52 protein-coding genes and 1 tRNA gene (1 of these 53 only partly in view) are annotated in these 56,190 nt (G+C 70.6%); 21 read left to right on the top strand and 32 right to left on the bottom strand.

What is annotated here, in order from left to right; all coding sequences use genetic code 11:
- Nucleotides 1-729, bottom strand: the 5' portion of a protein-coding gene (pbpC, locus tag GXW71_RS22480) for a penicillin-binding protein 1C (RefSeq protein ID WP_211854927.1). It extends 1,233 nt beyond the left edge of the window; 729 of the gene's 1,962 nt are visible here — the first part of the coding sequence; it begins with the start codon at nt 727-729; its stop codon lies beyond the left edge, outside the window.
- Nucleotides 729-5,816 carry an alpha-2-macroglobulin family protein gene (locus GXW71_RS22475; RefSeq protein WP_211854926.1) on the bottom strand — a complete coding sequence of 1,696 codons (5,088 nt, stop codon included), beginning with the start codon at nt 5,814-5,816 and terminating at the stop codon, nt 729-731. The genes pbpC and GXW71_RS22475 overlap by 1 nt, the downstream gene beginning before the upstream one ends.
- Nucleotides 5,817-6,072: 256 nt before the next feature.
- Between GXW71_RS22475 and GXW71_RS22470 the strand changes: the two genes are divergently transcribed.
- Nucleotides 6,073-6,993 carry a hypothetical protein gene (locus GXW71_RS22470; protein ID WP_211854925.1) on the top strand — a complete coding sequence of 307 codons (921 nt, stop codon included), beginning with the start codon at nt 6,073-6,075 and terminating at the stop codon, nt 6,991-6,993.
- Nucleotides 6,994-7,132: 139 nt separating this feature from the next.
- Here the strand turns inward: GXW71_RS22470 and GXW71_RS22465 are convergent, their stop codons facing one another.
- Complete coding sequence (locus GXW71_RS22465) at nt 7,133-8,143, bottom strand: NADPH:quinone oxidoreductase family protein (RefSeq protein WP_211854924.1); 1,011 nt, start codon at nt 8,141-8,143, stop codon at nt 7,133-7,135.
- A gap of 10 nt (nt 8,144-8,153) precedes the next feature.
- On the bottom strand, nt 8,154-9,122 hold the full coding sequence (locus GXW71_RS22460) for a tripartite tricarboxylate transporter substrate binding protein (RefSeq protein ID WP_211854923.1): 969 nt from the start codon (nt 9,120-9,122) through the stop codon (nt 8,154-8,156).
- A gap of 59 nt (nt 9,123-9,181) precedes the next feature.
- Here GXW71_RS22460 and GXW71_RS22455 point away from each other — a divergent pair, with 59 nt between their 5' ends.
- Nucleotides 9,182-10,276 (top strand): CaiB/BaiF CoA transferase family protein, encoded by a 1,095-nt coding sequence (locus GXW71_RS22455; protein WP_211854922.1) that lies wholly within the window; start codon nt 9,182-9,184, stop codon nt 10,274-10,276.
- A 14-nt stretch (nt 10,277-10,290) separates the two neighbouring features.
- On the opposite strand, the gene GXW71_RS22450 is transcribed toward GXW71_RS22455, so the two are convergent.
- From GXW71_RS22450 to GXW71_RS22420, 7 genes are all read right to left on the bottom strand, one after another.
- Complete coding sequence (locus tag GXW71_RS22450; RefSeq protein WP_211854921.1) at nt 10,291-10,995, bottom strand: isochorismatase family protein; 705 nt, start codon at nt 10,993-10,995, stop codon at nt 10,291-10,293.
- A complete protein-coding gene (locus GXW71_RS22445) occupies nt 10,995-11,981 on the bottom strand; it encodes an ABC transporter ATP-binding protein (RefSeq protein WP_211854920.1) in 987 nt (328 codons plus the stop codon). Before GXW71_RS22445 ends, GXW71_RS22450 begins: the two co-directional genes overlap by 1 nt.
- Entirely contained in the window at nt 11,978-13,030 is a 1,053-nt protein-coding gene (locus GXW71_RS22440; protein ID WP_211854919.1) for an ABC transporter ATP-binding protein, read from the bottom strand. Before GXW71_RS22440 ends, GXW71_RS22445 begins: the two co-directional genes overlap by 4 nt.
- 11 nt (nt 13,031-13,041) lie before the next feature.
- Entirely contained in the window at nt 13,042-13,944 is a 903-nt protein-coding gene (locus GXW71_RS22435) for an ABC transporter permease (RefSeq protein WP_211854918.1), read from the bottom strand.
- Nucleotides 13,945-14,010: 66 nt separating this feature from the next.
- The gene (locus GXW71_RS22430; protein WP_211854917.1) at nt 14,011-14,958 is read right to left on the bottom strand and encodes an ABC transporter permease; all 948 of its coding nucleotides are present in this window, start codon (nt 14,956-14,958) and stop codon (nt 14,011-14,013) included.
- Nucleotides 14,959-14,967: 9 nt separating this feature from the next.
- Entirely contained in the window at nt 14,968-16,560 is a 1,593-nt protein-coding gene (locus GXW71_RS22425; RefSeq protein ID WP_211854916.1) for an ABC transporter substrate-binding protein, read from the bottom strand.
- Between the two features lie 169 nt (nt 16,561-16,729).
- Nucleotides 16,730-17,650 (bottom strand): SMP-30/gluconolactonase/LRE family protein, encoded by a 921-nt coding sequence (locus GXW71_RS22420; RefSeq protein ID WP_211854915.1) that lies wholly within the window; start codon nt 17,648-17,650, stop codon nt 16,730-16,732.
- Between the two features lie 124 nt (nt 17,651-17,774).
- Between GXW71_RS22420 and GXW71_RS22415 the strand changes: the two genes are divergently transcribed.
- Nucleotides 17,775-19,421 carry a hydantoinase B/oxoprolinase family protein gene (locus GXW71_RS22415; protein ID WP_211854914.1) on the top strand — a complete coding sequence of 549 codons (1,647 nt, stop codon included), beginning with the start codon at nt 17,775-17,777 and terminating at the stop codon, nt 19,419-19,421.
- A complete protein-coding gene (locus GXW71_RS22410; RefSeq protein ID WP_211854913.1) occupies nt 19,418-21,517 on the top strand; it encodes a hydantoinase/oxoprolinase family protein in 2,100 nt (699 codons plus the stop codon). Before GXW71_RS22415 ends, GXW71_RS22410 begins: the two co-directional genes overlap by 4 nt.
- A gap of 138 nt (nt 21,518-21,655) precedes the next feature.
- Here the strand turns inward: GXW71_RS22410 and rpmB are convergent, their stop codons facing one another.
- From rpmB to GXW71_RS22395, 3 genes are all read right to left on the bottom strand, one after another.
- A complete protein-coding gene (gene rpmB / locus GXW71_RS22405) occupies nt 21,656-21,949 on the bottom strand; it encodes a 50S ribosomal protein L28 (protein ID WP_211854912.1) in 294 nt (97 codons plus the stop codon).
- Between the two features lie 83 nt (nt 21,950-22,032).
- Nucleotides 22,033-22,296 (bottom strand): hypothetical protein, encoded by a 264-nt coding sequence (locus GXW71_RS22400; RefSeq protein WP_211854911.1) that lies wholly within the window; start codon nt 22,294-22,296, stop codon nt 22,033-22,035.
- Between the two features lie 72 nt (nt 22,297-22,368).
- Nucleotides 22,369-24,243 (bottom strand): ABCB family ABC transporter ATP-binding protein/permease, encoded by a 1,875-nt coding sequence (locus GXW71_RS22395; protein ID WP_211854910.1) that lies wholly within the window; start codon nt 24,241-24,243, stop codon nt 22,369-22,371.
- Between the two features lie 83 nt (nt 24,244-24,326).
- Here GXW71_RS22395 and GXW71_RS22390 point away from each other — a divergent pair, with 83 nt between their 5' ends.
- A complete protein-coding gene (locus GXW71_RS22390) occupies nt 24,327-25,184 on the top strand; it encodes an NUDIX hydrolase (protein WP_211854909.1) in 858 nt (285 codons plus the stop codon).
- A 42-nt stretch (nt 25,185-25,226) separates the two neighbouring features.
- On the opposite strand, the gene gluQRS is transcribed toward GXW71_RS22390, so the two are convergent.
- Complete coding sequence (gluQRS, locus tag GXW71_RS22385) at nt 25,227-26,054, bottom strand: tRNA glutamyl-Q(34) synthetase GluQRS (RefSeq protein WP_211854908.1); 828 nt, start codon at nt 26,052-26,054, stop codon at nt 25,227-25,229.
- A 52-nt stretch (nt 26,055-26,106) separates the two neighbouring features.
- Between gluQRS and GXW71_RS22380 the strand changes: the two genes are divergently transcribed.
- Together GXW71_RS22380 and GXW71_RS22375 are read left to right on the top strand one after the other, a co-directional pair.
- A complete protein-coding gene (locus tag GXW71_RS22380; RefSeq protein WP_211854907.1) occupies nt 26,107-26,796 on the top strand; it encodes an alpha/beta hydrolase in 690 nt (229 codons plus the stop codon).
- A gap of 200 nt (nt 26,797-26,996) precedes the next feature.
- Nucleotides 26,997-27,572 (top strand): HNH endonuclease, encoded by a 576-nt coding sequence (locus GXW71_RS22375; protein ID WP_211854906.1) that lies wholly within the window; start codon nt 26,997-26,999, stop codon nt 27,570-27,572.
- Between the two features lie 9 nt (nt 27,573-27,581).
- Here GXW71_RS22375 and GXW71_RS22370 read toward each other — a convergent pair whose 3' ends face one another.
- Complete coding sequence (locus tag GXW71_RS22370; protein ID WP_211854905.1) at nt 27,582-28,202, bottom strand: hypothetical protein; 621 nt, start codon at nt 28,200-28,202, stop codon at nt 27,582-27,584.
- Nucleotides 28,203-28,482: 280 nt separating this feature from the next.
- On the opposite strand from GXW71_RS22370, the gene GXW71_RS22365 reads away from it, so the two are divergent.
- Nucleotides 28,483-29,310, top strand: coding sequence for a 2OG-Fe(II) oxygenase (locus tag GXW71_RS22365; protein WP_211854904.1), 828 nt, complete (start codon nt 28,483-28,485; stop codon nt 29,308-29,310).
- A 71-nt stretch (nt 29,311-29,381) separates the two neighbouring features.
- Here GXW71_RS22365 and GXW71_RS22360 read toward each other — a convergent pair whose 3' ends face one another.
- The 3 genes from GXW71_RS22360 to GXW71_RS22350 are packed head-to-tail and all read right to left on the bottom strand — an operon-like array spanning nt 29,382 to nt 30,888.
- A complete protein-coding gene (locus GXW71_RS22360) occupies nt 29,382-29,840 on the bottom strand; it encodes a YybH family protein (RefSeq protein ID WP_211854903.1) in 459 nt (152 codons plus the stop codon).
- 2 nt (nt 29,841-29,842) lie between these two features.
- Nucleotides 29,843-30,409 (bottom strand): demethoxyubiquinone hydroxylase family protein, encoded by a 567-nt coding sequence (locus tag GXW71_RS22355; RefSeq protein WP_408901843.1) that lies wholly within the window; start codon nt 30,407-30,409, stop codon nt 29,843-29,845.
- Nucleotides 30,406-30,888 (bottom strand): disulfide bond formation protein B, encoded by a 483-nt coding sequence (locus GXW71_RS22350; RefSeq protein ID WP_211854902.1) that lies wholly within the window; start codon nt 30,886-30,888, stop codon nt 30,406-30,408. Before GXW71_RS22350 ends, GXW71_RS22355 begins: the two co-directional genes overlap by 4 nt.
- 92 nt (nt 30,889-30,980) lie before the next feature.
- Between GXW71_RS22350 and GXW71_RS22345 the strand changes: the two genes are divergently transcribed.
- Together GXW71_RS22345 and GXW71_RS22340 are read left to right on the top strand one after the other, a co-directional pair.
- Nucleotides 30,981-31,613: a glutathione S-transferase family protein gene (locus GXW71_RS22345; RefSeq protein WP_211854901.1), complete on the top strand. Its 633-nt coding sequence runs from the start codon at nt 30,981-30,983 to the stop codon at nt 31,611-31,613.
- A 35-nt stretch (nt 31,614-31,648) separates the two neighbouring features.
- Entirely contained in the window at nt 31,649-32,038 is a 390-nt protein-coding gene (locus GXW71_RS22340) for a cupin domain-containing protein (RefSeq protein WP_211854900.1), read from the top strand.
- Between the two features lie 10 nt (nt 32,039-32,048).
- Here the strand turns inward: GXW71_RS22340 and GXW71_RS22335 are convergent, their stop codons facing one another.
- The 4 genes from GXW71_RS22335 to def form a co-directional block, all read right to left on the bottom strand.
- Nucleotides 32,049-33,659, bottom strand: coding sequence for an FAD-dependent oxidoreductase (locus GXW71_RS22335; protein ID WP_211854899.1), 1,611 nt, complete (start codon nt 33,657-33,659; stop codon nt 32,049-32,051).
- Between the two features lie 65 nt (nt 33,660-33,724).
- On the bottom strand, nt 33,725-34,486 hold the full coding sequence (gene truA / locus GXW71_RS22330; protein ID WP_211854898.1) for a tRNA pseudouridine(38-40) synthase TruA: 762 nt from the start codon (nt 34,484-34,486) through the stop codon (nt 33,725-33,727).
- Nucleotides 34,486-35,388, bottom strand: a complete 903-nt coding sequence (gene fmt / locus GXW71_RS22325; RefSeq protein WP_211854943.1) for a methionyl-tRNA formyltransferase — start codon at nt 35,386-35,388, stop codon at nt 34,486-34,488. The genes truA and fmt overlap by 1 nt, the downstream gene beginning before the upstream one ends.
- Nucleotides 35,389-35,402: 14 nt before the next feature.
- A complete protein-coding gene (gene def, locus GXW71_RS22320) occupies nt 35,403-35,933 on the bottom strand; it encodes a peptide deformylase (RefSeq protein WP_211854897.1) in 531 nt (176 codons plus the stop codon).
- Between the two features lie 126 nt (nt 35,934-36,059).
- Between def and GXW71_RS22315 the strand changes: the two genes are divergently transcribed.
- Nucleotides 36,060-36,524 (top strand): Hsp20 family protein, encoded by a 465-nt coding sequence (locus GXW71_RS22315; protein ID WP_211854896.1) that lies wholly within the window; start codon nt 36,060-36,062, stop codon nt 36,522-36,524.
- A gap of 59 nt (nt 36,525-36,583) precedes the next feature.
- On the top strand, nt 36,584-36,805 hold the full coding sequence (locus GXW71_RS22310; RefSeq protein ID WP_211854895.1) for a DUF1150 family protein: 222 nt from the start codon (nt 36,584-36,586) through the stop codon (nt 36,803-36,805).
- A 207-nt stretch (nt 36,806-37,012) separates the two neighbouring features.
- Here the strand turns inward: GXW71_RS22310 and hpf are convergent, their stop codons facing one another.
- From hpf to GXW71_RS22270, 8 genes are all read right to left on the bottom strand, one after another.
- Nucleotides 37,013-37,612 carry a ribosome hibernation-promoting factor, HPF/YfiA family gene (gene hpf, locus GXW71_RS22305; RefSeq protein ID WP_211854894.1) on the bottom strand — a complete coding sequence of 200 codons (600 nt, stop codon included), beginning with the start codon at nt 37,610-37,612 and terminating at the stop codon, nt 37,013-37,015.
- Between the two features lie 103 nt (nt 37,613-37,715).
- Complete coding sequence (gene rpoN, locus GXW71_RS22300; RefSeq protein WP_211854893.1) at nt 37,716-39,206, bottom strand: RNA polymerase factor sigma-54; 1,491 nt, start codon at nt 39,204-39,206, stop codon at nt 37,716-37,718.
- Between the two features lie 54 nt (nt 39,207-39,260).
- On the bottom strand, nt 39,261-40,025 hold the full coding sequence (lptB, locus tag GXW71_RS22295) for an LPS export ABC transporter ATP-binding protein (protein ID WP_211854892.1): 765 nt from the start codon (nt 40,023-40,025) through the stop codon (nt 39,261-39,263).
- Complete coding sequence (locus GXW71_RS22290; protein ID WP_367615922.1) at nt 40,022-41,041, bottom strand: LptA/OstA family protein; 1,020 nt, start codon at nt 41,039-41,041, stop codon at nt 40,022-40,024. Before GXW71_RS22290 ends, lptB begins: the two co-directional genes overlap by 4 nt.
- Nucleotides 41,038-41,736, bottom strand: coding sequence for an LPS export ABC transporter periplasmic protein LptC (lptC, locus tag GXW71_RS22285; RefSeq protein WP_211854891.1), 699 nt, complete (start codon nt 41,734-41,736; stop codon nt 41,038-41,040). Before lptC ends, GXW71_RS22290 begins: the two co-directional genes overlap by 4 nt.
- Nucleotides 41,733-42,704, bottom strand: a complete 972-nt coding sequence (locus GXW71_RS22280) for a KpsF/GutQ family sugar-phosphate isomerase (RefSeq protein WP_211854890.1) — start codon at nt 42,702-42,704, stop codon at nt 41,733-41,735. The genes lptC and GXW71_RS22280 overlap by 4 nt, the downstream gene beginning before the upstream one ends.
- Before the next feature lie 209 nt (nt 42,705-42,913).
- Nucleotides 42,914-43,570: a ribonuclease D gene (locus GXW71_RS22275; protein ID WP_211854889.1), complete on the bottom strand. Its 657-nt coding sequence runs from the start codon at nt 43,568-43,570 to the stop codon at nt 42,914-42,916.
- Between the two features lie 41 nt (nt 43,571-43,611).
- Nucleotides 43,612-43,698: transfer RNA gene (locus GXW71_RS22270), tRNA-Leu, on the bottom strand.
- 141 nt (nt 43,699-43,839) lie between these two features.
- Between GXW71_RS22270 and GXW71_RS22265 the strand changes: the two genes are divergently transcribed.
- The 5 genes from GXW71_RS22265 (at nt 43,840) to GXW71_RS22245 (ending at nt 51,898) form a co-directional block, all read left to right on the top strand.
- Nucleotides 43,840-44,811 (top strand): complex I NDUFA9 subunit family protein, encoded by a 972-nt coding sequence (locus GXW71_RS22265; RefSeq protein WP_246526783.1) that lies wholly within the window; start codon nt 43,840-43,842, stop codon nt 44,809-44,811.
- Nucleotides 44,812-45,023: 212 nt separating this feature from the next.
- Nucleotides 45,024-46,466: an NAD(P)-dependent oxidoreductase gene (locus tag GXW71_RS22260; RefSeq protein WP_211854887.1), complete on the top strand. Its 1,443-nt coding sequence runs from the start codon at nt 45,024-45,026 to the stop codon at nt 46,464-46,466.
- A 5-nt stretch (nt 46,467-46,471) separates the two neighbouring features.
- On the top strand, nt 46,472-51,007 hold the full coding sequence (gltB, locus tag GXW71_RS22255; RefSeq protein WP_211854886.1) for a glutamate synthase large subunit: 4,536 nt from the start codon (nt 46,472-46,474) through the stop codon (nt 51,005-51,007).
- 74 nt (nt 51,008-51,081) lie between these two features.
- Nucleotides 51,082-51,597 carry a hypothetical protein gene (locus GXW71_RS22250; protein WP_211854885.1) on the top strand — a complete coding sequence of 172 codons (516 nt, stop codon included), beginning with the start codon at nt 51,082-51,084 and terminating at the stop codon, nt 51,595-51,597.
- 64 nt (nt 51,598-51,661) lie between these two features.
- Nucleotides 51,662-51,898 (top strand): hypothetical protein, encoded by a 237-nt coding sequence (locus tag GXW71_RS22245; RefSeq protein ID WP_211854884.1) that lies wholly within the window; start codon nt 51,662-51,664, stop codon nt 51,896-51,898.
- A gap of 187 nt (nt 51,899-52,085) precedes the next feature.
- On the opposite strand, the gene GXW71_RS22240 is transcribed toward GXW71_RS22245, so the two are convergent.
- The gene (locus tag GXW71_RS22240) at nt 52,086-52,763 is read right to left on the bottom strand and encodes a hypothetical protein (protein ID WP_211854883.1); all 678 of its coding nucleotides are present in this window, start codon (nt 52,761-52,763) and stop codon (nt 52,086-52,088) included.
- A gap of 135 nt (nt 52,764-52,898) precedes the next feature.
- Here GXW71_RS22240 and fzlA point away from each other — a divergent pair, with 135 nt between their 5' ends.
- The 4 genes from fzlA to GXW71_RS22220 form a co-directional block, all read left to right on the top strand.
- Nucleotides 52,899-53,567, top strand: a complete 669-nt coding sequence (gene fzlA / locus GXW71_RS22235; RefSeq protein WP_211854882.1) for an FtsZ-binding protein FzlA — start codon at nt 52,899-52,901, stop codon at nt 53,565-53,567.
- A gap of 7 nt (nt 53,568-53,574) precedes the next feature.
- On the top strand, nt 53,575-54,291 hold the full coding sequence (locus GXW71_RS22230) for an ATP12 family protein (protein WP_211854881.1): 717 nt from the start codon (nt 53,575-53,577) through the stop codon (nt 54,289-54,291).
- Between the two features lie 53 nt (nt 54,292-54,344).
- The gene (locus tag GXW71_RS22225) at nt 54,345-54,620 is read left to right on the top strand and encodes an acylphosphatase (RefSeq protein ID WP_211854880.1); all 276 of its coding nucleotides are present in this window, start codon (nt 54,345-54,347) and stop codon (nt 54,618-54,620) included.
- A gap of 313 nt (nt 54,621-54,933) precedes the next feature.
- Nucleotides 54,934-56,190 (top strand): DEAD/DEAH box helicase (locus tag GXW71_RS22220; protein WP_211854879.1); only part of this gene is annotated, 1,257 nt, incomplete at its 3' end.

Below are 56,190 nucleotides of genomic sequence, written 5' to 3'. Positions count from 1 at the left end.
CAGCGGCATCGCGGATGCCATGGCAAAATCGCGGTCGATGGCGCTCATGCCGGCGGCCGGGCCGCCGCGGCTCGCCAGCACCGCGTCGCGCGCCGCGCGGGCCGCGTCGGGGTGCCGGTCGGGTCGCAGCGCGCCGGGGCGGCGGGCGAGCGCGATCAATAGCGCCTGCTCCGCCGCATCGAGGCGCGCCGGTGGCCGCCCGAACCAGGCGAGCGACCCCGCGCGCAAGCCTTCGAGATTGCCGCCCTGCGGCGCGAGCGTCAGCCAGATGCCGAGGATCTCGCGCTTGTTGAAGCGGGCTTCGAGCTGCAGCGCGCGGAACACTTCGATCGCCTTGCTGCGCAAGGTGCGCGGCCGCGGCTCCAGCAATCGCGCCGCCTGCATGGTGAGCGTGGAACCGCCGGAGACGACGCGGCCGGCGCGGATCCACTGCATGGCGGCGCGCGCCAGCGCGATCGGATCGACGCCGGGGTGATGCCAGAAGCGGCGATCCTCGGCGGCGACCAGCAGCGCCACCAGGTCCGGCGGCACATCCTCGGTCGCCGTCGCCAGCCGCCAGATGCCGCCGCGCGCCGGCAGCACGGAGAGGATGCGCCCATCCCGGTCCAGCACTTCCTGCCCCGGCGCCAGGCGTGCGAGGTGGGGTGGGAAGGCGCGGTCCAGCGCGAGGCCTGCCGCTGCCAAAAGCAGCGGCAGGCCGAGTGCGGCAAGAAGCAGGCGGCGGCGCATCAGTTGGCCGGGAGGATAGTGATCCGCCCGGTGTTCTGCCGCGCGAAGAAGGCCGGGCGATACATGTCGACGGTCTCCGCTCCCGGCAGCTCGAAGCTGCCGGCGCTGACCGCCCTGACCCGCGCCGCGATGCGGAGCAGTGGCATCCGCGGGGAGAGCACGGCTGCGGCGGCGAAGCGGTCATCGAGGGCGGGCTGCGCCTCGGTCTCGCTCAGCGCCTCGAGCCAGGGCATGCCCGGCACGGCGCCGGGGCCGAGCCGGCCCATGATCTCCCAGCCTGCGGGCAGGCCCTGCTGCAGCAGCACGCGATGATCCTCCTGATCCTCGAGCCGCGCTTCCAGCACCAGCACGAAGCTGGTGTTCTGCCGGAGCTGGTCGAGGTTGAGCGGCGACCCGTCGAGCGCCAGGAAGCGCCTGACGATGCGCATGTTGGAGCGCCCGGCCGGCAGCGGCTGCGCCGGGATGCCGGTGACCGAGACGCTGTTCGGCAGCGCCGCGTCGGAGAGGTTGCGCGCCGTCGCCCGCCCGGTCAGTGCCACCGTCACCAGCGGCCGCTCCGCCAGCGTCGTGCCGTCGAGCGCGACGCGCACCGGGCGCCTGCCGGCCGAGAGCGCCCCGGCCGCCGCCACCGCCCAGCCCTGCTCCTGCGTGCTGGTCGTGGTCGGCGAGAGCTGCGCGGGCAATTGCGCCAGCAGCGGCGCCACCCGGTCCTCCAGCACGCCGCTTTCCTTCAGCAGCACCGCGATCGCGAGCTGATCCCGGACCTGGGACCCGAAATCGCCGGTCCACCAGAGCCGCTGCGGCGCGGCGAGTGCTGCGGTGAAGGCCGCCTCGGCGCGAGCCCGGTCGCCGGCGCGGGCGAAGGCGGCGCCGATCTGGGCGCGGGCGAGTGGCGTCGGCATATCGGCGATCCGCTCCAAGAGCCTCCGCGCGGCGCCGAGCCGCGGCCGGCCGGCAAGCGACAGCACATGCAGGCGATAGGCCTGGGTCGCGCGCTCGAGCGGGCTCTCCTGGTCGCTCTCCTCCAGCAGTTCCTCGATATGGCGGAGCCCGGCATCAACGGCACCATCCGGCACCGCGGCGCCGGCGCTGCGGGCACGCAGCAGCACCTCCAGCGCGAAGGCGGTCACCCATTCCTGCGGCTCGCCCTGCGCCGACCAAAGGCCGAAACCGCCATCGAAGCGCTGGCGATCGATGATCGTCTCCACCGCGCGCTGCAACTCGCCGGCGCGATCCGGCGCATCCGGCGCATAAGCGAGCGCCAGCGCCCGGCTGCCGGCCTGCTCGGTGCAGGACAGGAAAAAGCCCTGCACCGCGCGCAGCATCGCATCGGCGTCATAGCGCACGGCGGCGCCGAAGCTGGCGCTGGCGCGCCAGCTTCCGGGGATGAAGCGCTCGGTCGGCGGCGTCAGCGCCGCCTGCTGGCCGGGCGCTATGGTGCCGAAGGCGGTCTCGACCGCGATCGGGCGGGAGGATCGGATGGTGATCCGCGATTCCCGGGTGACGCTGAAATTGTTCGGCCCGGCGACCGCAAGGCGCAGCACGCCTTCCCCGGCGCCGGTCGCGCGCAGCGTGGTGCCGGGCTGGGCGCGGGCGCCGGGTGCCAGGTCGACCGCGATCTGCGATGGCCCCGCCAATGTCAGCGGCCCTTCGGTCGAGAGCGTCGCGGTGATGGTGCCGCGCGGCAGATCGAGGTTGTGCAGCAGCAGCGGCAACTGCGCCTCATCGCCGGGGGCCAGGAAGCGCGGCAGCATCGCTTCCGCGACCACGGGGTCGCGCACCGTCATCGGCCTGGACGCGGCGCCGATGCGGGCACCATCCCAGGCGACCGCCATCAGCCGGAGCTCGCCTGCGAAGTCGGGGATGTCGAGCGGCACCTGCGCGACGCCATCCGACCCCGCGGTCACGATGCCCGAATAGAGCGCGACGAGGCGCTGCGGGATGCGGAGGAAGCCCGATGCATCGCCCTCGTCGCCGCCCTGGCGGAGCGCGGTCGCCTCGCCATCCGCCGGCGCGATCAGGCGGCCGTAATCGTCGCGGATATCGGTACCGAGGCGGCGACGGCCGAGGAAATGCCCCTGCGGATCGGGCGAGGCGAAATCGGTCAGCCGCAGGATACCTTCATCCACCGCGGCGAGCGTCACCCGCGCGGTGCCGCCGGCATTGCCGATGCGGACGGGGATGGTGACGCGCTGCCGCGGCAGGATGCGCTCCGGGCTCTCGATCGCGACGTCGAGCCGGCGCGGCGCGGTGTCGAGTGCAACCCAGACCAGCCCGAGTGCGCGCTGCGGCCCGCGCCGCGCCTCCCCGGCGCGGTAGACCGTCACCGCCACATAGGCGCCGGGGCCCCAGGCGGCGGAGACCGGCACTTCGATGGTGGCGCCGCCTTCGGGGATCTCGGTCTCGCGGATCGACACCAGGCGATCGGTCAGCACGGCGATGGAAGCGCGCCCGCCGAAGGGCGGCGTCACGCGGATGCGCGCCGTCGCGCCATCGGGGTGGGATTGGCGGTCGGTCGCGACATCGACGCGGTCCGGCACCTCGGCGCTCTCGCTGCTGGCCCAGCCGCTGCGGAAGCGCATGGAGGTGATGGCGAGGCCCGATGGATCCGTGACCTCGATCCGGTAGCGGCCGAAGGGCATGCGGCGGGCGAAGCGCGCCGGGCTGCCCGGCGCCACCTGCACCTCCGCGGCATCGACCGGCTCGTCGCGCCAGACCGTCTCGTAGCGGGCGATCTGGCCGCGCGTAACCATGCGCCAACTCGGCCGTTCCCGCACCAGCCGGACGCGGAGCCGCGCCGTGTCGGCGGCGCCGGCCGGCGTCAGCGCCGCGATGTCGAAGGCGGCCTCGGCATTGTCGTCGACCGAACCGCCCTCGAAGCCCGGGCGCAGCGCGATCAGCCTGCCCCGCGGGCGCACCGGAATGGTGAAGCGGGTGCGGCTCTCGGCGCCGCCGGGCTCGCTGATGGTGATGCCGACCTCTGCCTGCAGCACGCGGGTCGAATCCGGCACCCCCTGCAGAGCGAGGCTCAGCGTGGCGCGGCCGTCGGCATCGGTCTCCGGGATCTCGAAGGTTTGCAGCGCCGGGGTGAAGGGCTCCTCCGCTAGGCCGATGCGCCAGCCGCGCCAATCCGGGAAGGGCTCCGGGTTCACCGCCAGCCGCAGCTCCGCATTGCCGGAGAGGCCGGAGCCGGGCGCGCCATAGAGGAAGCGGGCGGCGACCGGCACGTCGAGCGGCCGGCCCGGGACCAGCATCGCACCAGCGGGCGGGGTCGCGGTCACCTCCAGCCGCTCCGGCACGAAGGCATCGACGCGGAAGGTGGTGCGGCCGATCGGCGGCGCATCCGGATCGGTCAGCGCTTCAATGGTCCAGGCGCCGGCCGGCGCCCCGTTCGAGAGCGGCATCGGCCAGAGGATTGCGGCGTCCGGCCCGCGCGCCGGCACCTGCTCGGCGAAGACCTGTCCGTTCGGGCGGCGCACCCGCAGCCTGACCGGCAGGTCCACCGGCTGCCCGGCGGCGTCGCGGATCAGCGCCGCGATCTGCACCGTCTCGCCCGGCCGGTAGATGCCGCGGTCGAGCCAGACGAAGGCGTCCATCGCCGCCGGATGCGGCCGGCCGGTGGCGCCGCGGTCCGACAGGTCGAAGGAGGCCGCTTCCAGGTCGAGCATCGCGAAGTCCGCGCCGGCGGTCGCATGCAGCGCGACCGGGGCCAGACCGCCGCGCCCGCGCAACAGGGCGGCACCGAAACGGGCGATGCCGGTGGCGTCGGTCTCCGCCTCCGCCAGCACCTCATTGTTGCGGGCCAGCAGCGCGACGCGCACGCCGGGCTTCGCCACCGCCTCGCCGAGGCTCCGCGCCTGCACCGCGACACCATCAGCGCCGCGCCAGGCGACGAGGCCGAGATCGGTCACGGCGAGCGCCAGCGACGCCGTTGCTTCCCGTGCCGCATTGCCGTCGCCGGAGCGGACGGCGAGGACGAAGATGCCCGGAGGCGCGTTGCGCAGCGCGTCGGGCAGCGGCAGCGCGGTGCGCTGGGTCGCGTTCTGCTCGAAGCGGGGGATATCGGCGCGGCCTTCCCAGATGACGGTGCCGGCATCCTCGGTCAGGCCCTCGACCGTCCAGGAATTGAGCGCCTGGCCCGGCTGCCAATCGCGCCTGAGCCCCATCAGGTTGCGTTCGGCAACCCGGATCAGGCGGATCGCGACCGCCGAGACATTGGTGCTGGCGAGCGTGATCCGCGGCTCCTGCCCGCGCGGCAGCACATAGGCGCGCTGGTCGAAGGCGAGGCGCGGCGCGCGGTTCGGCATCGCGACGGTCAGCGACTGCTCAGTGCGGAGCGCCGAGCCGTCCTCGCCGGGCAGGCCGGCGCGCAGGATGATGCGGGTGCTGCGGCCCCAGGGCAGGCCCGCGATGCAGATCACATCCGCCTCGCGCTCCACGGCCAGGCCGGGGATGGCGGGCTCGGTGCGCACCCAGTCGGCGGGCGTCCAGTCCTGGCGGCGGGCCGGCGGCTGGGTGAAGCCGATACAAGCGCGGGCGGGCTCGGCATCCGCTTCGGTGCGGACGCGAGTCGGCAGCAGCCCGACCCGGCGGCGCGTCTCGGTCAGTCGGGCGCGGAGCGCCGCATCCTCCGGCGCGCGCTCGGCCGCTGCCGCCAGCGCTTCCAGCATACCGGCCGGCAGGTTCAGGGCCTGGAGGGCATCGGCGATCATCAGCAGGGATGGCACCTCCTGCGGGCCGGCCGGGGCGATAGTGAAGGCGACCCAGGCTGCCTGCAGCGCCCGGTTGGCCTCCTGCGGGCGGCGCGCGAGCTGGACCCGGGCGAGGGCCATCCAGGCGTCGTGGGAGAGCGGGCCGGCTGCCACCCGTTCCTCCCAGGCGGCGGCCGCCGCCGGCAGGTTGTTGGTGCGCTCGGCCTGGATCGCGCGGGTCTCGGCGGCGGCCCGGCTCTGCGGGCTGCTGCCGGGGAAGCGGCGCATCAGCTCCTGCCGGTAGGCGCTCGAGTCGCGCTGCACGCCTGGCAGTTCGAAGGCGCCGGCGGGCAGGGCAGCGAACAGGAGGGTCAGCAGCAGCAGGAACCGGCGCATGGGCGTTTTCCGCGGTTGGAGGCCGGCGAACCATGCCACGAAGCGCCGCCCGGAACACCCCCGGAACGAAGAAGTGAGGGCGACAATGCCGCGCCCAACCAGGCGGCGGCCTCGTCAACAGATCGGGAGAGCGGCCCGGAATCCGACGCTTTCAAGGATCGGTCACCCGCCCGCGCCGTACCGCGATACGCCCTGCTGCGAAGACACCACCGATAGTTGTGCCCGACGGGCACAACCCCTCAGAGGATCGAAATTCATGTCTTCACATCGCGGTACGAGCGATATGGCGGGCGTCCGGGCGGCGCATGGCGAAGCGATCAACGGCCAGGGCAAGCAGACGCCGGAGGATTTCGCCTTCGCGGCCTTCGACATCATCACCATCGCGCTCGACGCCCGCCCCGGAAATTCGGCGCCGGTGGCCTATGCGGGCAACCAGATCGGCCAGGGCATCCATCGGGGCTATTACGCGAAGCGGCGCAGCGGCGACGTGTCGGTGAAGCCCAACCCTTGGTTCGTCGCCAATGGCAAGGAGGACGCCGATAGCCCGGCCACCCAGCGCTACCTCTTCACACGCGGCTGGAAGGCGGCCGCGGGGTCGGTGGTCAGCGGCGCCGGCGGCGTTGGCAAGTATTTCGGGTCCATGATCAATGTCGGCAGCACGGTGCGGCACGGCAGCGCCACCGCGACGACCCTCATGCACCTCCAGCAAATCCACGCCATCGCGAAGGCCTACCGCAAGTCGGAGACCATCGCCCGCTGGTGCGAAACCATCATCCGCGCGAAATCCGCGAAGGCGACGCTGCGCGGCACCCAGACCATCGGCGCTGCGGTGCCGGTGCCGCTGGCCGGCACCATCGCCAATTCCCTCGCTGCCGCCGGCAAGCTCGCGCTCAAGATCGGCGTGCACGAGATGTGCTACCTGGCCGCCATCGAGATCCATTGGCGCGCTTTCCAGGAGCAGCAGGTCGCCAATTTCGGCGCACCCTCCGCGGTCATCGTCTTCGGCGCGCCGACCGGCAAGGCGGCGATGCGGACCGCCGGCCCGGCCTCCCGCATCTTCGCCGAGATCATGACCCGCCGCGGCGTCACCGCCGGCTTCGGCCAATACGATGTCGGCGCCCTGATCCAGGAACCCGCGGGCTGGATGGCATTGGGCGACAAACTCTCCCGCGATTAATCCATGCCCCTCAAACGCCGGGCGCCGGCATCCGCCGGCTTGGCTTCGCGCGACTCCGCGCGGGCCGCGTTCGCGGCCTCGGACCGGTCAGGCGACCGGTCCGCAAGCTTGGAACCCGATGGCCTGCCCCGGCGCGCTGCTACGGGCCGGCAGGCCCGTTCGGCAGCAGGGCGACGCGGCCGACGGCGCGCCGGCCGCGGACCTCGGCCATCGCGTCCCGGAAGCCCTCCAGCGGGAAGCTCGCATGCAGCTCCGGCCGCAACAGGCCCTGCTGCCACCAGCCGATCAGCCGCGCCCAGAGGGCGCGCACGCGGGCCGCGTGGTCGTGCCGCCCGTCGCCCGGTGACCAGCCGACATAGGTGCCCCAGTTGAGGCCGGCGACGCCGATATTCTTCAGCAGCAGGATATTGGCGCCGACTTCCGGGATGCGGCCCGCCGCATAGCCGATGGTGAGCAGCACGCCGCCATCACCGAGGCAGCGGAGCCCTTCGTCGAAGGCATCGCCGCCGATGGGGTCCAGCACGACATCGACGCCCCTGCCCGCCGTCGCGGCCCGGACCGCATCGCGGAAGGGCGCCCGGCTGTCGAGGACATGGTCCGCGCCGCGCGCGGCCAGCAACGCATGCTTGTCCGCGCCCGCACGCGCGATCACCAGGGCGCCGAGCGCCTTCGCGATCTCGACCCCGGCGAGGCCGACGCCGCCGCCGGCGCCCTGGACCAGCACCGGTTGCCCGGCCGCGAGCCCGGCGCGCCAGATCAGGGCGGCCCCGGCCGTCGGATAGCTGATAGGGAAGGCGATCGCGGGCAGCAGCGGCAACTCCGCGGGCAGCGGCATCACATGGATGTCGTCGGCCACCGCCTCCTCCGCCATGCCGCCCCAGTCGAGCACCGCGAAGACCGCGGTGCCGGACGGCGGCGCATCGGCATCCGGCGCCGCTTCGATCACATGGCCGACGATCTCGGTGCCCGGGGTGAAGGGTAGCGGCGGGCGGCGCTGGTACTTGCCGGCGACGACGAGCTGCGTCGCGAAGGAGACGCCGCAGCCGGCGACCCGGATGCGAACGCCGCGCGGGCGCAGCGGCGGTGGCGCGACCTCCTTCACCTCGAGGTCATCGAAATCCCGCCAGGATTCGCAGAGGATGGCACGCATGGCGTCACTCTCAGTCCAAGGTTACGCGCGCATCGCGCACGAGCTGTCCCCAGCGGGTGTACTCCACCCGGCAGAACGCCGCGAAATCCTCCGGCGTATCGGCGACCGGCTCGGCGCCGAGGGTGCCGAGGCGATCGCGCACCTCCGGCACGGCGACCGCGGCGGCGATCGCCTGCTGCAGCCGCGTGACGACCGGCGCCGGCATGCGCGGCGGCGCCCAGACCGCGTACCAGGTCGCGATGTCGAAGCCGGGCAGGCCGGCCTCCGCCACGGTCGGCAGGTCGGGATAGGCCGCGGTCCGGCGGCGGGTGGTGACCGCCAGCGCCCGAAGCCGTCCCTCCCGCACCGCCGCGGCCGAGGAGGGGACACTGTCAAACATCAACTGGATATTGCCCGCCATCAGGTCCTGGATCGCGGGGCCGGCGCCGCGATAGGGCACATGCACCATCTCCGTGCCGGTCATCAGCTTGAACATCTCGCCCGCCAGATGCAGCGCCGAGGCATTGCCGGAGGAGCCGTAGGAGATGCGGCCGGGATTGGCGCGCAGATGCGCGATCAACTCGGCGATGCTCCGCACCGGGAGCGACGGGTGCACCACGGCGACCAGCGGCACCATGCCGATATTGGTCACCGGCGTGAAATCGGCCAGCGCATCGAAGGGCATGTTGCGGTTGAGGTGTGGGATGATGACGTGGATCGACGCGTTGATCAGGAAGGTGGTGCCATCGGGTGCGGCACGCGCCACCTCCGCGCTGCCGATGACGCCGGAGGCGCCGGGCTTGTTGTCGATCACCATCGGCTGCCGCAGATCGACGGCAAGGCGCTGCGCGACGACGCGGCCGAGGATGTCGGTCGGGCCGCCCGGGGGATAGGGCACCACGAAGCGCACCGGCCGCTGCGGCCAGTCGCCCTGCGCATGGGCGCCGGTTGCGCCCGCTGCCATGGCCGCGGCGAGTGCCGCGCGTCGCGTGATCCGCATTCTGTTTCCAACCCTGGTTTCAGGGCAGGATAACGGGCACGAGGTCGGGAGGGAAAGCGGTGCAGGCGTATCAGGGTCTCTTCGTGCTGGATGCGGGACAGGGCGTCGCCGGCCCCTATTGCGGCATGCTCCTCGCGGCCTGCGGCGCCGATGTCGTGAAGCTGGAGCCGCCCGAGGGCGACTGGTCGCGCGGGCTGACCACGCGGCAGGACCGGCAATCGGTGCTGCATGTCAGCTTCAACCGCGGCAAGCGCAGCGTCATGCTCGACCTCAAGACCGAGGCAGGCCGCGTGGCGGCGCAACGCCTCGCCGCGCAGGCCGATGTGCTGATCGAGAGCTTCCGCCCCGGTGTCGCGGCGCGGCTCGGCCTCGGGCCGGAAAGCGCGAAGCCGGATGCCGTCTGCCTCTCGATCTCCGGCTTCGGCCAGGCCGGTCCCTATGCGGAGCGACCCTGCACCGATTCCGTGGCGCAGGCCTTCTCCGGCCTCGCGACCTTGAACGAAGGGCTGGACGGGGCGCCGCACAAGGTGGGCGCGCTGGTGAGCGACGTCTTCACCGGCCTCTCGGCCTTCGCCGCGGTGCAGGCAGCGCTCGCCGAGCGGGCGCGCGATGCCGCGCCGCGCCGCCGGGTGCTGGATGTCTCGCTGATGGCCGGTACCGCCGCGCTGATCGCGCCGCAGATCGCGGAAGCCGGGCTGCTCGGGCAGGCCCCTGCCCTGCTCAACGTGCCGGCCGGATCCTACCGCGCCGCCTGCGGCGGCTGGGTGATGGTCACCCTGGTGCGCGATCCGGAATTCGTGACGCTCTGCCGTGTGCTCGGCCTGCCGCCGCTCGCCGAGGATGCGCGCTTCGCGAGTTTCGCCGCGCGCGCCGCGCACCGCGGGGCGCTGCTGCCGCTGCTGCGGGAGGCCTTCGCGCAGCAGGATGTGGCGCATTGGGTGCGCGCGCTGCAGGCCGAGCGCCTGCTCGCGGAGCGGGTGAACACGCCGATCGACTGGCTCGCCGACCCGCATGTGCGCGCGGTCGGTGCCGCGGGCATGGTCGCGCAGCCGGAGCTCGGCCAGGTGCCGATGCCGGCGCTGCCGGGCGTCGGCGCCTGGCTGCCGCCGGCGCCGGCGCTCGGCGCCCATAATGCGGAGCTGCTCGGGCAATAGCCTGGTGCGGAGTCTCAGGCGACGTCGCGCCGTGCGCCCCGGTCCAGTGCGGCCTCGACCTCGGCGGCGGTCTGCACGTCGCCGAAATAGAGATAGAAGGCGATGAGCGAGGCATTGTGCTCCGCATCCGTCATCGCGGCATTGGCATCGGCCACCATGATGGTGCGGAAGTTCAGCATCATCGCATCGCGCGCGGTGGATTCGCAGCAGACATTGGTCAGGGTGCCGGCGATGAGCACGGTATCGATGCCGTGCCCGCGCAGCCGTTCCTCGAGGTCGGAGGCGCCGCGGATGAAGCAGGAATAGCGGAACTTCGGCACGATCGCATCGCCCTCGCGGATGTCGAGATCGGGCCAGAAAGCGTGCCCCGGCGCGCCCGGCGCGATGGAGCGGATGCGCGCGGCGCGGCGGGCGGGGCTCGCCTGCTCCTCCAGAACCGACCATTCCTCCCGCGAGCGTTCGTCCGAGGCGTTCTGGATCCAGTACACCGCCCCGCCCGTGCGGCGCAGCGTCTCCGCGAGACGGTTGATGGTGGGGACGATGCCGGGCGCGGTCGGCACGCAGGAATGGCCGAGCTCGGCATGCATGTAGCCGAGCTGCATATCCACCACGAGCAGCGCGGTGCGGACAGGATCGAGCGCCGCGAAGGGATGCGGTGTGCCGCAGCGCCTGACGACACGCTCGATGACGCTCTCAGGGATATCGATAATGTGGGGCATCAGGCGAACTCAGGCTGTGAAACCCGGATGCAGCGCACGATGCGTCCGGGCTCCGGGCTGACGGGTGGCGGCATGGCGAGGTTGCAGTCGGCGATCGCCCGGGCGCAGCGCGGCGCGAAGCTGCATCCGGGCGGCAGGCGACGCATGTCGGGCGGCGTGCCTGGAATGGTCTTGAGGTCCTGGTCGCGCGGCTGGTCATGCACAGTGGAGGCGAGCAGCCCCGCCGTATAGGGATGCTGCGGGTTGCGCAGCAGGTCGCGCACCGGTCCCGTTTCCACCACCCGGCCCGCATACATGACAGCGACGCGGTCGGCGATCTCCGCCGCGACGCCGAGGTCATGGGTCACGAAGATCACGGACATGCCGAGCTCCTGCTGCAGCCGCCGCAGCAGGATCAGCACCTGGATCTGCACCGTGGCGTCGAGCGCGGTGGTCGGCTCGTCCGCCAGCAGCAGCTTGGGCTCGCAGGAGAGGGCGAGCGCGATCATGGCGCGCTGACGCAGCCCGCCCGAGAGCTCATGCGGATAGGCGTCCAGCCGCCGCTCCGCGGAGGGGATTCGGACCAGCTCGAACAGGTCCAGCGCGCGCCGGCGCCCTTCCCTGCGGCTGACGCCGCGGTGCAGGGCGACGACCTCCGAGATCTGGTCGCCCACGCGCACCACGGGATCGAAGGCGGTCATCGGCTCCTGGAAGATCATGGAGACGGTGGCGCCGCGCATCGCACGCAGCGCCTTGTCGTCCATCGCCAATACGTCCTGGCCGGCGATATGGATCTTCCCCGTGATGACGGCGCGCTTCGGCGGCAGGAGGCGCATGAGCGCCCGCATCGTCACGCTCTTGCCGGAGCCGCTCTCGCCCAGCATGCACATCACCTCACCCGGCATCATGGTGAAGCTGACGCCGTTCACCGCGCGGACATTGCTCTCGCGCGTGACGAAATTAACCGAGAGGTCCTCGACCTCGACCAGGGGCTGGGCCGCGCTCAATGCCGCAGCGCCTGGCTGTGGCCCGAGGATGGGTCTTGCATGTGGCAGGCCGCGAGATGGGCATCGTCGCCGCCGGCGCTGAGCATGGGCGCCCTGGCGCTGCACACGGCTTCCGCATGGGGGCAGCGCGTGTGGAAGCGACAGCCCGCGGGGGGATTGATCGGGTTGGGCGGGTCGCCGCTGACCGGCGCCTCCTCCCGCCTCTGGTCCGGATCGAGCGCCGGCCGCGAGGCCAGCAGCGCCCGCGTGTAGGGATGCCTGGGGCTGGCGTAGAGCGCATCCGCCGGGCCGATCTCCACGACTTCGCCAAGATACATCACCATCACCCGGTCGCTGATCCAGCGCACCACGCCGAGATCGTGGCTGATAAAGATATAGGTGAGGTTGAGGTCGCGCTTCAGCGCCTGCAGCAGGTTCAGCACCTGCGCCTCGACGCTTTTGTCCAGCGCCGAGACCGCCTCGTCCAGGATGATCATGCGCGGCTTCATCGCGAGCGCCCGGGCGATGTTGATGCGCTGCTTCTGCCCGCCCGAGAGCTCATGCGGGTAGCGCCCGCCGAAGAGCGCCGGGTTCAATCCGACCTTCACCAGTAGCTCCCGCGCCATGCCGATCGCCTCGGCCTGCCTCGTGCCCAGCGCGATGGGGCCGAAGGCGATGGAATTCTGCACGGGCATGCGCGGGTTGAGCGAGGAGGCGCTGTCCTGGAACACCATCTGCACCTGGCGGCGCATCTCCGCCACGCTGATGCCGCCACGCTCGCCGACCGCATCGCCATCGAAGATCTGCTCGCCCGCATCGGGCATGATGAGACGCATGAGCAGCCGCGCCACGGTGGATTTGCCGCAGCCGGACTCGCCGACAATGCCGAGCGTCTCGCCCTTGCGCACCGCGAAGGAGATGCCGTCCACCGCCCGCACCCGCGCCGAGACGCGGCCGAAGATGCCGCCGCGGATGGGGAAGTGCTTCTTCAGCCCCTGCACGGTCAGCAACGGCTGCCGCGGCCCGCCGCGGTCGCGGCCGTCATTCTCCTCGACGGCGAAGGATGTCATGGCCATCGCCTTCAGCTCCGTACGTCCATGGCGGCGCGCAGCCCATCGCTCACCAGGTTCATGCTGATGGAGGTGATCAGGATCGCGATGCCGGGCATCGCCGCGACCAGCGGACTGACATAGATCGCCTGGCGCAGCGCGTTCAGCATCAGCCCCCAGTCCGGATCGGGCGGCTTCACGCCGAGCCCGAGGAAGGAGAGGCCCGATGCCAGGATGATCGCCACCGAGACCAGGCTCGATGCGTAGATCAGTATCGGCCCCAGCACATTGCCGATGACATGGTGCCTGACGACGAGGTGCATCGGCGCGCCCGTCGCCCGCGCCGCGTCCACGAAGTCGAGGTTGCGGACCTGGGTCGTCGCCGTCTCCGCCACGCGGCAGAGCGGTGGGATGAAGACCAGCGTCAGCGCGATCATCCCATTCACCGCGCCGCCCCCCATGGCGCCGGAGATGGCGACCGCCAGCAGCACCGAGGGGAAGGCGTAGAACACGTCCATCACGCGCATGATGCTCATGTTCACGACGCCGCCCGCGAAGCCCGCCAGCACGCCGAGGCTGCCGCCGATGAGGGTCGCGATGATCACCGGGAGGATGCCCATGGTGAGCGTGATGCGCCCGCCATGGAGGAGGCGGGAGAGCATGTCGCGCCCCAGCTCGTCCGTGCCGAGCCAGTACCGGTCCTGGTACCCCGGCGGCTTGAGCCGGCGGATGATGCTTTCCTGGTAGGGGTCGAAGGGGGCCAGCAGCGGTGCTGCGACCGCCGCCAGGATGATGAGCAGCAGCAGCGCACCGAAGAACAGGGTCACGTGGTCGTAGCGCAGGCGATAGCCGACGGTCCCCCAGTAGCCGCGCTGCGTCGGCAGGGCGAGCTCGGCGGCATCGGGTGCTGCGGTGTCGCTCACGGCGGTGGACATGGGTGTTGCCCCTTTGCAAGTGGAGCGTCCGATTCAGACCTCCAGGCCCGTCTGGTCATCGGGCGCTCAGCCGCGCCGGATGCGCGGGTCGAGCGTGGACTGGATGAGGTCCACGGCGAGGTTGGTCACGACGAAGATCATGGCGAGAACGAGGATGGTGCCCTGCAGTACCGGCACGTCCCGGGTCAGGATCGCCTTGCTGAGCAGGTAGCCGCTGCCCGGCCAGGCGAAGACGGTCTCGACCAGGATGGAGCCGCCCATCAGCGTGCCGAATTGCAGCCCCATCACCGCGAGCACCGGCGGCAGCGCGTTCTTGATCGCATGCTTCAGGACCCGCCATTCCGGCAGCCCGTTGGCGCGCAGCGTGACGACAAAATCCTGGTTCATCACCTCCGAGATCGCGGATCGCGTGGTGCGCGCGATGATGCCGACCGGGATCATGGACAGCGTGATGACCGGCAGGATGAGGTACTGGATATGCTCCCAGCTCGTCGGGTCGAAGCGCTCGCCGGCGGTGCCGGAGGAGGGCAGGATCATCAGCTCCACCGAGAAGATGATGATCAGCACGATGGCGAGCCAGTAGTTCGGGACCGAGACGCCGAGCACGGCGACGCCGGTGACGACCCGGTCGAGCCAGGTCCCGGCCTTCCGCCCCGCGATGGTGCCGAGGACGAAGGCGATGCTGAAGGCGACCAGCACCGAGAGCGTCGCGAGCAGAACGGTGTTGCCGAGCGAGCGCTGGATCTCCTCGATCACCGGTCGGCCATTGGCGATGGAGCGGCCGAAATCGCCGCTCACCACCCTGCCGAGCCATTCGATGTACTGGACCGGCAGCGGTCGATCGAGGCCGTAAAGCCGCTTCAGCCGGTCCACGGTCTCGGCATCCGCATCGGGCGGCAGCAGGGTCTGCACAGGATCGCCCGGTGCCAGGTAGACCAGCAGGTAGCAGATCATGGAGACGCCGAGAGCGATGGGGATCGCTGCGATCAGGCGGCGGATCACATAGCCGAACATCGCGGCGCCTCAGCGTGGTGCGATGGTGATCGGGGTCAGGTCCTGGAACCAGCTCTGCGCCTGGGTGAAGCCGCGCAAGCGCGGCGACATGGCGCGCGGGTTGAGGTCATGCACGACCCAGAGCATCACCGCGTCCTCGCTCATTTTCTCATGGATCTGCGTCAGGATGCGCAGCCGCTCGGCAGGGTCGAAGGTGGCCAGCGCCTGGTTGACCAGCGCGTCCATCTCCGGGTTGCGGTAATGGCCCCAGTTGGAGCCGGCAGGGGCTGCCTGCGCACTCCAGACGAAGCGGAACATCCCGTTGAACGGGTCCTGCAGCGAACGGCTGATGTTGATGCCGTTGACGGTCGGGTGCCGCCCGCGGCCTTCGCGGCCCACCTGCAGCAGCGCGTTCCAGTCCATGGTCTGCAGCGTGACCTGGAAACCCGCAGCCTCAAGCTGCGCCTTGACCAGCTCGTTCATCGGCAGCGGCTGCATCTGGCCGGAGCCGGAGGTCGAGATGGCGAAGGTGACGCGGCAGGGCAGGCACCCCGCCTCCTGCAGCAGCGCACGGGCCCGGGCGGGATCGTATTCGTAGCGCCTGGGATTGCCGTAGTAGGGCGTGCTGGGCGTCAGGTTCGCGAAGCCCGGCAGTGCCATGCCGCCCAGCATCTCCACGAAGTCGGCGCGGTTCAGGGCATGGTTGGCGGCGCGCCGCACCCGCAGATCGGCGAAGGGCCCGTCCACGAAGTTGAGCTGATATGCCCAGTTGTGCGGGTAGGAATTGCTGACGATCTGCATGCGCGCGGAGCGCAGGCGTGGAATGGCGTCCGGCGCCGGCGCCTCGATCCAGTCCACCTGGCCGGAGAGCAGCGCCGCGGTGCGCGTCGAGGCCTCCGGCATGGGCAGCAGCACCAGCCGGTCATGCTTGGGTACCCGGTCGCGGTCCCAGTAGTCGGGGTTGCGGACCAGTTCGAGCCGCTCCCCCGGCACCATGCGGGCGAAGCGGTAGGGGCCGGTGCCCGAGGGATTGCGCGCGAAGGCGTCCGCATCGTTGTTCACCTCCGCCGAGCGGCGGGGGCTCACCATCATGAGGAAGCTCATGTTGTAGGGCAGCAGGCTGTCCGGCTGCTTCGTCGTGATGGCGACGGTAAGCTCGTCCACCGCCTCGATGCCTTCGTAGTTGCCGAGATAGGCACGGGCGAAGGCGAATTGGCGAGGGTTGAACTGCGGCGCGCCCTCCCGCGTGAAGCGCTCGAAGTTCCAGACGATGTCGGCGGCCGTCATCGGCGAGCCGTCATGGAACCGCACGTCGCGGCGGAGCTGGAAGATCCAGCGGCGGTTGTTGTTGGGGTCGATGGCCCAGGATGTGGCGAGGCCCGGCTTGATGTCGGCCGCGACATCGCCGCGCGAGAGATCCCACAGGACCAGCGCGTCGTAGAGGTTGTAGCCGACGAAGCGCCAGCCCTCGAAGCCCTGGTCGGGGATGCCGGCGGTGAGTGGGATGTCGCCCGCCGTCATGCCGACGCGCAGCACCGTTTCCTGCGCCCTTGCGGGCGGCGCGGCGAGGGCAGCGAGAAGCGCGAAACCCGCGCCGAGGAGGGAAAGACGTCGCGTCGTCATGGCAGCTCCCGCTCCGGAGGGCCTTTCGGCCATCCGAGTGACATGGAGTGCGACTGCCTTCCCCCGCCGCGCCCGGGATGCGGGGGCGACCTGCGTCAAGGTTAGGCCGAGCGCAAAAGCCGCGACAACATCAAACTTGTGCAGTGCGAAAAAAGCGATGGCCGCAGGATCAGAGGGCGAGCCCCGCCTCGTTCCAGGGCGTGCTGACCAGTTTGCCGCTGGTGGAGAGCGTGATGAAGGCGGTGCGCAGCCCTTCGCCGCCGAAGCAGATATTGGTCGGCATCCGCTCCGGCATCTTCACCACCCGGATGATCTCGCCAGCGGGCGAGACGGTGGTGATCTCGCCGGCGACCAGCGTCGCCACCACGATGTTGCCCGCGGCGGTGACGGCCAGGCTGTCGAGCCGGCGGAAGCCCGGGAACTGGCAGAGCAGCCGTCCGCCATGCGGGCTCGGCCAGGGCTCCTTGCGGAGATGCCCCGGGCTTTCGACGTCCCAGGCCCAGAGGCGGCCGGTCTCGGTCTCGGCCGCGTAGAGCGTCCTGCCGTCCGGGCTGAGGCCGATGCCATTGGCGCCGCCCGGCACCGGATAGGCGGCTTCGATGATGCCGCTGCCATCGGTCGCCGCCCAGTAGATGCCGCCATGGTCACGGTCGCGGTGCCGCACCTTGCCGAGATCGCTGAACCAGAAGCCAGAACGCCCGTCGAAGACGATGTCGTTCGGTCCCTTGAGGGGCGTGCCGCCGCAACGGTCATAGAGCCGCGTGACATCGCCGGTCACGGGGTCCACGCGTTCGATGCGGCCGGTCTGGTAATCCGTGGACTGGCCGATCGGGCGGATGAAGCCCGGCTCCTCATGCCAGTGGAAACCGCCATTGTTGCAGACATAGAGTTGGCCGTCGGGCCCGAGCGCCATGCCGTTCGGCCCGTCGCCGGGCGAGGCGATCACGCTCACCATGCCGTCCGGGGCAATGCGGGTGATGCGGCCTGCCGCGATTTCGACCAGCGCGATCGAGCCGTCCGGCATCGCAACCGGACCTTCGGGGAAGCGCAGCCCCGTCGCCAAGGTGGTCAGCGCGATCTCTTCGGCCATCGACATTACTCCTGCCCTTGCGGGCAGCATGACGCCGCTTCGGCTGACCGCAAAGGGCCGATCGCCGCGGAACCGCTTCCAGCATGGCTTGACGCCGTGCCGCCGCACACGGGAGCCTGAGGACATGACACGCCCCGACCCCGTCGCCCTCGCGGTGCTCGAAAACCGCTTCCGTGCCATCGTCGAGGAAATGGGGGAGGCGATGCTGCGCACCACCTATTCCCAGATCCTGAACTCCTCGCGCGATTTCTCGATCGCGCTCTGCGATGCGCAATGCCGGCTGGTGGCGCAGGCCGACCATATCCCCGTGCATGTCGGCGCCATGCCCTTCGCGGCACGCGCGGTTGCCGATGCATTCGGCGATCAGGTGCGGGAAGGCGACATCTTCCTGCTGAACGACCCCTATCACGGCGGCAGCCACCTGCCCGACCTCACCATCGTGGTGCCGGTGATGGACAATGGGGTGCTGCGCTTCTGGTCGCTGGTGCGCGCGCACCAGACCGATATCGGCGGCGCCACCCATGGCGGCTACAACCCCGCCGCCACCGAGATCTGGCAGGAAGGCCTCCGCGTGCCGCCGATCCGCCTCGGCGAAGGGCGCCTGCCGCGGCCCGACCTGGTGATGATGCTGGTCACCAACACCCGCATGCCGCGGGAGGTCCGGGGCGACCTGATGGCGATGATCGGCGCCGCGCATCTCGGTGAGAAGCGGCTGCTCACGCTTCTCGGCAAGCATGGCGGTGCGATGCTCGCCGAAGCCGTGGAGGCGATCTTCGACCTGTCGGAGGCGCATGCGCGGCGCATCGTCGCGGACTGGCGGGACGGCACCTGGGAGGGCGAGGCCATCCTGGACGATGACGGGCACGACGCGCGCGACATCCGCATCCATGCGCGGGTGACGAAGCAGGGCGACCGCCTGACGGTCGACCTGTCGGACAGCGCGCCGCAGACCGTGGGTTTCGTCAATTCCAGCTACCCGAACATGCGCAGCGCCGTCGCCATGGCGTTCGCGTATCTGCTGGATCCGGAGGTCGCGAAGAATGACGGCGCCTTCCGCCCGCTGGAGGTGATCGCGAAGGAAGGTACCGTGGTCTGGGCGCGGGAGGGGGCGCCGGTGACGCTCTGCACCTCCCATTGCTCGAACGAGATCGTGGAGGCGGTGGTGAAGGCGCTGGCCAATGCCTGCCCGGACCGCGCCATGGGCGGCTGGGGCCGGCGCTTCCGCATCGCGATCCAGGGGCGCGACCCGCGCCGCAACCGCAACTTCGTCTGGCACCTGTTCCATGCCCGGCCGGGCGGCGGCGGATCGGCGCGCGGCGACGGCTGGTCCACGGCCGGCGAATGGCATTCGGCAGGCGGCCTCAAATTCGGCAGCGTGGAGATGGCCGAGACCCGCTTCCCCCTGTTCTTCCAGCATCACGAGTTCCGCCCGGATTCCGCGGGCGACGGCACCCATCGCGGCGGTTTCGGCGGCGAGTTGGCCCTGGTGGTCGAAAGCGACGGCCCCTGCCGCGGGAACACCGCCGGCGACGGCGCCCGCCACGGCTCCGTCGGCATGCTCGGCGGCGAGGACAGCGCGCCGCACCGCTACGTGCTGCAGCGGAGCGATGGCAGTGAGCGCGTGCTGGCGACCAAGGAGGTCGGCATCGCGATCGCCCCCGGCGATACGCTGCGCGTGCAGGCCGCCGGCGGCGGCGGCTGGGGGCCGCCGGAGAAGCGCGATCCCGCAGCAAGGGCGGCCGATCGCCGCGAAGGCTTGGTGACGCGATGAGCCTCATAATTGGAGCGTCCGATTCAGATCTCCGGACCCTTCGGCCCTCCGATCATCGAACGCTCTATCGCATCGGCGTCGATGTCGGCGGCACCTTCACCGACGTCGTCGGCATCGCGCCCGACGGCATCACGACCTTGGCCAAGGCCGCTTCCACGCCGGCAGACCAGAGCGAGGGCGTGGTCGCCGGCCTCGCCACCCTCGCCGAGGCACTGGGACTGACCCTGGCAGATCTGCTGGCGCGGACCGAGCGCATCGTCCATGGCACCACCGTCGCCACCAATGCGCTGCTCGAACGCCGCGGCGCCAAGGTGGCGATGCTGACGACCGAAGGCCATCGCGACGTGATCGAGATGCGCGAAGGCCTGAAGCCCGAACGCTACGACCTGCGCCTGCCCGCCGCCCCTGCCCTGGTGCCGCGCCATCGCCGTATCCCGGTGCGGGAGCGGTTGCGGCCGGACGGCCGTGTGGAGGCGCCGCTGGATCCTGGCTCCGTCGATGCCGCGATCGCGAGCGCGAAGGCGGAAGGGGCAGAATCGGTCGCCATCTGCTTCCTGCACGCTTGGCGCGACCCGACGCATGAGCGCCAGGCGGCGGAGGCGGTGCGTGCGGCGCTGCCCGATGTCTTCGTCACCCACTCCGCCGAGGTGCTGCCCCAGATCAAGGAGTTCGAGCGCTTCTCGACGACCGCTGTGAACGCCTATGTCGGCCCGGTCGTCGCCCGCTACCTGACCCGGCTGCGCACGCGGCTCGCCGAGGCCGGCTATGGCGGGCCGGTCTTCGTCATCCTCTCCCATGGCGGCGTCGCCCCGGTGGAGGAGGCGGCGCGGCTCGCGGCCGGCACCGCGCTCTCCGGCCCCGCCGGGGGCGTCGCCGCCGGGGTCGCCCTCGCCCGACAGGGGCTTGGGCAGGACCTCGTCACCTTCGATGTCGGCGGCACCTCCACCGATATCGCCTTGATCGAAGGCGGCGAGGCCGCGCTCGGCCGCGGGCGGGAGGTCGGGGGCGAGCGCATCGCGCTGGAAAGCCTCGACATCGTGACGCTTGGCGCCGGCGGCGGCTCCATCGCGCATCTGGGGCCGGGCGGGCTGCTGCAGGTTGGGCCGCGCAGCGCCGGCGCGGTGCCAGGGCCGGTCTGCTACGGGCAGGGCGGCACCGAACCCTCCGTCACCGACGCCAACCTGGTGCTCGGTTATCTCGATCCCGGGAACTTCCTTGGCGGCAAGCGGGTGCTGGACCGGGCCGCGGCCGAGGCGGCCTTCGGCCGGCTCGGGGCACAGCTCGGCCTTGGCGCGGCCGAGGCTGCGGCTGGCGCCCACCGCATCGCCAATCTCCGCATGGCTGATGGCATCCGGCTGGCGACGGTCCGGCGCGGCGTCGATCCGCGCGGCTTCACGCTCCTCGCCTTCGGCGGCGCCGCCGGGCTGCATGCCAGCGCGGTGGCGCGGGAGCTCGGCATGGCCAGGGTCGCGGTGCCGGTCTTCGCGGCCGGCCTCTCGGCCTGGGGGATGCTGCACACCGACCTCCGTTACGAGGTCTCCCGCAGCCTGGAAGGCGCGGGCCTGCCGGGCGATGCGGCGCTGCGCGAGACCTTCGCGGCGCTGGAGGCCGATGGCCGCGCCCGGGTCTCCGGCTGGTTCGGGGGCGAGGTCGCGGTCCGCCGGGCCGCCGACATGCGCTACGGCGAGCAGGTCTTCGAGGTCGGCGTGCCGCTGGATGGCGTCGACTGGGAGGCGCCCGGCCTTGCCGAGCGGGTGGCCGAGGCTTTCCACCTCCGGCACGAGCAGCTCTTCACCTATGCGCTGCGCGGCGAAGAGGTGGCGCTGGTGAATGCCCGGATCGCGGTGCTCGGCCTGCTGCCGGGCGGCGAGTCGCGGGCGGTGCTGCCGCCCGCCCGCACCAGCGTGGCCACCCGCCACATCCGGCTGGAAGACGGCCCGGCCGAGGTGCCGGTGCATGGCTTCGCGGCACTGCTGCCGGGCCAGGCCATCCCGGGCCCTGCCATCGTCGAGAGCGACACGACCACGGTGCTGATCCTGCCGGGCGATATCGCCCGGATGGATGCGCGTGGCTGGCTGGCGATCGAGCTGCCCTGAAACGGCAAAGGCCCGCCAAAAGGCGGGCCTTTGCGAAACCATTGAAGAAAGACACGTTTGAAGAGAGGCGCGGCTTTGAAGAGAGGCGCGGCCGATTCAGACCTCCGGGCCCTTCGGCCCTGCGGTCATCGGACGCGCTCAGGCGGCCTTCTTTTCCTTCGCGCGCTCCAGGCGGCGCTTCAGGATGATGGTCTCCAAGGTCAGCTTCCGGTCCGGGGTCTCGAGCAGGTAGGCGTCGATGCCGCCATTGTGCTCCACCGTGCGGATGCCGTTGGTGGTCAGGCGCAGGCGGATCTGGGCGCCGAGCACGTCGGAGAAGAACGACGTCTCCTGCAGGTTGGGCAGGAAGCGGCGACGCGTCTTGTTGTTCGCGTGGCTGACGTTGTTCCCGGAGAGGACACCCTTGCCGGTGACGGCGCAGCGGCGAGCCATGGCAGAAAATTCCTACAAGCGAATGATGCGCGGCCCCGGCAGGGTCGCGAGAGGCGGGTTTCTGGCCGAGGTCGGCCGAAAGGTCAAGCCATTCCGGAGGGGGGCGGGCCGTCGCGCATTTCCCTGAGCTCCCCGGTTTCGACCGAGTGCAGGGCGCTGCGCAGTACCTGGGCGATCGCGCGGTCGTCCATGGAACGGGCCAGGAGACCGAGCGCGCCGCCGAGCAGCGCGGAGGCGACCGAGAGCGGCGCGATGTTCTGCCCCATCATGTACTCGATCGCCTTGTCCACGACGGAACCGGCATGGCTGAGGTCTTCCGGGGCAACGCCCCGGGGGTCCATTTGCATGGGACACTGAACTCCTTACAACTGAGGCAGATAAGCAGGATCGGTGGCCGAGGGAAGGGCCTGCCCCCCGCTTCAGGCCCCCGGCACCTCCTCGGTCTCCCGCAGCCGGGGGCTGCCGAAGCCTGCCGCCGCCTGGGCGGCCGCCGCGGCTTCGGCCATCGCCACCGCCTCCGACTGGCGGCGCCACATCTCGGCATAGAGGCCACCGGCCGCGATCAGCGCGCCATGGGTTCCGCGCTCCGCGATCAGCCCGTCCTGGAGGACGATGATCTCGTCCGCCTCGACCACGGTCGAAAGGCGATGCGCGATGACGAGCGTGGTGCGGTCGCGCGCGACGTCGCGCAGCGCCGCCTGGATCTCCTGCTCGGTGCCGGTGTCGAGCGCGCTGGTCGCCTCGTCCAGGATCAGGATACGGGGATCCTTCAGGATGGTGCGCGCGATCGCGACGCGCTGCTTCTCCCCGCCCGAGAGCTTCAGCCCACGCTCGCCCACCCGGGTGTCGTAGCCGTCCGGCAGGCGCAGCACGAAGTCGTGCACCTGCGCGAGCTTCGCCGCCTGCTCGACCTCCTCCTGGGTCGCACCGGGGCGGCCATAGGCGATGTTGTAGCGGATGGTGTCGTTGAACAGCACGGTGTCCTGGGGCACCACGCCGATCGCGGCGCGCAGGCTGTCCTGGGTCACGCCGCGCACATCCTCGCCATCGATCAGCACGCGCCCGCCGGTCACGTCGTAGAAGCGGAACAGCAGGCGGGAGATGGTGGACTTGCCGGCGCCGGTCGGCCCGACGATCGCCAGCATCCGCCCGGGCGGCACCGAGAAGGAGACGCCCTTCAGGATCACACGGTCCGGCCGGTAGCCGAAGCGCACGTCCTCGAACACCAGCGCGCCGGGACCGGGCTTCAGGGCCGGCGCATTCGGCGCATCCGCGACCTCCCGCGGCTGCCGCAGCAGGGTGAACATCTGCTCCATGTCGATCAGCCCCTGCTTCATCTCGCGATAAACGAAGCCGAGGAAGTTCAGCGGCAGATAGAGCTGGATCAGATAGGTGTTCACCAGGACGAAATCGCCGATCGTCATGGTGCCGTTCGCCACACCGCGCGCCGCCATCAGCATCACCGCGGTCAGGCCGATCGCGATGATCGCCGCCTGCCCCGCGTTCAGCGCGTTCAGCGACACCTCCGAGCGGACATAGGCGCGCTCATAGCGCTGCAGGGAAGCGTCGTAGCGCCGCGATTCGTGCGCTTCGTTGTTGAAGTACTTCACCGTCTCGTAGTTCAGCAGGCTGTCGATCGCCTTGGTGTTCGCCTCCTGGTCGGTCTCATTCATCTCGCGCCGGAAGCGGGTGCGCCAGTCGGTGAAGATCAGGGTGAAGGCGATGTAGATGGCGATGGTGCCGAAGGTGACGGCGGCGAAGGCGAAATCGAACAGGCTCCAGAGGATGGCGGTGACCAGCAGGATCTCGATCAGCGTCGGCACGATGCTGAACAGCATGAAGTCGAGCACGAAGTTGATGCCGCGCGTGCCGCGCTCGATCACCCGGGACAGGCCGCCGGTCTGCCGGTCGAGGTGGAAGCGGAGCGACAGCGCATGCAGGTGCTGGAACACCGACAGCGCGATGCGCCGGGCCGCCCGCGCCTGCACCTTGGCGAAGACCGCGTCGCGCAGCTCCCCGAACCCCGCCGAGAGCAGGCGCAGCAGGCCATAGCCCAGGATCAGCGCCAGCGGGATCGCGGCCACCGCGGCCACGCCCTCCAGCGGCCTGAGCCCGTCAACCGCCCGGGCATAGGCGATCGGCACCACGACATTCGCGGCCTTGCCGGCGACCAGCGCCAGCAGCGCAATGACGACGCGGGTCCTGAGCTCCGTCTCCCCCTTCGGCCAGAGATAGGGCATCAGGGTCAGCAGGGTGCGGCCGTGGTTCGCTTCGGGAGGGGAAGGATTGAGCATGACGGCGCATGTGGCCCGGAATCCCCGCCCGGTCCAGAAGCGAGCGGGTTACTTATGGCGGGCGGCTGCGTTACCCAGGGCGCATGTCCAGCGCCGCCGGCTTCGCCCGCCACATCGCCGCCTGCAACAACCTGCCCTCCCCGGCCGGGTACATCCCCTTCCGCCTCGGCCCGGCGCAGATCGGCTGGATCGCCCCGGATCTCGCCCAGGCGCTCACTTTCTTCCCCCGCGACTTCCATTTCGACCGTAACGGGGTCGCGACCGCCGCCCGCCTGCGCAGCCCCGGCACCCGCAGCCAGGCGCTCGCCGAAGCGCTGCCGGCGCTGGAGGCCCGCGGGCTGCTGAAGATCCGCGGCGAGCTCTTCGACCTGCGCGCCGAAAGCGCCGGCCCGGTGCTCGGCCAGCTCGACCGCGGCGCCCTGCCGGCCTTCGGCGCCATGTCCCAGGGCGTGCATGTGAACGGCCTGGTGCGCCGCGGCGACGGGCTGCATCTCTGGATCGGCATCCGCTCCCGCGACAAGGCGGTGGCCCCCGGCCAGCTCGACAATATCGTGGCCGGCGGCATCCCCGCCGGGCTCTCCGCCGAGGAGACGCTGATCAAGGAAGCCGCGGAGGAGGCCGGGCTGCCCCCCGACCTCGCAGCACGGGCCCGGCCGGTCGGCCGCGTCTCCTACACCATGCGCAACGCCGAGGGCCTGCGTCGGGATGTGCTGCACTGCTACGACCTCGAGCTCCCGGAAGGCTTCACGCCGCACCCGCATGACGACGAGGTGGAGCGCTTCGAGCTCTGGCCCGTCGCCCGGGTCATCGCGGCGGTGCGCGACACCGACGAGGTGAAGTTCAACGTCAACCTGGTGCTGATCGACCTCTTCCTGCGCGAGGGCCTGATCGAGGACCCCGACAGCACCCTCCGCGCCGGGCTGGACCAGGGACCGGAGTGAGTTGACCCTGAGAGGGACGAAAGGCCCTTTCCGGGAGGCGCCTTACACCATCGCCAGGACCTCCGCCGGAGAGAGCCCGGCGGCGCGAAGGGCGCGCAAGGGCTGGGCGCCGTCGCGCTTGGCGAGGCGCCGGCCGGTGGGATCGGTCAGCAGGCGGTGATGGGCATAGGCGGGTTCCGGCCAGCCCATCAGCGCCTGCACCAGGCGGTGGATGTCGGTCGCAGCCAGCAGGTCCTCGCCCCGGATCACCAGGGTGACGCCCTGGAACGCATCGTCGTGGGTGACGCAGAGATGATAGCTCGCCGGCGTGTCCTTGCGGGCCAGCACCACGTCGCCGAAGCGGGCCGGGTCGCAGGCGAGGCGGCCCCTGCCTTGCTCCGCGAAGCTGAGCGGCCCCGGTGCGGCAGCGAGCGCCGCCGCCATGTCGAGGCGGAGCGCATAGGGGGCGCCGGCGGCGATGCGCGCCGCGCGGGCGGCGTCGCCCAGATGGCGGCAGGTGCCAGGATAGACCGGGCCTTCCGGCCCCTGCGGGGCGCCGGCGGCGGCGATCTCGGCGCGGGTGCAGAAGCAGGGGTAGAGCAGGCCGCGCGCTTCCAGCGCCCCCAGCGTGGCGCGGTATTCCGCGAAGTGCCGCGACTGGATCCGCACCGGCCCGTCCCAGTCGAGCCCCAGCCAGGCCAGGTCCTCGAGGATCGCCTCGGTGAATTCCGGACGGCAGCGGGTGCGGTCGATATCCTCGATGCGCAGCAGGAAGCGCCCGCCGGCAGCACGGGCCGCGCGCCAGCCGGCGAGCGCCGAATATGCGTGGCCCAGGTGAAGATACCCTGTCGGGCTGGGGGCGAAGCGCGTAACGATCCCGGTTGCGGCCATGGCGCTTCCGCGCTACCGCCGCCGCTGGCCGAGGACAAGGAGGCATCCGCGCATGCTGCTCACGGGACCCCGCATCGCGCCCGCTTCCGGCGGGAAGCCCGCGAAGCTCGTCGTCATCCTGCATGGCCTGGGCGCCAGCGGGAACGACTTGATCGGCATCGGCCATCTCTGGAGCCGCAGCCTGCCGGACGCCGAGTTCGTCGCCTATGACGCGCCCTTCGCCTACCCGCCCCTGCCTTCCGGCAAGCAGTGGTTCGATCTCGAGGAGCGGCGGCCGGACGTGGTGAACGAGGCGCTGCGCAGCGTCTCCCGCACCTTGTTCGACAGCCTCGACGCGGAGCTCAAGCGGCTGGGGCTCGAGGATGACGACCTGGCGATCACCGGCTTCTCGCAGGGAGCGATGCTGACCCTCTTTGCCGGTCTGCGGCGGCCGAAGCGGCCGGCGGCGCTGATCGGCTATTCCGGCGCCCTGCTGGTGCCGGAGGTGCTGCCCTTCGACATCACGGTCCGCCCGCCGGTGCTGCTGATCCATGGCGAGACGGATTCCGTGGTACCGGCCAAGGCGACGCGCGACGCGGCTGAGACACTGCGCGACAGCGCGGTGACGGTGCACGCCCATGTGACGCCGGGGCTCGAGCACACGATCGACCAGCAGGGGATCGATCTCGGCGCCTCCTTCCTGCAGCACAGCTTCGCGGAAGCGGCGAGGTTGCGGGCGGAACGGCTTGCGAAAGCTCAGTGACAGTCACGGCCTGCGGGTTGCACGCGCCGTGGCGGGCTGGCATGAATGCTGCACAACGCGACGGCGCCACATGATCTGGGGCCTGTCGGTCGCGAAAGGCCCCAGGGATTGAGGGCACCCGGCCCGGCGCAAGGCGCCGCCGCCGGAAAAGGGCTCCGTCGCCGAACGGCCGCCTCCCGGGCGGCGGAAAGGAGCGGCGCTTGCCTGATGGTGGACAGAGCGTAGGGGCTCAATCCTTCCCCGCGCTTGTGCTGAACGCGGATTTCCGGCCGCTCTCCTACTTCCCGCTCTCCGTCTGGGCGTGGCAGGACGCCGTGAAGGCCGTGTTCCTGGACCGGGTTTCGGTGCTCAACGAATACGAGATCGCTGTGCACTCGCCCACGCTGACGATGCGGCTGCCGAGCGTGATCGCGCTGAAGGAGTATATCCCGGCCGCGCGGCGCCCGGCCTTCACGCGCTTCAACGTCTTCCTGCGCGACAGCTTCGAATGCCAGTACTGCACCGACGCGATGCCGGCCCATGACCTGACCTTCGATCACGTGGTCCCCCGCAGCCGCGGCGGCCGCACCACCTGGGAAAACGTCGTCACCGCCTGCGGCCCCTGCAACCTGCGCAAGGGCAGCAAGCTGCCGCGGGAGTGCCACATGTTCCCGGTGCAGACCCCGCGCCAGCCGACGAGCTGGGAATTGCAGGAGAATGGCCGCGCCTTCCCGCCCAACCACCTGCACGAAAGCTGGCGCGACTACCTCTACTGGGACAGCGAGCTGGAGAACTGACCAGCCCGGTCATTCAGGGCCGTCGAGGATCGCCGCCACCTGCCCGGCCATGCTGGTGAAATAGCGTCGCAGCACCTCCCGCTGCTGGGTCGGGTGCTGGAAGGTCGCCCGCAGCTTCAGAAAGCGACCCCGGAGGCCCGTCACGCAGAGATGGTCGCTCCGCTCCCACTCTCCGGGCGCCGATTGCGGCGGGGCGGCGATGACGCGCCGCGTCCTGACGCAGCGGAAGGCCGGGCCGCCCCGTGGCGCGTGGCGGTAATCCGGCAGGCGCGTGACCTCGGCAGCGGCCGCCCCGCCTTCGCGCCTGTTGAGGACAGCCAGCATCGTCGCTGTCGCATCCTGCAGATGCGCCTGCGCCGCCGGCGAGTCCGGGCCGCTTGGCAGGGCCTCCGGGCTTTCCCGGAACAGGTAGATCGTCACGGCCCCGTCCGGCTGCCGATAGCCGACCAAGGCGCCTTCCAGCGTGCGGGGGGCGGCATCCTGCATCGGGGGACGGATCCGGGTTGCCAGCATCAGCCGGACCGGCACGCGCGCCAGCAGGACCAGGCTTTCGCCACCCTGGGACCGCAGCCCTTCCCCCTCCGCCACCGCCGCGCCGGCGATCGCGGCACCGAGAAGGGCGGCCGGCAACAGCCGGCGCAGGCACGCGACGAGGCTTCTTGGCCTTGCCCCCATGCCATGCAGGCTATCGTTCCGCCACCGGGCCGGGAAGTGATCCGAGCGGCTCCTCGCCGTTAGTTGCCCCGGCCGGCGTGGCGCACCGCTGACGCGCATCGCCATAGACGAATGGTTACCATTCCGTTACTCAGTTCAACAATCACCCGTGACCTGTCTCAAATGTCATTCTTTTGATTGCATTTGGTTCGCATTTGCTAATGTGTCTCCAGCGCCGTCGCACAGGCCATGACCTATGTCCGAATCCACCCCTCCGCTGACCCGCATCATCGAAGCACGCCTCCTCGAGGAGACGCCGAGGCTGCGGGCTGAATTCGGCGCGCTGCGCCCGGGCCATGTGCGGAGCTTCGCGCTCGACGATCTGTTCCCGCGAGAGATCCTGGACGCGGCCCTGGCGGCCATGCCGACGCTGCCCGGCATGTTGCGGCGGGCCAACAGCAAGGAGCGCAAATTCGTCTGCGCCCGGTTGGATACGCTGGCGGGGCCGGTGCGCGACGTCGTCCTCGCCCTGAACCGGCCGGAGATTGCCGCCGCAGTCGCCGGCATCACCGGCATGTCCGCGCTGGAGACCGACCCGCAGCTCTACAATGGCGGCGTCACCTGCATGCTGCCGGGCGACTTCATGTGCCCGCATCTCGACAACAGCCACGACTACGCGCGGAAGCGGCGGCGGGAGGTGGTGATGCTGACTTACCTGTCGCCGCATTGGCGGGAGGATTACGGTGGCCACCTGATGCTCTGGCAAGACCACCGCAAGGGCGCCCTGCAACCCGTGGCCTATCGCAGCAACCGGCTGGTTGTCATGGAGACGACCGATGCGTCCTGGCATGCGGTCACGCCGATCACCGGGCCGATGCCCCGCATCAACGTCACGACCTATTTCTACGCACCGCCAGCGATCCGTCACCCGGTACGGCTGACCCGCTTCGCGGCCTGGCCAGGCCAATCCGTACGGCAGGCGATGTTCGACGGCGAATTCGCGCTGCGCTCCCTGGCCAATCGCGCCGGGGCGCGACGCTTCCTGCCGAACCGCCACGTCGACAAGCCCGCGGTCGGGGCCTGACCGCTGTCGGGATCTGGAGCGTGATTGCTTGAGGTGGAATCACCGAAAGCGTGAATCACGCGATCAAGCACTTAGCGGGCCTTCACCGGCCGGTCGCCATAGCTGTCCTGCGGCACGCCCTTGCCGAGCGACATATGCGAATGCACACCAAGCCAGCGCCCGTCCGGCTGCTTCTGCAGCACGATGGTGGCGCGCCCCGGCCGGTCGAAGCGGCTGCCGTCCTTGTGGAAGCCGGTGCTGGTCCAGGGCGTGACGGCGACCGCCATGCCGCCGTCCGGCGAGGCCAGGATCAGGGTGTTCGGCAGGTCGAAGGCGAAATCCGCGGTGCGCGGCCAGACATTGTCCCACTGCGTGTCGGTCCAGGCCTGGCGGCTCCTCACCAGTTCCTGGAAGGTGCCGAAGATGGCGATGTCGTCGTGCCAGAAGGGATAGGCGCCGGCATAGTCGACCTCCCGCACGCGGGCGGCGAAGCGGTCAAGCCAGCCGCGAATCTCCGCGGTGAGGGCGGCGTCGGCTTCGGGCAAGGTCATCGTCAAACTTTCTCGCTGATCCTGATCGCCAGCTTGCAGCCAAGCTTGATCGCCGCATAGAGCGGGCGATAGGCCGGCGCCAGCTCCGCCTCGTTCTCGAGGCCGATGTCACGGTGCTCCAGCTCCTCCTGCCGGAAGCGCTCGATCGTCTCCTTCAGCGGCGCCTCGTCATCGCCCAGCGCCTCGTTCTGGGCGCGGTAATGCTCGTCGATCGCCTCCTCGACGGCGACTGTGCAGGCCATGGCGCCGCGATAGCCGAGCAACGCGGTCGCCGCCCCCAGCGCGAAGCCGGCGACGTGCCAGATCGGCAGCATCGCGGTCGGCCGCACCCGGCGCTCGGCGATCAGGCGGGAGAAGGTGTCGAGATGGACCTGCTCCTGCTCCTGCATATGGCGCAGCAGAGGTTCGTGCCTGGTGCCCTTCAGCACCGCGATCTGGCCCTGGTAGATGCGCTTCGCACCGTATTCACCGGCATGATCGACCCGGATGGTGCGTTCGACGAATTCGCGCGGGGTGGGGTCGCCGGGCAGGCGGCGATCGCCGGTCCTGGTCATGCTGCTCTCAGTCATGCACGGGCTTCCTTGCGAAGGACGGTGAACGCGAAGGCCGCGAGGCCGAGCGCGTAGAGGACATTCATGGCCGCCATCGAGACCGGCAGGCCGGGGATCAGGAAGGTGGCCGCGTCGCAGGGTTTGGCGGGCCCCGCGGCGGCGGCCATGCTGCGCATCAGATCCTCGACGCTGGCGGCGGCGCCGCTGCTGGTGTTCGCGGCCTGGCAGCTCGCCAGCGGGGAGGGCCACCAGCCGAATTCCACCCCGGCATGCAGCACGCCGATCCCGCCCGAGACCAGGACCGCCAGGATCGCGCCGCCGAGCAGCAGGGGCCGCGCCCGCCCGGGCAGCAGCGCCGCCAGCAGCGCCAAGCCCGCCGCGACCCAATACGGCCATCGCTGCCAAAGGCAGAGGGCGCAGGGCACCAGGCCCCAGGATTCGCTCGCCATGGCGAACAGGGGCGCGGCGGCCGCGAGGACGGCGATGAGGATCGGCATCGCCCCCTAGATCGTCCCAAACCGCGGCTTCCGCAACTGGACCCTGGCCGGATCCGCGCCTAGCCTCCCGAGGCAACGGCAGGAGGAAACGCATGGCGCCGATCACCATCTGGGGCCGCGCGAGCTCGAGCAATGTGATGAAGCTGCTCTGGCTCTGCGAGGAGCTGGCACTGCCCTATGAGCGGATCGACGCCGGCGGCGAATTCGGTCGCACGCGCGACCCTGGCTACCTGGCCATGAACCCGAACGCGCTGGTGCCGACCCTGGTGGAGGCCGACGGCTTCAGCCTGTGGGAGAGCAATGCGATCCTGCGCTACCTCGCTGCCACGCGGGCGCCCGGGACGGCATTCCATCCCGCGGATCCGAGGGCTCGCGCCGATGCCGAGCGCTGGATGGACTGGCAGCTCGCGAGCCTCAACGCGCCGATGACCCCTCTCTTCATCGGCCTGGTGCGCACGCCCTCGGAGAAGCGCGACGCCGCCACGATCGCCGCCGCGCGCGACCGCACCGAGGCGCTCTGGGCGATCGTGGATGCGCGGCTCACCGATCGTTCCTTCATGACCGGCGAGGCGCTGACGCTCGCGGACATCGCGCTCGGCGTCTATGTGCATCGCTGGTTCGCGCTGCCGATCGCGCGGCGCGAGATGCCGGCGCTCGCCGCCTGGTATGCAAGGCTGCTGCAGCGCGAGGGCTTCCGGGAGCATTGCGCCGGGACGCTCGCCTGAGGGATCGACAAGCACAAGCAAGGGAGAGAACGACGATGCTCGACACACCGCAGCGCACCACGCTCCGCCGCGGCGAGGGCGCGCAGTTCGACCACGGCCTGCGCGCCTTCTTCGCCTATCGCGACCTTGGCATCCAGGAAGCGACCGCGGGCCGCTTCGGCGCGCATGTGATCCGCGCAGTGCCCGGCGAAGGCGCCAAGCCGCACTGGCACAACCACGAGCTCGACTTCCAGATGGTGTTCATCCTGAAGGGCTGGGTGCGCTTCGAATACGAGGATATCGGCGAGGTGGAGCTGCGCCCGGGCGACTGCATCTACCAGCCGCCACAGGTGCGGCACCGCGAGATCGCGCATTCGGAGGATCTGGAGCTGATCGAGATCACCTCCCCCGCCGAGTTCAAGACCAACGAGGTCGACGCCCCCTGATGCAGGCCCGTCAGCCGTTGCGCCGCGCCAGCGCCAGACCCGCCACGTAGCCCCAGGCCATGTAGGGGCCGATGGTGGTGCCCGTCCCGACGCCGCGCGTGCCGATCGGATTGGCGCTCGAGGCGCCGGCGGCGAAGAGGCCGGCGATGGTGCTCCCATCCGGCCGCAGCACCTCCGCCTGCGCATTGGTGCGCGGCCCGCCCTTGGTGCCGAGGATGGAGCGGTTGAAGGGCATGGCGAGGAAGGGGGCGCGCGCGATCGCCTCCAGCCCGCCTCGGCGCCGCTTGTCGCCGGATGCGGCGGCCTCCGCGGCGGAGGGGCGGCCGAATTCTGCATCGCGGCCGGCCGCGCAGGCAGCATTGTAGCGCGCGACACTTGCCTCGAGTGCTGCGGGATCGAGGCCGATCCGCGCGGCGAGTGCCGCGATGCTGTCCGCCTGCCGCAGCCAGCCGGCATCGGCCCGCGCCGCCCAACGCGCCGGCGGCAGCCGGTCGAGCAGCCTGACATCGCTGATCACCCAGCAGGGCTGCTGCACCGGCATCCCCGCCGCGTCGCGCGCATCGATCGCCTCGCCGATGTTGAAGCGGAGCTCGTTGACGAAGCGGGCGCCGTGGCGGTTGACGATGATGGCATTGGGCTCCGTGTGGAAGGGCACGGGCAGTGCCATCAGCCGGCCGCGATGCCGCGTCGGGACGGAGGGCGTCAGGGTCGCCTGGTCCATGTGGGCGAGTGCGGCGCCCGCGGCCGCCGCCATGCGGTGCCCATCTCCCGTGTTCGAGGGCGGACTGCCGAGATAATCGACGGGGCCGGGGAAATGCCGTTCCAGCATCTCCCCGTCCCATTCGAAGCCACCGGTCGCGATCACCACGCCGCGCCGCGCGGTGATGCGATGCCGCGCGCCGCAATGCTCCACCACGGCACCGGTCACCGCGCCGGCATCGTCCTGCAGCAGTTCCACCGCGCGCGCTGCCGTCTCGATCCGCACCCCGGCATCGAGGCAGCCGCGGAGCAGGCCGGTGATCAGCGCCGTCCCCTTGCCGCGCGCATTGGTCAGCACGCGCCAGGCAAGGCGCGGCCAGAGCTGCCAGGCCGTACGGTAGGGGTGGTGATAGAGGTCCGTCTCCACCGCCTCGTGATAGGTGAAGATCTCCGGGATCGTAGATCGCCGGATGCGGAAGGCGAAGCGGCCGGCACGCCAGCGGCTCAGCGGCAGCGGCGAGAGCATGCGGCCGCGCGGCTTGGCGCCGGGCAGGTCACGCAGCGGATCGGGCTCGGGCGTCAGCGCGAAGCGGAGCGGCGAATGCGCCTCGACGAAGCGCAGCATCGCGGGCGAGGCTTCCACCAGGCTTTGCCACAGGGCGTCCTCGGTCGCAGCCCAGCTCTCCGGCGCGGCGGCGCGGATATAGGCCAGTGCTTCCTCCGCGCTGTCCTCGATGCCGGCTGCCGCGGCGTGATGGTTGGCGGGGATCCAGGTGCCGGCGCCGGACATGGCGCTGGTGCCGCCGAGGCGGTCCGACTTTTCCAGGACCGTGACGCGGAGCCCGGCGACGGCCGCCGTCAGCGCCGCCGTCAGGCCCGCGGCACCCGATCCCAGGATCAGCGCATCCGTCTCGTGCTGCATGCTGCGCCTATTGTTTGATCGCGTGATTCAGACTTTTCGGCGATTCCGCCTCAAGTCATCACGCTCTAGACCCAGTCCGGCGCCGGATCGTAACGCGCGAAGAGGAAGGTCAGCCCCTCGGCCGGTGCGGTCTGCCCCGCGCGGGTGCGGTCGCGCCCATCGAGCACGCTGCGCGGCCAGGAGACGGGCCGCTTGCCGAGGCCGACCTGCGCCAGGGTGCCGACCATGTTGCGCACCTGGTGGTGCAGGAAGCTCCGCGCCTCCGCCCGGATCTCGATCTCCTCGCCGAAGCGGGAGACGTCGAGGCGGTCGAGGGTGCGGAGCGCGTCCTTCGCCTGGCAGGACGCGGCGCGATAGGCGCTGAAGTCGTGCTTGCCGAGCAGCATCTGTGCAGCCTCATGCATGGCGCCGGCATCGAGGCGCTGCGGCACATGCCAGACCCGCCCGGCATCGAGCGCCGGGCGCGGCCGGCGATTGAGGATGCGGTAGCGGTAGCCGCGCCCGATGCAGGAGAAGCGCGCCGACCAGCCTTCCGCCGCGCGGGTGGCGCGCAGGACGGAAATCGGGTGCGGTCGGGTGCGGAAGTTCAGCGCCTCCCGCACCCGTTCGGGCGCCAGGTCGGCGGCGATCTCGATATCGGCGACCTGGCCTTCGGCGTGCACGCCGGCATCGGTGCGGCCGGCGGCGGTGGTCACGGCGGGCTCGCCGTTGTTCAGCGCTGCCGCCGCCTCCTCCAGCACCTGCTGCACGGAGAGGCCATTGGCCTGGCGCTGCCAGCCGACGAAAGGCGCCCCGTCATATTCGAGTGTGAGCGCGTAGCGTGGCATCAGGGGAGAACCGCGCCGGGCGCCAGCGCATAGCCGCGCAGGAACTCGGCGGCCGCCATCGGCGCGCGGCCGGCGCGCTGCAGCCGCGTCAACCGCAGCGCACCCTGGCCGCAGGCGATGGTCGGCGCGGCATCCAGCACCAGCCCGGGCGGGCCCTCGCCTTCCGCCGGCTCGGCGGCGAGCAGGCGGAGCGTCTCCTGGCCATGGGCGAAGAAGCAGCCGGGCCAGGGCGTCAGCGCGCGCACGCGGCGGTCGAGCGCCACGGCGTCCTGGCGCCAGTCGATGCGGCCATCCTCTTTCGCGAGCTTGGGTGCATAGGTCGCACCGTCCTCCGGCTGCGCGACCGGCGCCGGATCCTCGGCGAGCGCCCGCAGGATCAGGGCGGCGCCGAGCGGCGCCAGCGCGTCATGCAGCGCGGCCGCGGTCATGCGCGGGCCGATCGCGACCTCGCCCTTCAGCAGCATCGGGCCGGTGTCGAGCCCTTCCTCCATGCGCATGATGGTGATGCCGCTCTCGGCATCGCCCGCCAGGATCGCGGCCTGGATCGGCCCGGCGCCGCGCCAGCGCGGCAGCAGCGAGGCATGGATGTTGAGGCAGCCGCGCCGCGGCGCCTCCAGCATCGCCGGCGGCAGGATCAGACCATAGGCGGCGACGACGGCGACATCGAGGTCGAGTGCCGCGAAGGCGGCATGCTCCGCCGCGTCGCGCCGCACCCGGGCCGGCGTGCGGACGGGCAGGCCGAGCTCCAGCGCGGCGCGATGCACCGGGCAGGGCGTCTCCTTCTGGCCGCGCCCGGCCGGGCGCGGCGGCTGGCAATAGACTGCGACCACGTCATGGGCGGCATGCAGCGCGCGCAGCGCCGGCACCGCGAAATCCGGGCTGCCCATGAAGGCGAGGCGCAGCCGGCCCGGTGGGGTCATTCCCGCGCCTTCAGCTTCAGGTCCTTGGCGAGCTTCCTGAGGATCATGTTGCGCTTCAGCGTGCTCAGGTGATCGACGAAGAGCACGCCGTCCAGGTGGTCGATCTCATGCTGGAGGCAGGCGGCGAGCAGGCCGTCCGCCTCCACCTCCCGCTTCGCGCCGGTCTCGTCCTGGTAGCGCACCTTCACCCGGGCCGGGCGCGTCACCTCAGCATACTGGCCGGGGAGCGAGAGGCAGCCTTCCTCCCGCGTCGCCTCGTCGGTGCTCGCGGCGACGATTTCGGGGTTGACCAGCACCATGGGCGCCGGGGCGTCGTTCGGCTGCAGGTCGATCACCACGAGGCGCAGCCCCTGCCCGACCTGCGGCGCGGCAAGGCCGATGCCCGGGGCTTCGTACATGCTGCGGAACATGCGCGGCACCAGGCTGCGCACCGCATCGGCATCGCCAGCGGCGACGCGGCGCGCCTTCTGGCGCAGCCTGGCATCGGGGACGAGCAGGATCGGGATCGGCGGGACGTCGGCGGTCATGGCCGGCGGGCTTACCGCCGCGCAGCCCCCCTTGCAACGTCCGTGCAATCTGCCCAATTCATTCCCTGTCGGGGTGCTTCGGGCCCCGGCACCCGCTTCGCTCCTTCGAGGAGGCAACTGGCCCTCATGTCTCGACCTTCGGTCTTCGGATCGCCGTTGTTCCTGGGCTTCGATCATCTCGAGCAGATGCTCGACCGGGTCGCCAAGAACTCCGACGGCTATCCGCCCTACAATATCGAGCAGACGGGCGATAACCGCCTGCGGATCACGCTTGCCGTCGCCGGCTTCGCGATGGACGACCTGCAGATCACGCAGGAGGACAACCAGCTCGTCATCCGCGGCAAGCAGAAGGACGATGTCGAAGGGCGGATCTTCATCCACCGGGGCATCGCGGCGCGCCAGTTCCAGCGCGCTTTCGTACTGGCCGAAGGGATCGATGTGGAGGGGGCCTGGCTCGACAACGGGCTGCTGCATGTCGAGCTGCGCCGGCCGCAGCCCGAGGTGCGGGTGAAGACCATCCACATCGCGACCCCCGGCGCCGCCGCCGCCGCGCGGCCCGTGGTCGAAAACCGTCGCATCGACCGTGACTGAGACTTCCAGGGCTCCAATCCAGCGCGGCCTAGCCAGGCGCGCCAGCAGGAGAACGTGATATGAACATCAAATCCAACACAGCGCTGAGGGACATCACCCCGCGCGACTGGGCGCAGTTCGGCGCCGGCGAGGTGGCCTATGTCCGGCCGGTGATGGTGAACGGCGCGCCGGCCATCGCGATCCATGCCGCCGACGGTACGCCGATCGGCGCCGCGCCCGATATCGGCTTGGCGATCGCCGCCATCGTCGAGCACGAGATGGAACCCTTGCTTCTTCATTGACCTCAGGCGCCGGCGCCGGCATCCGCCGGCTTGGCTTACGCGCTGTCGGCGGTGTGCTGGCGACATCGATCGGTCGCGCGCGGGGCCGCGTTCGCGGCCCCGGTCTGCATCGGCTTCGCCTCGCAGCCCGCCGGAATAGAGAGCGGCCTGCGGCCGCGTGGCGAGAGCCGAGCTCCTCCCGCACGCGCGGCCTGGGGCCAATGTCGCTCAGGCGTCCGCGGCGTCGATCCAGCCGACATGACCGTCGGTGCGGCGATAGACGACGTTCATCGCCCCGGTCGCCTTGTTGCGGAACATCAATACCGGCGCATGGGCGAGATCCATCCGCATCACCGCCTCGCCGACCGTGAGCTTCTCGATATGCGCCGGGTGCTCGGCGACGACCACCGCACCGTGGTCGGCGCCATTGGTGGCGGGCGGCGGCTCCTCCTCCCCCTCCTCTGCGGCAAGCACGTATTGCCGGGCCAGCGACGCCACCTCCTGCGCCGGGTCGCGTTCCGGCGCCATGCTGCGGGCATGCTCGTTGACCCTGCGGCGATAGCGTCGCAGCCGTTTGGCAAGGTGTTCGGACGCCTCCTCGAAAGCGCGGTGGGCATCGGTGCCCTCCCCTTCGCCGCGCATCAGCAGTCCCCGTCCGGCCTTCAGGTTGATGTCGCAGGCGAAAAAGGCGCGATTCTTGCGGAAGGTGACATTCGCTTCGAGCGCGTGATCGAAATACTTGCGCGCGATGGTCGCCAGATTTTCCCGGACATGCGTCTTCAGGGCCTCGCCGGTTTCGACCTGCTTGCCTGCGACGGTGATGTGCATGAGCGTTCGCCTTCCTTCCGTGTCTCGGGGAAGACTCGCCCGGGTATCCGGCGGCGGCCCGCCATGCGCGCGCGCCATGACACGCGCCGAAGGGTGTCGCGGATCAGGCCGGGACGGCCTTCTCCCGCTTACGCTGCACCGAAGATGGGATGCGCAGCGCCTCCCGGTATTTGGCCACGGTCCGGCGCGCGATGTCCACGCCTTCCTTGCGGAGGGATGCGACGATGGCATCGTCCGACAGCACCTCTTCCGCATCCTCCGCATCGACCAGGGACTTGATGCGGTGCCGCACGGCTTCCGCGCTGTGGCTCTCGCCGCCGCTGGTGCCGGCGATCGCGGTCGTGAAGAAATACTTGAGCTCGAAGGTGCCGCGCGGCGTCGCGATCGACTTGTTGGCGGTGACGCGGCTGACCGTGCTCTCGTGCATCGCCACCTCCTCCGCGACGTCGCGCAGGATCAAGGGGCGCAGGTGGCCGACGCCGTGGCGGAAGAAGCCGTCCTGACGGCGGACGATCTCCGCCGCGACCTTCAGGATGGTGTTGGCGCGCTGCTCCAGCGACTTCACCAACCAGCTCGCGGTCTGGAAGCGCTCGGCGAGATAGGCCTTCTCCTCGCGGGAGCGGGCGCCGACCACGGCACGCGCGTGGAAGCCGCGATTGACCAGGACGCGCGGCAGCGTCTCCGGGTTCAGCTCCAGCATCCAGCCGCCGTCGCCGCCGCGGCGCATCAGCACATCCGGCACCAGCGCGGGCGGCGGTGCGCTGTCGAAATCCGAACCCGGCTTCGGATCGAGGCGCTTCAGCTCGGCGATCATCTCCGCCAGGTCCTCGGCATCGACGCCGCAGACCTCCTGCAAACCCCGCATCTCGCGCCGCGCCAGCATTGGCAGGTTCGCGAGCAGGGCCGCCATCGCGGGGTCATGCCGATTGCGTTCCCGCAGTTGCACGGCGAGGCACTCGGCGAGGTCGTGGCAGAACATGCCGACCGGGTCGAAGCGCTGCATGCGCGCGCGCACCGCCGCGACCAGGGCCGCATCGCAGCCGAGGCGGCGCGCGATCTCCTCATCGCTGACCGCCAGCCTGCCGGCGGGATCGACCAGCGCCAGGAAGGCGGCCGCGATCATCCGCTCGATCGGACCGGCGAAGGCGAAGCGCACTTGCTCGGCGAGATGGTCGCGCAGGTTCCGTGCCGGCGCCGCCATGTCGTCGACGCCATCGAGCCCGTCCTCGAAATCGGTGCGGCCGCCGCGGCCTACCGGCGCCTCGCCGGCGTCGTAGACATTGCTCCAGTCGGCATCGAGCGGCGCCGCATCTTCCTGCGGCAGCATCTCCGAAGCCGCGGCGGTGGAGGCATCCTGCTGCGCCGACGCGGCGGCCGGCGCCTCTTCGCGCCTGGCCTCCTCGCGCCGGGTCTCCTCGGTCTCGGCATGCTCCTGTTCGTCACGCTCCAGCAGCGGATTGCGCTCGAGCTCTTCCTCGACGAAAGCGCTGACCTCGATGTTGGAGCTCTGCAGCAGCTTGATCGCCTGGCGCAGCTGCGGCGTCATCACCAGCGATTGCGACTGCCGGAGATCGAGACGCGGCGCCAGGCTCACGGCGTCAGGCCCTGCGGCAAGAGGCGCCGTCGCGCCGCGTGGGGACGGTGCCGATCACAGGCTGAAGCGCTCACCGAGATAGACCCGGCGCACGCCCTCATGCGCGACGATGTCGCGCGGCGTGCCCTCCATCATCACCTGGCCTTCGTGCAGGATATAGGCGCGGTCGATGATGCCGAGCGTCTCGCGCACGTTGTGGTCGGTGATGAGCACGCCGATGCCGCGATTCTTCAGGTGCTTGACCAGGTCGCGGATCTCGCCGACCGCGATCGGGTCGATGCCGGCCAGCGGCTCGTCCAGCAGCACGTAGTTGGGGTGCGTCGCCAGCGCGCGCGCGATCTCGCAGCGGCGCCGCTCACCCCCCGAGAGCGCGAGGGAGGGTGCCTTGCGCAGATGGGAGATGCCGAATTCGGCCAGCAGCGCGTCGAGCATCTGCTCGCGCCGATCGCGGATCGGCTCCACCACCTCGAGCGCCGCCCGAATATTGTCCTCGACATTAAGGCCGCGGAAGATCGAGGCCTCCTGCGGCAGGTAGCCGAGGCCGAGCCGTGCGCGGCGATACATCGGCAGCGTCGTCACGTCATGCCCGTCGAGGGTGACGTTGCCCTCGTCCGGCTGCACCAGGCCGGTGATCATGTAGAAGGTGGTGGTCTTGCCGGCACCGTTCGGGCCGAACAGCCCGACCGCCTCGCCGCGCTTCAGCGAGACGGAGACGTTCCGCACCACCGGGCGCTTGCGGTAGCGCTTGCCGAGGCCGGTCGCGACCAGCCCGGGCCCGGTCTCCACGCCACCCACCACGCGCAGCTCCACCTCGCTCACGGCCGGCGCTCCGCCGGCCGGCCCGATCGGCCCTGAGGAGGCGGGGTGGGCGAAGGCTGGGTCCTCGGTTGCCCCCCGCTCGGCTGGCTGCCCGGCTGGGTGCCGCCCTCCTCGCTCTGCGGCACGATCAGGCCTTGCACGGGTGCGCCCGGCACCGAGATCAGCCGCGCCACGCCGGTTGCGAGATTGACGATGGCCTCGGTGCCCTGAAGCTGGTTCTGGCCGCGGGTGATGCGCACGTTGTCGAGCACGCGGGCCATGCTGGTGGCGGGGCTGTAGACGCCGCGATTGCCGCGCACGACCTCGGTCGCCGTGCGGACCTCGACATTGCCATAGGCCTCGACGCGGTCGAGCCGGCCGGTCTCGGGTTGCCCCGGCTGGCCGGGCTGCGGCGGCGGGCGGGCGGGCGCCGGGGCGGATGCCGTGCGGACGCCGCCGGGCTGTGGCGGATCCTCCAGGAAGAAGCCCACCAGGGTATCGGCGCGGATGCGCCGCGCCTCCTGGCCTTCGGCGACGGCACCGCCGCGCGCCACCGCCATGCGCCGGCGCGGCCAGTATTCCAGGCTGTCGCGCGCGGTCAGGCGGTTGTCGGGCGTGGTGAGCGACAGGTTGCGCCCGGTCAGCACCATCACCGCCTGGTCCATGTCGTAGACGGCGCGATCACCTTCGGCGCGGTCGGTGGCGGTCGTGATGCGGACATTGCCCTCGGCCTCCAGCCGCCAGATCTCGCTGGCGCCGGTGGTGGCCTCGCTCCCGGGCGCCGGCGCCGGCGCCGGCGTCCCGCCGGCGCGCGGGCGGTAGCGGGCGATCAGCCGGTCGGCCTCGACGGTGACGCCGTCGCGCACCGCGCGCGCGTTGCGGCGCGCGACGACCATCTGCTGCTGCTGGTGCCACTCGATCCCGTCCTCGGCGGTGACGTCGACCGGCCCGCCCCGGGTCAGGTCGAGGCCCTGCGCCATCGCCAGGCCGGGCAGGGCGAGGGCGGCGGCCAGGGCGAGATATCCGCGGGCTCTCACTGCGCCCCCTCCAGCACGGTATGGGCCTGCCCGGTGAAGATCACCACCTGCCCACGATCGGTCAGCCGGAACCCCTGGCTGGTCAGGGTGCCGAAGGGGCCTTGGGCGGCCACCGGCGCATCGCCGCTGGCGCTGCCATCGGCGGTCAGGATCGTCGCGCTGTCGGTCAGCATGGTGGTGCCGTTGTCGTGCCACAGCGTGACATCGCCCGCGAGGTCGAGCCGGTGCGCCGTGCGGTCATAGCGGCCGCCGCGCGCTTGCAGCATCACCCAGGCGCCGTCGTTGCGCAGCAGGTCGGCCTTCGGTCCCTCGAGGTCGAGGACATCGGTGGAAGCGCCGGCCTGAGTCGCGACATCGGCGGTCACGTTGTAGGGTTGCCCCTGATCATCGAGGCCGCGGAAGCGCGGCTGCATCACGCGCATCGCTTCGGGTGCCACCTGGGAGGCGAGGTTGATCTGCACCCGCACCCGATCCTCGGTGCTGTTGATCTCGGGCCAGAGCACGATGGCGCCGAGCAACAGGCAGGCGGCCAGCGGCAAGATCCGCCGCGCGAAGCCGAGCACCAGGCGCCGGCGCGCCATCTGCCGCAGCGTCGGCGTCGGCCGCTGGCGGGACGGCTCCAGCATGCGATAGGTGGCGAGCGGCGCGCGCGAGGGCTTGCGCGGCGGCCGGCTGCGGTCCGAGGCGCGGCTCATGCGACGCCGGCCCGCAGCAGGTCGTGGATGTGCAGGATGCCGATCGGCTTGCCATCGGCATCGACGACGAAGAGCGCGGTGATCGAGCGCGCGTTCATGATGCGGAGCGCATCGGCGGCGAGCGCATCGGGCGCGATGGTGCAGGGCGCACGCGTCATCACCGCGCTCGCTTCGCGTGCCATCAGCGGCGGCACCTGCTGCCCGTCCAGCGCGCGGCGCAGGTCGCCATCGGTCACGATGCCGGCCAGGCGGCCATCGGCCTCCACGATGCCGAGGCAGCCGAAGCGCTTCGCCGTCATGGCGACGATCGCCTGGTCCATGCGGGTCTCGCCGGGTGCCAGCGGCAGCTCCGCCGCGCCATGCATCAGGTCGCTGACGCGCGACAGCCTGGCGCCGAGCTTGCCGCCCGGGTGGAAGACGCGGAAATCCGCCGCCGTGAAGCCGCGCCTGGACAGCAGCGCGACGGCCAGCGCATCGCCGAGGGCGAGCTGCATGGTCGTGCTGCTGGTGGGTGCGAGGCCCATGGGGCAGGCTTCCGGCACCGGCGGCAGGATCAGCGGCACGTCGGCGGCGCGCGCCAGCGTGCTCTCGCCTCCGCTGGTGATCGCGACCAGCGGCAGGCCGAAGCGGCGCGCATGGGCGACGAGGTCGAAGAGCTCCGGCGTCTCCCCGGAATTGGACAAGGCCAGCACCGCGTCGCCGGCGACGATCATCCCGAGGTCGCCATGGCTCGCTTCGGCCGGATGCACGAACATCGCCGGCGTGCCGGTGGAAGCCATGGTCGCCGCGATCTTGCGCGCCACATGGCCGGACTTGCCCATGCCGGAGACGATCACCCGGCCGGTGGCGCCGGCGAGCAGCGCCACGGCCCACTCCACGCGCTCATCCAGCGTGGCCGCGAGGGTCTGGAGCGCCTCGGCCTCGGTGTTCAGCACCTGACGGGCAGTGGCGAGGGCGGGATGGGACATCGGGGCGTTCACGCTGCCTGTATGGGGCTGCGGCACGGGAGGGTCAACGACCGAGACGATGCCGGACAAAAATCATGCCAAGGCCCTTGACACCCGCGCCGCAGGGATTGGCCGGGGATTTTTCGTCCCTGGTGCGTCGGGCGACGCAGCCGATGCTGGTTGCATCGGCGAGGAGGCCGGCGTGCCAGGGGCGGAAAAGACTCGGTCAATCAGTGGTGGAAGATGTCGGGGTCTTCGTAGCCGAGGAGGTCGAGCTGGCCGCGGAAGGGCAGGAAGCGGAAGCAAGCCTCGGCGAGCTCGAGCCGCCCTTCCCGCTTCAGCAGCGCCTCCAGCTTTGCCCAGAGCGCGTGCAGATGCAGCACGTCGGATGCCGCATAGGCGAGCTGGTCCGGCGTCAGATCCGGCGCGCCCCAGTCCGAGGATTGCTGCTGCTTCGAGATCTCGACCCCGAGCAGCTCCTTGCAGAGGTCCTTGAGGCCGTGGCGGTCGGTGAAGGTGCGGACCAGCTTGGCCGCGACCTTGGTGCAGAGCACCGGCGCGCAGGTGACGCCGAGCGCCCGATGCAGGACCGCGACGTCGAAGCGGGCGAAGTGGAACAGCTTCGCGACCGAGGGATCGGTCAGCAGGCGCTTAAGGTTGGGGCAATCGCCGCCGCGGCCGCCCAGCGCCTCCGGGATGATCTGGACGCAATGGGCGGTGCCGTCGCCGGCCGAGAGCTGCACGAGGCAGAGCCGGTCCCGATGCGGGTTGAGGCCCATGGTCTCGGTGTCGATGGCGACGACGGGGCCGAAGCCGACATCGGCGGGCAGGTCGTGCTTGTGCAGCCGAATGGTTGCGCCGTTGCTCTGGAAGAGGGTGCTGCCCACGCGGCGACTGCCTTTGGTGCGGCGGCTGCCCGCCAGAGAAATGGTGCCCAGGAAAGGACTCGAACCTTCACGACCTTGCGGTCACTGGCACCTGAAGCCAGCGCGTCTACCAATTCCACCACCTGGGCACAGGCATGGACACGGGCGATGCCCGTGGAGGCGCGCCTTCTAGAAGCGCGCGCAGGCGGCGTCAAGCGGCTCCCACGCTTGTTGGCGTCACACACGCCCGCCTATGGTCCGGCCGGTCAATGGGCGGAGGCGAAGCGGCGATGCAGCATGTGGCGACGGTCTTCGGCGGCTCCGGCTTCATCGGCCGGCAGGTGGTGCAGCGCCTGGCGCGCGCGGGCTACGCCGTCCGGGTCGCCGTGCGCGACGCCGAGGGCGCGCATACCCTCTGGACTCAGGGCAATCTCGGGCAAGTGGTGAGCCTCGCCGTCCCGATCACCGACGAAACGGCGGTGGCGCGCGCCCTCCAGGGTGTCCAGGTGGCGGTCAACCTGGTCGGCATCCTACAGGAGCGCCGGGCGGGCGATTTCCAGCGCGTGCAGGCCGAAGGCGCCGGGCGCGTCGCGCGGCTGGCCGCCGCGGCCGGGGTCCGCCGGCTGGTGCATGTCAGTGCGATCGGCGCCGATCCCGAGAGCCGGAGCCTCTATGCCCGCAGCAAGGCGGAGGGCGAGGCGCTGGTGCGCGCCGGTTTCCCGGCGGCGACGATCCTGCGGCCTTCGGTGGTGTTCGGGCCGGGGGATTCCTTCTTCAACCGCTTTGCCGGCATGGCAGCCCGCATCCCCTGGGTAATGCCGGTGGTGGCCGGCGGCACCCGGTTCCAGCCGGTGCATGTCGATGACGTGGCCGATGCGGTCATGGCGGCGATCACCCGGCCCGAGGCGGCCGGCATGACCTATGAGCTCGGCGGGCCACGCGCGATGACCATGCGGGAGGTGCTGGCCTTGGTGCTGCAGGCGACCGGGCGCCGCCGGCGGCTGGTGGCGATGCCGCCAGGGCTGATCGCCTTCCAGGCGCGGATCGCGGAACTCCTGCCCAATCCGCCGATCACCCGGGACCAGCTCATTCTGCTGCAGCGCGACAATGTGGTGTCGGAAGGGGTGCCCGGGCTGGCGGCGCTCGGCATCGAGCCCAAGTCGGCGGAGGCGATCCTGCCGCTGCTCCTGGCACGCTTCCGGACGGGCGGGCGCAGCCAGCCCTCGCGGTATAGGTCCGATACGGACTCACATTTGCGGTAATTAGACGCGCTAAGCCGCCCCACTCAGGACATGCGCACAAAGCAGGTCAGGATATCTGACCTGAAGGTGAAAAAGGACTCGCCAGCCCCGCGCGGCTTCCCCTATGTGTCGCCCAACGGGTCCGGCGCCGATGGTATGCGCTCGCCCGGCACACTTCGTGCACCACCCAGCGAACGCCCTCCCCTCCGGGGCCGAGACCGAGGATCGCCGCCATGGTCGAACGCATGCTGCAGTTCGTGCGCCTGGAACAGCGCCAGCCCGACAAGCGCACCGCCGAGGAGCGCCGCGGCGACTGGAACGAGGTCTACAATCAGTTCAAGCCGGCCGATGCCGCGGACCAGGCCAGCCGCTGCAGCCAATGTGGCGTGCCCTTCTGCTCGGTGCACTGCCCGCTCAACAACAATATCCCGGACTGGCTGAAGCTGACCGCGGAAGGCCGGCTGGAGGAGGCCTATGAGGTCTCCGCCGCCACCAACACCTTCCCCGAGATCTGCGGCCGGATCTGCCCGCAGGACCGCCTCTGCGAGGGCAACTGCGTCATCGAGAAGGGCTTCGAGAGCGTCACCATCGGCGCCGTCGAGAAGTATGTCACCGACACCGCCTGGGAGAAGGGCTGGGTGCAGCCACCCAAGCCGGTGCGGGAGCGGGAGCAGTCGATCGGGATCATCGGCGCCGGCCCGGCCGGCCTCGCGGCCGCCGAGCGGCTGCGCATCCTCGGCTACCAGGTCCATGTCTACGACCGCTACGATCGCGTCGGCGGGCTGATGATCTACGGCATCCCGAGCTTCAAGCTGGAGAAGGAGGTGGTGCTGCGCCGCCACGCCCAGTTCGAGGCGGGCGGCATCCATTTCCACCTCAACTGCATGATCGGCCGCGACGTGACGCTGGCCGAGCTGCGGGCGCGGCATTCGGCGCTGCTGGTCGCGACCGGCGTCTACAAGTCGCGCGACATCGACGTGCCGGGCACCCATCTGTCCGGCGTGGTGGCGGCGCTCGACTACCTCACCGCCTCCAACCGCCACGGCCTCGGCGATCGCGTGCCGGAGTTCGAATCGGGCGCGCTGAACGCCGCGGGCAGGAACGTGGTCGTGGTCGGCGGCGGCGACACCGCGATGGACTGCGTGCGCACCGCGGTCCGCCAAGGTGCCGCCTCCGTCACCTGCCTTTATCGCCGCGACAAAGCGAACATGCCGGGCTCGCTCCGCGAGGTGAAGAACGCGGAGGAGGAAGGCGTGCACTTCGAATGGCTGGCCGCCCCCGAGGCCTTCGAAGGCGTGGGCCATGTCGGCGCCGTGCGCAGCATCCGCATGCATCTCGGCCTGCCGGACGCGACCGGCCGCCAGCAGGTGGAGCCGATCCCGGGCAGCGCCTTCAAGCAGCCCGCCGATCTCGTCATCAAGGCGCTCGGCTTCGACCCCGAGGACCTGCCGGCGATGTTCGGCGAGCCGGCGCTCGGCGTCTCCCGCTGGGGTACGCTGAAGATCGACCACCGCACCATGATGACCGCGCTGCCCGGCGTCTTCGCCGCGGGCGACATCGTGCGCGGCGCCTCGCTCGTCGTCTGGGGCATCCGCGACGGGCGCGATGCCGCCGAGCAGATGCATGCCTTCGTCGAGGCCCAGACCGCCTCCTCTCTCGCAGTCGCCGCGGAGTGATCGCCATGGACCAGATCGAATCCGGCGCCGATTTCGCCCGCGCCTATGCCGAAGGCGCCGCGCGGCTCGCGGGCCAGGCCCATATCGACCTCACCGAGCATGACGCCTGTGGCGTCGGCCTGGTCGCGGCGCTGGACGGCAAGCCGCGCCGGGAAGTCGTGCAGGCCGGCATCGATGCGCTGAAGGCGGTCTGGCATCGCGGCGCGGTCGATGCCGACGGCAAGACCGGCGATGGCGCCGGCATCCATGTCGAGATCCCCCAGGATTTCTTCGCGGAAGCCGTGCAGCGCGGCGGCGACAAGCTGAAGCCCGGCCGCATCGCGGTCGGCATGGCCTTCCTGCCGAAGACCGATTTCGGCGCGCAGGAGCGCTGCCGCCAGATCATCGAGACCGAGATCCTGGCCGGCGGCTACCTGATCTATGGCTGGCGCCAGGTGCCGATCAATGTCGAGTGCATCGGCGAAAAGGCGAACGCGACCCTCCCCGAGATCGAGCAGATCCTGATCTGGGATCCCGAGCTGCGTGAGGAGACGCTCGTCGAGCGCGACCTCTACGTCATCCGCCGGCGCATCGAGAAGCAATCGATCGCAGCGCAGATCCCGGAGCTCTATCTCTGCTCGCTCTCGGCGCGCTCGATCATCTACAAGGGCATGTTCCTCGCCGAGCACCTGACGGAGTTCTACCCGGACCTGACGGATCCGCGCTTCGTCTCGCGCTTCGCGATCTACCACCAGCGCTACAGCACCAACACCTTCCCGACCTGGCGCCTGGCCCAGCCCTTCCGCATGCTGGCCCATAACGGCGAGATCAACACCGTCCACGGCAACATCAACTGGATGAAGAGCCACGAGACCAGGCTCTCCCACCCCTCGATCGACGCCTTCATCGACGATATCAAGCCGGTGGTGCAGGCAGGCGGCAGCGACACCGCGACGCTCGACAACGTGTTCGAGCTGCTGGTGCGCGGCGGCCGCGACGCGCCGATGGCCAAGGCCATGCTGATCCCGGAAAGCCTCGGCAACAACGCGACGATGCCGGAGGCGCATCGCGACCTCTTCCTCTACTGCAACGCTGTCATGGAGCCCTGGGACGGGCCGGCAGCGATCGCCGCGACCGATGGGCGCTGGGTGGTGGCAGGGCTCGACCGCAACGGGCTGCGCCCGCTGCGCTACACCATGACCCGGTCCGGCCTGCTGATCGTCGGCTCCGAGACCGGCATGGTGAAGGTCGCCGAGGACCAGGTGGTCGCCAAGGGCCGCGTCGGCCCCGGCCAATGCATCGGCGTCGACCTGGAGACCGCGAGCTTCTATGGCGACGAGGCGCTGAAGGACCTGCTCGCCGCCCGCAAGCCCTTCGGGCAATGGGTGAACCGCACCACGCGGATCGACGGTATCGTCAAGCAGGACGCGGACGAGACGCCGAATTTCGGCGTCGAGGAGCTGCGCCGCCGCCAGCTCGCGGTCGGCTACACGCTGGAGGAGCTGGAGACCATCCTGCATCCGATGGCGGAGGAGGCGGCCGAGGCGGTCGGCAGCATGGGCGACGACACCCCGATCGCCGTCCTCTCCTCCCAGTATCGGGGCCTGCATCATTACTTCCGCCAAGCCTTCGCGCAGGTGACCAACCCGCCGATCGACAGCCTGCGCGAGACGCGGGTGATGACGATCAAGACGCGGCTCGGCAACCTCGGGAACATCCTCGACGAGGACCCGACCCAGTGCGACATGCTGATGCTGGACAGCCCGGTGCTGAGCAACGCCGAGTTCGCGGCGATGCGCAGCTACATGGGCGAGACCGCCTGCATCGTCGACGCCACCTTCGCCGTCGCCGAGGGCGAGCAGGGCCTGCGCCGCGCCATCGACCGCATCCGGCGCGAAGCCGAGGAAGGCGTGCGCAGCGGCTGCGCGCATGTGATCCTGACCGATGAGGGGCAGAACGCCGCGCGCGCCGCGATCCCGATGATCCTGGCGGTCGGCGGCGTGCACGCGCATCTGGTGCGCAACTCGCTCCGTACCTTCACCAGCCTCAATGTCCGCGTCGCCGAATGCATGGACGTGCACTACTTCGCGGTGCTGATCGGGGCGGGCGCCACCACGGTCAACGCCTATCTCGCGCAGGAGAGCGTCGCGGACCGCCACCGCCGCGGGCTGTTCGGCAAGTCCTCCCTCAAGGATTGCGTCGCCAAGTACAAGAAGGCCGTGGACAAGGGCCTGCTGAAGACCATGTCGAAGATCGGCATCTCCGTGCTCAGCTCCTATCGCGGCGGCATGAACTTCGAGGCGATCGGGTTATCGCGCGCGCTGGTCGCGGAATTCTTCCCCGGCACCCAGTCACGTATCTCCGGCATCGGGCTTTCGGGCATCGCGCGGCGCGTGCTGGCACTGCACCGCCGCGCCTGGGACGAGGCGGCGGTGACCTTGCCGGTCGGCGGCCTCTACAAGCGGCGGCTCCGCGGCGAGGCGCATGCCTTCGACGGCGGCCTGATCCACACCCTGCAGAAGGCCGTCGAGACCGACAGCTACCAGACCTTCAAGCGCTATTCGGAAGCGGTGCGCCGGCTGCCGCCCGTGGCACTCCGCGACCTGCTCGACTTCCGCGCCGAGGGCCGCACCCCGGTCGCGATCGAGGAGGTCGAGAGCATCACCGAGATCCGCAAGCGCCTGGTGGCGCCCGGCATCTCGCTCGGCGCCTTGAGCCCGGAAGCCCATGAGACGCTCTCGATTGCGATGAACCGCATCGGCGCCCGATCCGATTCCGGGGAGGGCGGCGAGGATCCGGCGCGCGCCAGGCCGCGCTCGAACGGCGACAACGCCAACAGCGCCATCAAGCAGATCGCGTCGGGCCGCTTCGGCGTCACGGCCGAGTACCTGAACAACTGCCGCGAGATCGAGATCAAGGTCGCCCAAGGCGCCAAGCCCGGCGAAGGCGGTCAGCTTCCTGGCTTCAAGGTCACCGGCCTGATCGCCAAGCTACGCCATGCGACGCCGGGCGTGATGCTGATCTCGCCGCCGCCGCACCACGACATCTACTCGATCGAGGATCTCGCGCAGCTCATCTACGACCTGAAGCAGATCAACCCGGATGCGACGGTCTGCGTGAAGCTGGTGGCGCGGTCGGGCATCGGCACCATCGCGGCCGGCGTCGCCAAGGCGAAAGCCGATGCGATCCTGGTCTCCGGCCATTCCGGCGGCACCGGCGCCTCCCCCCAGACCAGTATCAAGTATGCCGGCCTGCCCTGGGAGATGGGCCTCTCCGAGACCCATCAGGTGCTGCTGCTGAACCGGCTGCGGCACCGGGTGAAGCTGCGCACCGATGGCGGCATCAAGACCGGCCGGGACGTGGTGATCGCCGCGATGCTCGGCGCCGAGGAGTTCGGCATCGGCACCGCGTCCCTCGTCGCGATGGGCTGCATCATGGTGCGGCAGTGCCATTCCAATACCTGCCCGGTCGGCGTCTGCACCCAGGACGAGGCGCTGCGCGAGAAGTTCGCGGGATCGCCCGAGAAGGTCATCAACCTGTTCTCCTTCGTCGCCGAGGAAGTGCGCGAGATCCTTGCCTCGCTCGGCGTCCGCAGGCTGACCGACGTGATCGGCCGCACCGACCTGTTGCAGCAGGTCAGCCGCGGCTCCGAGGATCTCGACGACCTCGACCTCAACCCGCTGCTGGTCAAGGCGGATGGCGGCCCCAACGCACCCTATTGCACGCGGGAGGGCCGCAACGAGGTGCCGGAGACGCTGGACGCGGAGATGATCCGCGACGCCCGCGCGCTGTTCGAGCATGGCGAGAAGATGCAGCTCGCCTACAACATCCGGAACACGCACCGCGCCATCGGCACCAAGGTCTCCTCCAAGATCGTGCGGCAGTTCGGGATGACCGGGCTGCAGTCGGGCCATCTGTCCGTGCGGCTGCGCGGCAGCGCCGGCCAGTCGCTCGGCGCCTTCGGCGTGCGCGGCCTGAAGCTCGAGGTCTTCGGCGACGCCAACGACTATGTCGGCAAGGGCCTCTCCGGCGCATCGATCGTGGTGCGGCCGGCGCCGTCCTCGCAGATCGTCTGGAACGACAACACGATCATCGGCAACACCTGCCTCTATGGCGCGACCGCCGGCGAGCTCTTCGCGGCGGGCCAGGCCGGCGAGCGCTTCGCGGTGCGCAACTCCGGCGCCCAGGCGGTGGTCGAAGGCTGCGGCGCCAATGGCTGCGAATACATGACCGGCGGCACTGTCGTGATCCTCGGCCAGGTCGGCGACAATTTCGGCGCCGGCTTCACCGGCGGCATTGCCTTCATCTACGACCCTGGCGACACCTTCGAGCTCAGGGTGAACCCCGACACGCTGCTCTGGCAGCGCCTCGCCTCCGCACATTGGGAAGGGGTGCTGCGCGATCTGATCGGGCGCCATGTCGAGGAGACGGGCAGCCGCTACGCGGCGCGCCTGCTCAATGAGTGGTCGGAGGCGCGGCGGCACTTCTGGCACATCGTGCCGAAGGACTACGCCAAATACCTGCCGCGGCCGATGAGCGACGTGGCGGTCGCCGCCGAGTGACGCTTGCGTATACGAAATGATGCGTTAACCTCCGCTCCACGGGACCCAACCACCCGTCGGAGCGGAGCCTTGCGATGCGTGCCTTTCTTCTCGCCGTCCTGATCCTCGCCGGAGCGGTGCCGGCCGCGACGGCGCAGACCACGATCCCCCTGGCCGCGACCAATGGCTGGGAAGCCTATCAGGTGCCGCCGAACCAGAACGGGTCCGGCCTCTGCGGCATGGGCACCAGCGCCAATAGCCGCGGCCGCTTCATCTGGATCAAGATCGAGCGCCTGCGGGGCCAGTTGCACGGCTTCGTGCAGGTCGGGCAGGACAACTGGAATGTCGCGGACACCGTGCGCGGGCGGCTGCATGTGGCGATCGACGGCCGCGTGGCCGAGCTGGCCTATGCGGGCACCAACCGCGGCACCACGATCGAGGCCTCTTACCGGGGTGCGTTCAGCAACTTCATCAATTTCGTCGAGAGCTTCGCCGCCGGCTACCGGATGGAGATCCGCTTTCCCGATGACGACGTCGCGCCCTGGACCGCGGACCTCCGCGGCACCCGCGCGGTGACCAATGCCTTCGTGGCCTGCGCCCGCCGGCTTTAGGCTGCTTGACCAAAGGCGAGGCGGCGGCCCTTATCATTCCCGCACCACACCGGAGCACGGCGCCATGATCCAACGCCGCCTGGCTTTCGCGACCGCCCTTCCCTTCCTGCTGCTCGGACGAGACGCTTCGAGGACGGCGGAGGCCGCATCGCCCGCGGAGCCCAACTGCGGGGATCCGGGCGGGCGCTTCATCGCCTGCTCGGCGGTCCCGCTGCCGCTTGCCCAAGCCGGAGCGACCGGCACCGGGCCGCGCCGTTGCCCGCTCTGCGGCGGGCGGCATGCGACGATAGAGGAGCGGTAGAGGAGCGGTCGTCCGCCGGGCGCGTCAGAGCCTGTTTGGGAATGGGGTGGAGGCGGGCTGGCGAAGGCTTTTTGGTGGCTGTCGTGTCGGTCGACGCAGCCGATGCTGGCTGCATCGGCGAGGAGATCGGCGCGGCAGGCGCGGAAATGACCCGGCGGGACGCCCCATCCCATTCCCAAACAGGCTCTTAGCCCCTCCTGCCGATAAACTTCCCGGAGTGGTCGTAAGGGAAGTTCAGGTCCCATTTGTAGTAATAGGCGCGGATGCGGTCGATGCCCGGCAGGTATTTCATCTCGCCCTCCCGGAAGGCCGCGCAGCGCTCGTCGATCTTCAGGTTCGGGTGGGATTTTCCGGGCGGCGGGATGAGATCGTCCTGACCGCCATGCTGGAACGGCGCCTGCAGCTCGTCGGGGCGGCCACCGAAGAAGATCTTGTTGAGCTCGTCCACGACGGGGTTGTTCCCGGCCGGCTCCATGCCGGTGTCGATCCGCATGTAGACGCCGCTTCCGCCGCCCTTCCAGACGCCCATCAGGTCGTAGTCGGAGACGAACATCTCGCCGGTATCCGGATGGACGCCGATGCCGGATTCGCCGGTCTTGACCGGGGCGGAGCTGCCCTTCTGATAGGCGTGCTCCATCCGCTTCGGGCCGAACTTCCCCTGGAAGCCCACCGACCGCGTCTTCGGGCAGCGCATGATGAGCAGCAGCTTGAACTTGGCCGAGCCCTCGCGCAGCGATGCGACATCCCAGGGGCCGATATCGGTCTGCGCGGCGAAGGCCGTGTCACCCGGCGCGATGCCGCCATGCCGCGCATTGCGCAGCATGTTGTAGACCGCGATCTCCGCCATGGACGCCGTCAGCGCCATCGCCGCCACTCCTCACCCTGTCACGCTCCTGCCTTATATACCATTTCGATTGGGGAACACACCTCTCTCGCGCAGCTCTCTTGCACTGCGTCATCCTCCTTTTCGGCGGTCGCGACGGGTGGCATAAGCCGGCTGGTGCGTATCCTGTTCCATCTCCCGCTTTCACCCTTCTCCCGCAAGGTGCGGCTCGCCCTGGGCGAGAAGCGCATTCCCTTCGACCTCCGCACCGAGCGCGTCTGGGAAAGGCGGGAGGAGTTCCTGGCCATGAACCCGGCCGGCACCGTGCCGGTGCTGACCGAGGAGAACGGCCTCGCGATCGCCGACAGCGCCGCCATCTGCGAATATCTGGACGAGGCCTATCCCGATATCCCGCTGATCGGCCGGACGCTCGCCGAGCGCGCCGAGGTGCGCCGCCTGGTCTGCTGGTTCGACAACAAGTTCCATGCCGAGGTCTGTCGCAACCTCTATCATGAGCGGCACATGAAGCGGCTCATGGGGCGCGGCAATCCCGATGCCGCGGCCATCCGCGCGGGCTATCAGAACCTGAAGCCGCACCTCGAATATCTCGGTTGGCTGGCGGAGAGCCGGCCCTGGCTGGCGGGCCCCAATCTGAGCCTCGCGGACCTCGCCGCCGCCGCGCAACTTTCCGTGCTCGATTTCATCGGCGATGTGGACTGGTCGCTGAACGACGCCGCCAAGGAATGGTATGCGCGGGTGAAGTCCCGCCCTGCCTTCCGGCCGCTGCTGGCCGACCGTGTCAGCGGCATGACGCCGCCCGACCACTACGTCGACCTCGATTTCTGAACCGGCCATGAAGCGCTTCTGGAACACCGCCGTCGCCGCACGCCAGGCCGATGGCGGCTTCACCGTGCTGCTCGATGGCCGGCCGGTGCGGCTGCCGGGCGAAGCCACCACCACGCTCCGCCTCGGCAGCGCCGCGGTCGCGGAGGCGATCGCCGCCGAATGGGCCGCCGCCGGCGGCGGCCAGGGCGGTGCGTTCACCGCCGAGGATGTGCCCCTCACCCGCCTCGCCGGCACCGCCCAGGCGCGCATCGCGCCGGACCCGGCGCCGACCATCCAGGGCCTGGCCGCCTATGGCGAGACCGATCTGCTCTGCTACCGCGCGCCAGAACGGGCGCTCGCCGCACGGCAGGTGGAGGCCTGGCAGCCGCTGCTCGACTGGGTGGCGCTGACCCATGACGCGCCGCTGGTCGCGACCACCGGGCTGATGCCGGTGCCGCAGCCCGCGGCGTCGCTCGCAGCACTCAAGGCCGCGCTCGCAGGCCTCACGCCGCTGTCGCTCGCCGCGCTCTCGGCCGCGGTGCCGCCGCTCGGCAGCCTGGTGCTGGGGCTCGCCCTGCAGGCCGGGCGCATCGACGCGGAGGCCGCCATGGCGCTCGCGACCCTCGATGAGATGCATCAGGAGAGGCTCTGGGGCCAGGACGCGGAAGCACTGGCGCGACGCCAGCGAATGGCGTCCGATGTCGGGCTGGCAGCACGGCTTCTGGCGCTGGAGCAGATCGCGTAAATGGGCTGGAACGGACATCGCGAAGCGAGGCGCTCCGGCGGGAGGAGAAGGGTATGGCGGCGCGGCGCTTGCGGATCGAGGGACATGTGCAGGGCGTCGGCTATCGCGACTGGATGATGCGCGAAGCCCGGCGCCTCGGCCTTTCCGGCTGGGTCCGCAACCGCAAGGACGGCAGCGTCGAGGCGCTGCTGGCGGGCGACGAGCCCTCGGTCCTGACCCTGCTGACCGCCTGCCGCGCCGGACCGCCGCTGGCGCGGGTGACCAGCATCGTCGAGGATTTCGCCGAACCACCGGAAGAGCCTGGGTTTCTCAAGCTGCCCTCGGCGTAGTTGCCCTCACGCGCGCCTCGGACGGTCGGGAGGCCGGCCGCGCAGAGCGCAACACAGCGGTAACACCTTCGCGCTTGCAACATGCGGGTGCTTGGCCCAGATAGGGGGCGTCAGCGCGCGATCCTGCGCGCCCACGCGCCGCCCCGGCCGCGTGACCGGCCCCCGGATACCGCCCCAAGGCGGACCGCGCGGTGCCCGGGCCGGGAATTGCGCGGCCACCCCAGCGGAATCGCTCCTGACACGCGGGGCTTCCTCCCCGAAATCGCGTCCGCGCGCCCCTGACCCGGCGCCGTGCGCTCATGGAAGTTCGACAGTGACCAATTTTGAAAGCCTCGGCCTGGCTGCGCCCCTGCTGCGCGCGCTCACCGAGGAAGGCTATGAGACCCCGACGCCGATCCAGGCGCGGGCCATTCCCCCGGCACTCGCCGGGCGGGACCTGCTCGGCATCGCCCAGACCGGCACCGGCAAGACGGCGGGCTTCGCGCTGCCCGTCCTGCACCGCCTGTCCGAGATCGGCGGTCGGCCACCGCGCGGCGGCTGCCGCGCCCTGGTGGTAACGCCGACGCGCGAGCTCGCCTCCCAGATCGCCGACAGCTTCAAGGCCTATGGGCGGCATATGGGCCTCTCGGTCGGGCTGGTGTTCGGCGGCGTCTCGATGGGGCCGCAGCAGCGCATGCTCGGCGCCGGCGTCGACGTGCTGGTGGCGACCCCAGGCCGGCTGCTGGACCATCTCGGCAGCCGCACCGTCAGGCTCGACCATGTGAAGGTGCTGGTGCTCGACGAGGCCGACCAGATGCTGGACCGCGGCTTCCTGCCGGCGGTACGCCAGCTCGTGCGGCTGCTGCCGAAGCAGCGCCAGACGCTGTTCTTCAGCGCCACCATGCCGGGCGAGATCGGCAAGCTCGCGGCCGAGATGCTCGACAACCCCGAGCAGGTGGCGGTGACCCCGGTCGCGACCACCGCCGAGAAGGTGTCGCAGCGCGTCATCCATGTGGAGCAGGGCCGCAAGCGCATCATCCTGGCCGAGCTGCTGCGCGGCGAGGGCGTCGGGCGCGCGCTGGTCTTCACCCGCACCAAGCACGGCGCCGACCGCGTGGTGAAGCAGCTCGAGGCCGATGGCATCGCGTCCAACGCGATCCACGGCAACAAGAGCCAGAACAATCGCGAACGGGCGCTGGCCCTGTTCCGCAACGGCTCCGCGCCGGTGCTGGTCGCGACCGACATCGCGGCGCGCGGCATCGACGTCGATGGCGTGACGCATGTGGTGCAGTACGACCTGCCGGAAGTGCCGGAGACCTATGTCCATCGCATCGGCCGCACCGCGCGCGCCGGCGCCTCGGGCGCTGCCGTCGCGCTCTGCTGCGCCGATGACCGCGACAAGCTGCGCGCCATCGAGAAGCTGATCCGCATGGCGGTGCCCTCCGAGGATCGGCGCGACCCGAACGCACCGCGCGAGGAGGTTTCGGCCGAGCCGCCTCGCCGCGGCCAGCGCCCGCCGCAGCGCCACGGTCAGGCCCCGCGCGGGCAGCAGCCGAAGCGTGGCGGCGGCCAGCCGCAGCGCGCCGGCCAG

Source organism: Plastoroseomonas hellenica (genome assembly GCF_018129085.1).
In the GTDB taxonomy this organism is placed as follows: domain Bacteria; phylum Pseudomonadota; class Alphaproteobacteria; order Acetobacterales; family Acetobacteraceae; genus Plastoroseomonas; species Plastoroseomonas hellenica.
The sequence above is the reverse complement of the archived record's forward strand: the minus strand, read 5'-3'. Positions and strand labels throughout refer to the sequence as shown.

Coding starts and splice junctions, on each gene's coding strand:
- GXW71_RS22475 (WP_211854926.1), bottom strand. CDS start 5,816: ATGCGCCGGTTCCTGCTGCTGCTGACCCTCCTGTTCGCTGCCCTGCCC.
- GXW71_RS22470 (WP_211854925.1), top strand. CDS start 6,073: ATGTCTTCACATCGCGGTACGAGCGATATGGCGGGCGTCCGGGCGGCG.
- GXW71_RS22465 (WP_211854924.1), bottom strand. CDS start 8,143: ATGCGTGCCATCCTCTGCGAATCCTGGCGGGATTTCGATGACCTCGAG.
- GXW71_RS22460 (WP_211854923.1), bottom strand. CDS start 9,122: ATGCGGATCACGCGACGCGCGGCACTCGCCGCGGCCATGGCAGCGGGC.
- GXW71_RS22450 (WP_211854921.1), bottom strand. CDS start 10,995: ATGCCCCACATTATCGATATCCCTGAGAGCGTCATCGAGCGTGTCGTC.
- GXW71_RS22440 (WP_211854919.1), bottom strand. CDS start 13,030: ATGACATCCTTCGCCGTCGAGGAGAATGACGGCCGCGACCGCGGCGGG.
- GXW71_RS22435 (WP_211854918.1), bottom strand. CDS start 13,944: ATGTCCACCGCCGTGAGCGACACCGCAGCACCCGATGCCGCCGAGCTC.
- GXW71_RS22430 (WP_211854917.1), bottom strand. CDS start 14,958: ATGTTCGGCTATGTGATCCGCCGCCTGATCGCAGCGATCCCCATCGCT.
- GXW71_RS22425 (WP_211854916.1), bottom strand. CDS start 16,560: ATGACGACGCGACGTCTTTCCCTCCTCGGCGCGGGTTTCGCGCTTCTC.
- GXW71_RS22420 (WP_211854915.1), bottom strand. CDS start 17,650: ATGGCCGAAGAGATCGCGCTGACCACCTTGGCGACGGGGCTGCGCTTC.
- GXW71_RS22415 (WP_211854914.1), top strand. CDS start 17,775: ATGACACGCCCCGACCCCGTCGCCCTCGCGGTGCTCGAAAACCGCTTC.
- GXW71_RS22410 (WP_211854913.1), top strand. CDS start 19,418: ATGAGCCTCATAATTGGAGCGTCCGATTCAGATCTCCGGACCCTTCGG.
- rpmB (WP_211854912.1), bottom strand. CDS start 21,949: ATGGCTCGCCGCTGCGCCGTCACCGGCAAGGGTGTCCTCTCCGGGAAC.
- GXW71_RS22400 (WP_211854911.1), bottom strand. CDS start 22,296: ATGCAAATGGACCCCCGGGGCGTTGCCCCGGAAGACCTCAGCCATGCC.
- GXW71_RS22395 (WP_211854910.1), bottom strand. CDS start 24,243: ATGCTCAATCCTTCCCCTCCCGAAGCGAACCACGGCCGCACCCTGCTG.
- GXW71_RS22390 (WP_211854909.1), top strand. CDS start 24,327: ATGTCCAGCGCCGCCGGCTTCGCCCGCCACATCGCCGCCTGCAACAAC.
- gluQRS (WP_211854908.1), bottom strand. CDS start 26,054: ATGGCCGCAACCGGGATCGTTACGCGCTTCGCCCCCAGCCCGACAGGG.
- GXW71_RS22380 (WP_211854907.1), top strand. CDS start 26,107: ATGCTGCTCACGGGACCCCGCATCGCGCCCGCTTCCGGCGGGAAGCCC.
- GXW71_RS22365 (WP_211854904.1), top strand. CDS start 28,483: ATGTCCGAATCCACCCCTCCGCTGACCCGCATCATCGAAGCACGCCTC.
- GXW71_RS22360 (WP_211854903.1), bottom strand. CDS start 29,840: ATGACCTTGCCCGAAGCCGACGCCGCCCTCACCGCGGAGATTCGCGGC.
- GXW71_RS22355 (WP_408901843.1), bottom strand. CDS start 30,409: ATGACTGAGAGCAGCATGACCAGGACCGGCGATCGCCGCCTGCCCGGC.
- GXW71_RS22350 (WP_211854902.1), bottom strand. CDS start 30,888: ATGCCGATCCTCATCGCCGTCCTCGCGGCCGCCGCGCCCCTGTTCGCC.
- GXW71_RS22345 (WP_211854901.1), top strand. CDS start 30,981: ATGGCGCCGATCACCATCTGGGGCCGCGCGAGCTCGAGCAATGTGATG.
- GXW71_RS22340 (WP_211854900.1), top strand. CDS start 31,649: ATGCTCGACACACCGCAGCGCACCACGCTCCGCCGCGGCGAGGGCGCG.
- GXW71_RS22335 (WP_211854899.1), bottom strand. CDS start 33,659: ATGCAGCACGAGACGGATGCGCTGATCCTGGGATCGGGTGCCGCGGGC.
- truA (WP_211854898.1), bottom strand. CDS start 34,486: ATGCCACGCTACGCGCTCACACTCGAATATGACGGGGCGCCTTTCGTC.
- def (WP_211854897.1), bottom strand. CDS start 35,933: ATGACCGCCGACGTCCCGCCGATCCCGATCCTGCTCGTCCCCGATGCC.
- GXW71_RS22315 (WP_211854896.1), top strand. CDS start 36,060: ATGTCTCGACCTTCGGTCTTCGGATCGCCGTTGTTCCTGGGCTTCGAT.
- GXW71_RS22310 (WP_211854895.1), top strand. CDS start 36,584: ATGAACATCAAATCCAACACAGCGCTGAGGGACATCACCCCGCGCGAC.
- hpf (WP_211854894.1), bottom strand. CDS start 37,612: ATGCACATCACCGTCGCAGGCAAGCAGGTCGAAACCGGCGAGGCCCTG.
- lptC (WP_211854891.1), bottom strand. CDS start 41,736: ATGAGCCGCGCCTCGGACCGCAGCCGGCCGCCGCGCAAGCCCTCGCGC.
- GXW71_RS22280 (WP_211854890.1), bottom strand. CDS start 42,704: ATGTCCCATCCCGCCCTCGCCACTGCCCGTCAGGTGCTGAACACCGAG.
- GXW71_RS22265 (WP_246526783.1), top strand. CDS start 43,840: ATGCAGCATGTGGCGACGGTCTTCGGCGGCTCCGGCTTCATCGGCCGG.
- GXW71_RS22260 (WP_211854887.1), top strand. CDS start 45,024: ATGGTCGAACGCATGCTGCAGTTCGTGCGCCTGGAACAGCGCCAGCCC.
- gltB (WP_211854886.1), top strand. CDS start 46,472: ATGGACCAGATCGAATCCGGCGCCGATTTCGCCCGCGCCTATGCCGAA.
- GXW71_RS22250 (WP_211854885.1), top strand. CDS start 51,082: ATGCGTGCCTTTCTTCTCGCCGTCCTGATCCTCGCCGGAGCGGTGCCG.
- GXW71_RS22245 (WP_211854884.1), top strand. CDS start 51,662: ATGATCCAACGCCGCCTGGCTTTCGCGACCGCCCTTCCCTTCCTGCTG.
- GXW71_RS22240 (WP_211854883.1), bottom strand. CDS start 52,763: ATGGCGCTGACGGCGTCCATGGCGGAGATCGCGGTCTACAACATGCTG.
- GXW71_RS22230 (WP_211854881.1), top strand. CDS start 53,575: ATGAAGCGCTTCTGGAACACCGCCGTCGCCGCACGCCAGGCCGATGGC.
- GXW71_RS22225 (WP_211854880.1), top strand. CDS start 54,345: ATGGCGGCGCGGCGCTTGCGGATCGAGGGACATGTGCAGGGCGTCGGC.